Annotated in this window: 50 protein-coding genes and 1 pseudogene (2 of these 51 cut by a window edge); 27 read left to right on the top strand and 24 right to left on the bottom strand. The window is 68.1% G+C overall.

Going from position 1 to position 57671, the window contains the following annotated elements; translation table 11 throughout:
• Positions 1 to 1387 carry the 5' portion of a cytochrome c oxidase subunit I gene (gene ctaD / locus AB0F98_RS18960; RefSeq protein WP_357736895.1) on the bottom strand. The gene continues 584 nt to the left of window position 1, outside the view, so only the first 1387 of its 1971 coding nucleotides appear in the window; its start codon is at positions 1385 to 1387; its stop codon lies off the left edge, out of view.
• Positions 1384 to 1716 carry a hypothetical protein gene (locus tag AB0F98_RS18955; RefSeq protein WP_357736892.1) on the bottom strand — a complete coding sequence of 111 codons (333 nt, stop codon included), beginning with the start codon at positions 1714 to 1716 and terminating at the stop codon, positions 1384 to 1386. Before AB0F98_RS18955 ends, ctaD begins: the two co-directional genes overlap by 4 nt.
• 476 nt (positions 1717 to 2192) lie before the next feature.
• Between AB0F98_RS18955 and AB0F98_RS18950 the strand changes: the two genes are divergently transcribed.
• Together AB0F98_RS18950 and AB0F98_RS18945 are read left to right on the top strand one after the other, a co-directional pair.
• Complete coding sequence (locus AB0F98_RS18950) at positions 2193 to 2561, top strand: GNAT family N-acetyltransferase (RefSeq protein WP_357736890.1); 369 nt, start codon at positions 2193 to 2195, stop codon at positions 2559 to 2561.
• Positions 2562 to 3171: 610 nt separating this feature from the next.
• Positions 3172 to 3879 carry a DUF4396 domain-containing protein gene (locus AB0F98_RS18945; protein WP_357736887.1) on the top strand — a complete coding sequence of 236 codons (708 nt, stop codon included), beginning with the start codon at positions 3172 to 3174 and terminating at the stop codon, positions 3877 to 3879.
• A gap of 127 nt (positions 3880 to 4006) precedes the next feature.
• On the opposite strand, the gene AB0F98_RS18940 is transcribed toward AB0F98_RS18945, so the two are convergent.
• Positions 4007 to 4228 carry a hypothetical protein gene (locus tag AB0F98_RS18940; RefSeq protein WP_357736884.1) on the bottom strand — a complete coding sequence of 74 codons (222 nt, stop codon included), beginning with the start codon at positions 4226 to 4228 and terminating at the stop codon, positions 4007 to 4009.
• Positions 4229 to 4290: 62 nt separating this feature from the next.
• On the opposite strand from AB0F98_RS18940, the gene AB0F98_RS18935 reads away from it, so the two are divergent.
• The 4 genes from AB0F98_RS18935 (at position 4291) to AB0F98_RS18920 (ending at position 6528) form a co-directional block, all read left to right on the top strand.
• Positions 4291 to 4887: a sulfite oxidase-like oxidoreductase gene (locus AB0F98_RS18935; RefSeq protein WP_357736881.1), complete on the top strand. Its 597-nt coding sequence runs from the start codon at positions 4291 to 4293 to the stop codon at positions 4885 to 4887.
• Entirely contained in the window at positions 4857 to 5597 is a 741-nt protein-coding gene (locus AB0F98_RS18930; protein ID WP_357736877.1) for an FAD-binding oxidoreductase, read from the top strand. The genes AB0F98_RS18935 and AB0F98_RS18930 overlap by 31 nt, the downstream gene beginning before the upstream one ends.
• Before the next feature lie 2 nt (positions 5598 to 5599).
• The gene (locus tag AB0F98_RS18925) at positions 5600 to 5893 is read left to right on the top strand and encodes a DUF6510 family protein (RefSeq protein ID WP_357736874.1); all 294 of its coding nucleotides are present in this window, start codon (positions 5600 to 5602) and stop codon (positions 5891 to 5893) included.
• 224 nt (positions 5894 to 6117) lie between these two features.
• Positions 6118 to 6528, top strand: a complete 411-nt coding sequence (locus tag AB0F98_RS18920; RefSeq protein WP_357736871.1) for a GNAT family N-acetyltransferase — start codon at positions 6118 to 6120, stop codon at positions 6526 to 6528.
• Between the two features lie 155 nt (positions 6529 to 6683).
• Here the strand turns inward: AB0F98_RS18920 and AB0F98_RS18915 are convergent, their stop codons facing one another.
• The 5 genes from AB0F98_RS18915 to AB0F98_RS18895 all read right to left on the bottom strand — a co-directional run bounded on the left by AB0F98_RS18915 (position 6684) and on the right by AB0F98_RS18895 (position 10730).
• Positions 6684 to 7628 carry an NADP-dependent oxidoreductase gene (locus AB0F98_RS18915; RefSeq protein ID WP_357736867.1) on the bottom strand — a complete coding sequence of 315 codons (945 nt, stop codon included), beginning with the start codon at positions 7626 to 7628 and terminating at the stop codon, positions 6684 to 6686.
• Between the two features lie 73 nt (positions 7629 to 7701).
• Positions 7702 to 8169 (bottom strand): GNAT family N-acetyltransferase, encoded by a 468-nt coding sequence (locus AB0F98_RS18910; RefSeq protein ID WP_357736864.1) that lies wholly within the window; start codon positions 8167 to 8169, stop codon positions 7702 to 7704.
• Between the two features lie 34 nt (positions 8170 to 8203).
• Positions 8204 to 8662, bottom strand: coding sequence for a GNAT family N-acetyltransferase (locus tag AB0F98_RS18905; RefSeq protein ID WP_357736861.1), 459 nt, complete (start codon positions 8660 to 8662; stop codon positions 8204 to 8206).
• 157 nt (positions 8663 to 8819) lie between these two features.
• Positions 8820 to 9737 (bottom strand): NADP-dependent oxidoreductase, encoded by a 918-nt coding sequence (locus AB0F98_RS18900; RefSeq protein WP_357736858.1) that lies wholly within the window; start codon positions 9735 to 9737, stop codon positions 8820 to 8822.
• A 219-nt stretch (positions 9738 to 9956) separates the two neighbouring features.
• Positions 9957 to 10730 (bottom strand): SDR family oxidoreductase, encoded by a 774-nt coding sequence (locus AB0F98_RS18895; RefSeq protein ID WP_357736855.1) that lies wholly within the window; start codon positions 10728 to 10730, stop codon positions 9957 to 9959.
• A gap of 408 nt (positions 10731 to 11138) precedes the next feature.
• Between AB0F98_RS18895 and msrB the strand changes: the two genes are divergently transcribed.
• Positions 11139 to 11618 (top strand): peptide-methionine (R)-S-oxide reductase MsrB, encoded by a 480-nt coding sequence (gene msrB / locus AB0F98_RS18890; protein WP_357736852.1) that lies wholly within the window; start codon positions 11139 to 11141, stop codon positions 11616 to 11618.
• A gap of 9 nt (positions 11619 to 11627) precedes the next feature.
• Positions 11628 to 12134 (top strand): peptide-methionine (S)-S-oxide reductase MsrA, encoded by a 507-nt coding sequence (gene msrA, locus AB0F98_RS18885; RefSeq protein WP_076473534.1) that lies wholly within the window; start codon positions 11628 to 11630, stop codon positions 12132 to 12134.
• A gap of 122 nt (positions 12135 to 12256) precedes the next feature.
• On the opposite strand, the gene nhaA (AB0F98_RS18880) is transcribed toward msrA, so the two are convergent.
• Both nhaA (AB0F98_RS18880) and AB0F98_RS18875 read right to left on the bottom strand, forming a co-directional pair.
• Positions 12257 to 14134 carry a Na+/H+ antiporter NhaA gene (gene nhaA, locus AB0F98_RS18880; RefSeq protein ID WP_357736848.1) on the bottom strand — a complete coding sequence of 626 codons (1878 nt, stop codon included), beginning with the start codon at positions 14132 to 14134 and terminating at the stop codon, positions 12257 to 12259.
• A gap of 541 nt (positions 14135 to 14675) precedes the next feature.
• Positions 14676 to 15029, bottom strand: a complete 354-nt coding sequence (locus AB0F98_RS18875; RefSeq protein ID WP_350791231.1) for an OsmC family protein — start codon at positions 15027 to 15029, stop codon at positions 14676 to 14678.
• A gap of 498 nt (positions 15030 to 15527) precedes the next feature.
• On the opposite strand from AB0F98_RS18875, the gene AB0F98_RS18870 reads away from it, so the two are divergent.
• Positions 15528 to 15635 (top strand): Ada metal-binding domain-containing protein, encoded by a 108-nt coding sequence (locus tag AB0F98_RS18870; protein ID WP_357737203.1) that lies wholly within the window; start codon positions 15528 to 15530, stop codon positions 15633 to 15635.
• Between the two features lie 81 nt (positions 15636 to 15716).
• Here AB0F98_RS18870 and AB0F98_RS18865 read toward each other — a convergent pair whose 3' ends face one another.
• On the bottom strand, positions 15717 to 16373 hold the full coding sequence (locus AB0F98_RS18865; protein WP_357736844.1) for a TetR family transcriptional regulator: 657 nt from the start codon (positions 16371 to 16373) through the stop codon (positions 15717 to 15719).
• An 891-nt stretch (positions 16374 to 17264) separates the two neighbouring features.
• Here AB0F98_RS18865 and AB0F98_RS18860 point away from each other — a divergent pair.
• Positions 17265 to 17843, top strand: a complete 579-nt coding sequence (locus tag AB0F98_RS18860) for a DUF4396 domain-containing protein (protein WP_357736841.1) — start codon at positions 17265 to 17267, stop codon at positions 17841 to 17843.
• Positions 17844 to 18785: 942 nt separating this feature from the next.
• On the opposite strand, the gene AB0F98_RS18855 is transcribed toward AB0F98_RS18860, so the two are convergent.
• The 8 genes from AB0F98_RS18855 to AB0F98_RS18820 form a co-directional block, all read right to left on the bottom strand.
• Complete coding sequence (locus AB0F98_RS18855; RefSeq protein ID WP_357736838.1) at positions 18786 to 20423, bottom strand: hypothetical protein; 1638 nt, start codon at positions 20421 to 20423, stop codon at positions 18786 to 18788.
• Positions 20420 to 21313, bottom strand: a complete 894-nt coding sequence (locus AB0F98_RS18850; protein WP_357736835.1) for an ABC transporter ATP-binding protein — start codon at positions 21311 to 21313, stop codon at positions 20420 to 20422. The genes AB0F98_RS18855 and AB0F98_RS18850 overlap by 4 nt, the downstream gene beginning before the upstream one ends.
• Before the next feature lie 140 nt (positions 21314 to 21453).
• Entirely contained in the window at positions 21454 to 22764 is a 1311-nt protein-coding gene (nhaA, locus tag AB0F98_RS18845; protein ID WP_357736833.1) for a Na+/H+ antiporter NhaA, read from the bottom strand.
• Between the two features lie 340 nt (positions 22765 to 23104).
• Complete coding sequence (locus AB0F98_RS18840; RefSeq protein WP_357736830.1) at positions 23105 to 23674, bottom strand: DM13 domain-containing protein; 570 nt, start codon at positions 23672 to 23674, stop codon at positions 23105 to 23107.
• 177 nt (positions 23675 to 23851) lie between these two features.
• On the bottom strand, positions 23852 to 25033 hold the full coding sequence (locus tag AB0F98_RS18835) for a beta-propeller fold lactonase family protein (protein ID WP_357736827.1): 1182 nt from the start codon (positions 25031 to 25033) through the stop codon (positions 23852 to 23854).
• 239 nt (positions 25034 to 25272) lie between these two features.
• Positions 25273 to 26343, bottom strand: coding sequence for a hypothetical protein (locus AB0F98_RS18830; protein WP_357736824.1), 1071 nt, complete (start codon positions 26341 to 26343; stop codon positions 25273 to 25275).
• A gap of 26 nt (positions 26344 to 26369) precedes the next feature.
• Positions 26370 to 26852 carry a peroxiredoxin family protein gene (locus AB0F98_RS18825; protein WP_357736821.1) on the bottom strand — a complete coding sequence of 161 codons (483 nt, stop codon included), beginning with the start codon at positions 26850 to 26852 and terminating at the stop codon, positions 26370 to 26372.
• Positions 26853 to 27005: 153 nt separating this feature from the next.
• Entirely contained in the window at positions 27006 to 27773 is a 768-nt protein-coding gene (locus AB0F98_RS18820) for an SDR family oxidoreductase (RefSeq protein ID WP_357736818.1), read from the bottom strand.
• A 144-nt stretch (positions 27774 to 27917) separates the two neighbouring features.
• On the opposite strand from AB0F98_RS18820, the gene AB0F98_RS18815 reads away from it, so the two are divergent.
• The 3 genes from AB0F98_RS18815 to AB0F98_RS18805 all read left to right on the top strand — a co-directional run bounded on the left by AB0F98_RS18815 (position 27918) and on the right by AB0F98_RS18805 (position 30067).
• Positions 27918 to 28589 carry a sigma-70 family RNA polymerase sigma factor gene (locus AB0F98_RS18815; protein ID WP_357737201.1) on the top strand — a complete coding sequence of 224 codons (672 nt, stop codon included), beginning with the start codon at positions 27918 to 27920 and terminating at the stop codon, positions 28587 to 28589.
• On the top strand, positions 28586 to 28810 hold the full coding sequence (locus AB0F98_RS18810) for a hypothetical protein (protein WP_357736815.1): 225 nt from the start codon (positions 28586 to 28588) through the stop codon (positions 28808 to 28810). The genes AB0F98_RS18815 and AB0F98_RS18810 overlap by 4 nt, the downstream gene beginning before the upstream one ends.
• Positions 28811 to 28933: 123 nt before the next feature.
• Positions 28934 to 30067 (top strand): beta-propeller fold lactonase family protein, encoded by a 1134-nt coding sequence (locus AB0F98_RS18805; protein ID WP_357736812.1) that lies wholly within the window; start codon positions 28934 to 28936, stop codon positions 30065 to 30067.
• Positions 30068 to 30260: 193 nt separating this feature from the next.
• On the opposite strand, the gene AB0F98_RS18800 is transcribed toward AB0F98_RS18805, so the two are convergent.
• Positions 30261 to 30701 (bottom strand): hypothetical protein, encoded by a 441-nt coding sequence (locus AB0F98_RS18800; protein ID WP_357736809.1) that lies wholly within the window; start codon positions 30699 to 30701, stop codon positions 30261 to 30263.
• A gap of 343 nt (positions 30702 to 31044) precedes the next feature.
• On the bottom strand, positions 31045 to 31536 hold the full coding sequence (locus AB0F98_RS18795; protein WP_357736806.1) for a MarR family transcriptional regulator: 492 nt from the start codon (positions 31534 to 31536) through the stop codon (positions 31045 to 31047).
• Positions 31537 to 31668: 132 nt separating this feature from the next.
• On the opposite strand from AB0F98_RS18795, the gene AB0F98_RS18790 reads away from it, so the two are divergent.
• Positions 31669 to 32202 carry a disulfide bond formation protein DsbA gene (locus AB0F98_RS18790; protein ID WP_357737199.1) on the top strand — a complete coding sequence of 178 codons (534 nt, stop codon included), beginning with the start codon at positions 31669 to 31671 and terminating at the stop codon, positions 32200 to 32202.
• Between the two features lie 78 nt (positions 32203 to 32280).
• Here the strand turns inward: AB0F98_RS18790 and AB0F98_RS18785 are convergent.
• Positions 32281 to 32484, bottom strand: a pseudogene (locus AB0F98_RS18785) (IS5/IS1182 family transposase); the annotation flags it as partial.
• 505 nt (positions 32485 to 32989) lie between these two features.
• On the opposite strand from AB0F98_RS18785, the gene AB0F98_RS18780 reads away from it, so the two are divergent.
• Both AB0F98_RS18780 and AB0F98_RS18775 read left to right on the top strand, forming a co-directional pair.
• Entirely contained in the window at positions 32990 to 36052 is a 3063-nt protein-coding gene (locus AB0F98_RS18780) for a family 43 glycosylhydrolase (protein ID WP_357736803.1), read from the top strand.
• A gap of 195 nt (positions 36053 to 36247) precedes the next feature.
• Positions 36248 to 38650, top strand: coding sequence for a family 43 glycosylhydrolase (locus AB0F98_RS18775; protein WP_357736800.1), 2403 nt, complete (start codon positions 36248 to 36250; stop codon positions 38648 to 38650).
• Positions 38651 to 38815: 165 nt separating this feature from the next.
• Here the strand turns inward: AB0F98_RS18775 and AB0F98_RS18770 are convergent, their stop codons facing one another.
• Positions 38816 to 39748 (bottom strand): IclR family transcriptional regulator, encoded by a 933-nt coding sequence (locus tag AB0F98_RS18770; RefSeq protein WP_357736797.1) that lies wholly within the window; start codon positions 39746 to 39748, stop codon positions 38816 to 38818.
• A 77-nt stretch (positions 39749 to 39825) separates the two neighbouring features.
• Between AB0F98_RS18770 and AB0F98_RS18765 the strand changes: the two genes are divergently transcribed.
• The 6 genes from AB0F98_RS18765 (at position 39826) to AB0F98_RS18740 (ending at position 47398) form a co-directional block, all read left to right on the top strand.
• On the top strand, positions 39826 to 41073 hold the full coding sequence (locus AB0F98_RS18765) for a sugar ABC transporter substrate-binding protein (RefSeq protein WP_357736794.1): 1248 nt from the start codon (positions 39826 to 39828) through the stop codon (positions 41071 to 41073).
• A gap of 76 nt (positions 41074 to 41149) precedes the next feature.
• Entirely contained in the window at positions 41150 to 42103 is a 954-nt protein-coding gene (locus AB0F98_RS18760) for a sugar ABC transporter permease (protein ID WP_357736791.1), read from the top strand.
• Entirely contained in the window at positions 42100 to 42930 is an 831-nt protein-coding gene (locus AB0F98_RS18755; protein WP_357736788.1) for a carbohydrate ABC transporter permease, read from the top strand. The genes AB0F98_RS18760 and AB0F98_RS18755 overlap by 4 nt, the downstream gene beginning before the upstream one ends.
• Positions 42931 to 42938: 8 nt before the next feature.
• Positions 42939 to 44120: a mandelate racemase/muconate lactonizing enzyme family protein gene (locus AB0F98_RS18750; RefSeq protein ID WP_357736785.1), complete on the top strand. Its 1182-nt coding sequence runs from the start codon at positions 42939 to 42941 to the stop codon at positions 44118 to 44120.
• Positions 44117 to 45322: a fumarylacetoacetate hydrolase family protein gene (locus AB0F98_RS18745; protein ID WP_357736782.1), complete on the top strand. Its 1206-nt coding sequence runs from the start codon at positions 44117 to 44119 to the stop codon at positions 45320 to 45322. Before AB0F98_RS18750 ends, AB0F98_RS18745 begins: the two co-directional genes overlap by 4 nt.
• A 552-nt stretch (positions 45323 to 45874) precedes the next feature.
• Complete coding sequence (locus AB0F98_RS18740) at positions 45875 to 47398, top strand: alpha/beta hydrolase-fold protein (protein WP_357736778.1); 1524 nt, start codon at positions 45875 to 45877, stop codon at positions 47396 to 47398.
• A gap of 208 nt (positions 47399 to 47606) precedes the next feature.
• Here AB0F98_RS18740 and AB0F98_RS18735 read toward each other — a convergent pair whose 3' ends face one another.
• Positions 47607 to 49139 (bottom strand): alpha-N-arabinofuranosidase, encoded by a 1533-nt coding sequence (locus AB0F98_RS18735; protein ID WP_357736775.1) that lies wholly within the window; start codon positions 49137 to 49139, stop codon positions 47607 to 47609.
• A gap of 587 nt (positions 49140 to 49726) precedes the next feature.
• Here AB0F98_RS18735 and AB0F98_RS18730 point away from each other — a divergent pair.
• The 5 genes from AB0F98_RS18730 to AB0F98_RS18710 form a co-directional block, all read left to right on the top strand.
• Positions 49727 to 52204, top strand: a complete 2478-nt coding sequence (locus AB0F98_RS18730) for a glycoside hydrolase family 3 N-terminal domain-containing protein (protein ID WP_357736772.1) — start codon at positions 49727 to 49729, stop codon at positions 52202 to 52204.
• Positions 52205 to 52536: 332 nt separating this feature from the next.
• Positions 52537 to 53559 (top strand): LacI family DNA-binding transcriptional regulator, encoded by a 1023-nt coding sequence (locus AB0F98_RS18725; protein WP_357736769.1) that lies wholly within the window; start codon positions 52537 to 52539, stop codon positions 53557 to 53559.
• Between the two features lie 258 nt (positions 53560 to 53817).
• Positions 53818 to 55920, top strand: a complete 2103-nt coding sequence (locus tag AB0F98_RS18720) for an alpha/beta hydrolase-fold protein (protein ID WP_357736766.1) — start codon at positions 53818 to 53820, stop codon at positions 55918 to 55920.
• A gap of 215 nt (positions 55921 to 56135) precedes the next feature.
• Positions 56136 to 57479: an extracellular solute-binding protein gene (locus AB0F98_RS18715; RefSeq protein WP_357736763.1), complete on the top strand. Its 1344-nt coding sequence runs from the start codon at positions 56136 to 56138 to the stop codon at positions 57477 to 57479.
• A gap of 72 nt (positions 57480 to 57551) precedes the next feature.
• A protein-coding gene (locus tag AB0F98_RS18710; protein ID WP_357736760.1) for a sugar ABC transporter permease crosses the window boundary here: on the top strand, positions 57552 to 57671 show its 5' end (the start). It continues 822 nt past the right edge of the window; only the first 120 of its 942 coding nucleotides appear in the window; the start codon lies at positions 57552 to 57554; its stop codon lies off the right edge, out of view.

Genomic DNA, 57671 nt, shown 5'->3' with positions numbered 1-57671 from the left:
CCAACCAGTGGTGCACCAGGAAGGTGGTGTGGAAGCCGACGAACATCGTCCAGAAGTGGACCTTGCCGAGGCGTTCGTCGAGTAGCCGCCCGGTCATTTTCGGGAACCAGAAGTACACGCCGGCGAACGCGGCGAAGACGATGGTCCCGAACAGCACGTAGTGGAAGTGCCCGACGACGAAGTAGGTGTCGTGGGTGTGGAAGTCCACCGGCGGGCTCGCCAGCAACACACCGGTGAGTCCGCCGAAGAGGAAGGTGACCAGGAAGCCCACCGAGAAGAGCATCGGTGTCTCGAAGGTGAGCTGTCCCTTCCACATCGTGCCGATCCAGTTGAAGAACTTCACGCCGGTCGGGACGGCGATGATGAAGGTCATGGCCGAGAAGAAGGGCAGGAGCACCTGCCCGGTGGCGAACAGGTGGTGAGCCCAGACGTTCAACGAGAGGAAGAAGATCGCCCACAGCGCGAGCACCATGCCCTTGTAGCCGAAGAGCGGCTTGCGCGAGAAGACCGGGATGACCTCGCTGATGATGCCGAAGAACGGCAGAGCGACGATGTACACCTCGGGATGACCGAAATACCAGAAGAGGTGCTGGTACAGCATGGGTCCACCGGTGCTGGGGTCGTACACGTGGCTGTGGATCACGCGGTCGGACAGCAGAGCCAGTAGTGCCGAGGACAGCAGGGGGAAGACCATGATCGCCAACAGCGCGGTGATGAACATCGCCCAGGTGAACAAGGGCAACCGCCACATGGTCATCCCTGGTGCCCGCAGCGTGAGGACCGTCGTGATCAGGTTGACCGAACCCAGAATGGTGCCGACCCCGGACAGCACCAGGCCGACGACCCAGAGATTGCCACCCACGCCGGGGCTGTGAGCCTCCTGGCTGAGCGGGACGTACGCGGTCCACCCGAAGTCGGCCGCCCCGCCTGGCTGGGCGAACGAGCCGAGAACCAGCAGTCCGCCGAAGACGTACATCCAGTAGGCGAGCGCGTTCAGGCGGGGAAACGCCACGTCTGGGGCACCGATCTGCAACGGCACCAGGAAGTTCCCGAATGCGAACGCCAGCGGGGTGGCGAACAGGAACATCATGATCGTGCCGTGCGAGGTGAACAGCTGGTTGTACTGCTCGGGGGAGAGGAACTGCAGACCGGGGCGGGCCAACTCGCTGCGCATGAGCAGCGCCTCGATGCCGGCGGCGCTGTAGAAGAAGAACGCGGTGACGAGGTAGAGCAGACCGATCTGCTTGGCGTCGGTGGTGCGCAGAAGCCTGGTCAGTGTGTTGCCGGGCACCGGTCGGCGAACCGGGCCCGGATAGTCCCCGGACTGCGCGTGGATCACGATCGCCGGCTGGCGGTCCCGGCTGCGACTCGAATCTGGTCCAGTCACCGGTACCGGCCGTCGTAGCGCACACCGCTCCGGGTGTCCGTGAAGCTGACGCCTACCCGCACCCCATCCTCGGCGATCCACCGAACCGTGTACGTCGCGCGGTATGTCGGCGGCCAGAAGGAGGCGAAGGTCCCGTCACCCGTAACAGACCACTCGCCAGCCGACGGCCTGCCCCTCTCGACGTAGGTCGTTCGCCCATCCGCCGTGAACGATTGTGTTGCCCCGTCTCCGAACACGAACTCCGCAGCGGTCAGGGCGGCGACCATGTCGGCCGCACTGACCGGCTGGCCGTCGACAACGTCCCCACCGGAGGAGGAAATAGGGTCCATCGAACTCTCCTGACGTCGAAAAATCCACTGACTGTCGCTTCGGCAGGCTAGCCATTGCGGACTAGATAGTCCAATTCGACGGTTACTGGCAGGCACCCTCGACCGCTGCAACCCAACATCTTGGGCGCTCTGAGCTGCACCGGGGCGGGGCTGGCGTCACAGAAGGACCCGCCCCGTATCGCTCGCTCCGAAGTCGGATGTGGACCCTTCGGTTCGTGGTATGAGTCACACTCCGTGGCGTGGATCTTCCGGTCGACGGGGTTCGACGGGCCGGGGTGGCTCGCATCTTGCCTCGCTCGTCTCGGGCCGTTGGTCGCCGGGCGCGCCCCTACAACTTGCATGAACGGACTATTTAGTCCATTCACATGGCAATCGATTCTCGTGCCGCCAATAGCCACATGTCATACTTGGACTTCAGGGTCCCAAGCGAGGTCGTCTGACCGCGCAGCGTAACTACATGTTGGAAGGGTGGGCCGATGAGCAGCGACGAGCAGGCGCTGGTGGCCGAGGAGCTGATCGACAGCCTCGAACGGGGTCGTTTCGAGCTCTACCGCGACGGCGAACTGGTCGGCTGGCTCTACTACACCCACCTGAAGCCCAACCGGTACGCCCTCCGGCACACCGAGGTCGAGCCGAGCCATCAACACCAAGGCGTGGCGGGCGCGATGGTGCGACGGGTATTCGACGAGATCCGTGCCCGCGAGGGCACGATCACGGCGATCTGCCCGTTTGTGGTCGACTTCCTCTCGCGCACGACCACCTATGCCGATCTGATCGACGCCCGGCACCCCGGCTACTCCGATCGCGCTGCCGCCGAGAAGGCGCAGTCGAAGGCTGGCGGCTGAAACCGGCGGGCCGCGCGCAGGAGACTCCTCGGACGAACCCTGTCGCGGCCATCAGCTGGTCGCGCGGTGGCCTGATCCCACCGGATCGGGGTCACCCACTCCGCGGCCAGCCTGATCTCTTCGCAGCACCCACCGTGTCACCTGCGGGAAGCCGGCACGCCCTCGCACCCGCTGCACCCTTCATCTGGCCTGATCAACCCCATCACAATCCTGCGCCGGAGCGCCGGGACGACGAGTACGGAGATCGCCAGTGAACAGGTGCGTCTCCCACCGCCCGGTTGCGCATCTTCACGTTGGGCTGCCGGATGTCGGCGGTGCGGGTAGCGCCGTGACGCACGAGAAAGCGGCAGCCTCGGTATCCGTCCACAACGGAGTTCCGCGAGCAACCTCTTGCAGGGGATGTGCCATGGCCGGGGGCGCGGCGCGGCGCGCGTCGCGCGAATGCGCGTCGATCGTCTGCCACGAACTGAAGTCAGCGCATCCCACCGGCGACGTGAGTAAAACCCGGAAAACCTGATCCCAAGCGGCCTCGTCATTTCATGCTTGCCTCACGCGCCCGCGCCCCGCGCCGCCGCCACGCCGTCACCTCGTGCAGCTGAAGGGGGCAGCGATGCAACTTACGTTGCTGGAGCTGCTGTCATGGATCACGGTCGCTGTGGGGTTGGCTAGCTCGGCCTCGATCGTCGTCGACATCCGCGTCCTCGGGTACCGCCAGCCCATCAAGGTCTTGGAGCTTGTCTGGGCCGTGACCGGGCTCTACCTCGGCCCGGCCGGTATCGCGGCGTATCGACGTTGGGCTCGGCCACAGTCGCGTCGATGGCAGCAGCGGTACGGCAGGCCGCCGGGACGGCCGCGGCAGATAGCGATTCTGACCGGGCTTTGTCACTGCGGCGCCCACTGTATTCTCGGCGTCATTCTGGGTGAGCTGGTGGTATCTTTCAGTGGCGTCAGCGTGAGGGGTGAGACGCTGTGGGCCAACTACATCAGTGACTATTCGGGGGCGCTTGTCGTAGGTGTCACGATCCGATATCTCACCTCGGTGGACAGGGGTCGACGAAGGCTGTGGGACGCGGTGGTGAATGTCGCCAAGGCTGATCTACTCGGCGTGACGGCCTTTGAGATAGCTTTGTTCATCTGGTTGGCGATCGCGCATCATGCCAATGACTCGGAGCCGGCAATGGATCCGTCGAGCCCGGTGTTCTGGTTCTTCATTCAAATCGGGCTGGCGAGCGGTTTCGTCGTCGCATGGCCCGGAGTCGCCTGGTTGGTCCGTCGTGGAGTCAAGGTAATGCCTGATCACGGCACAGGCCACGCGTGATCGTAGAGCGCGAACTAGTATGTGCCAGACGGGCGCGCGACGACCTGTCGTACGACCGGCTCGGAACGGGTTCGAACCTCGAACATGGACTCGGTGGTCCATATCGAATCCCCGGCAGAGATGCTCGTCAGGTAGCGCGCGCCCTGCGCCCATTGGACACGCGGCTGCTGTTCAGGCCGCCGGTGGTCGGCGAGGTTTGCCCACCGATGCCATGCCAGCCTATGCTGGACGCGATGGTCCAGTTGATTCGCGCAGGGTCGTGGCGGATCACGTTCCCACCGCAGGGAATCTCATCACCGGGGCACTCGCTGACCACGACGTCATGGGCGGGTACCACATCGACTTCCACCCGCGGAGTGGAAGCACGGGTGGCAGTGGAATCGCGGCCGCCCTGCCACATGGGAGAGGTACATGGCATTGATCACACGCGGCTTCGGCGGCCGCAGACGCGACGACACCAACCTCCCGCCCGGCCAGTACCGCACGGAGGACTTCCCGGTGCTGTCGGCGGGACCCACGCCGCGCATCAACCTCGACGACTGGGAGCTTGCCGTCGTCACCGAGACCGGCGAGCGGAGCACGTGGTCATGGGCGGAGTTCACCGCCCTTCCTGCCGACGAGCCGACCGTGGACATCCATTGCGTCACGCACTGGTCGAAGTTCGGCACGAACTGGCGAGGCGTCTCGCTGGACACGCTGCTCGCCGATGTCGAGACCGCGGCGGAGTACGTCGTCGCCCACTCCTACGGCGGCTACACCACGAACATCCCGATCGAGGACCTACTCGACGGACAGGCCTGGGTGGCGTACGAGTTCGACGGTGAGCCGCTGGCTCCGGTACACGGCGGGCCGGCTCGTCTCCTCGTTCCTCACCTGTACTTCTGGAAGAGCGCGAAATGGCTGCGCGCTCTGGAACTGCGTCTCGACGACGAACCCGGGTTCTGGGAGACGGCCGGCTACCACAACTATGGTGACCCATGGCGCGAGCAGCGGTACCAGGCAGACTGACCTGGCAGCCGGCGACCGTCGCCGCCGCCCGGGCGGAGACTGCGACGGCGCGGAGCCTGATCCTCGACGTCGACGGCTGGACAGGTCACGTACCGGGCCAGCACATCGACATCCGGCTGACGGCTCCCGACGGCTACACGGCCCACCGCAGCTACTCGATCTCGTCGGCACCGGGGCCCGGCCGGCTCGAGGTGACCGTCCAGGCGGTGACCGACGGCGAAGTCTCGCCGTACCTCGTCGACGTCGCGCAGCCGGGTGACCAACTCGAGATCCGTGGACCGCTCGGCGGCTGGTTCGTACGCCGAGCTGCCGACCCGCGCCCGGCGTTGCTGATCGGCGGCGGGTCCGGCGTGGCGCCGCTGATGTCGATGGTGCGTGCTGCGACGTACCCCACCAGGCTGCTCTACTCGACCCGATCCCCGTCCGAGGCGCTGTACACCGCGGATCTCGCAGCTGCCCGAGCCGCGGACGGCGGGCGCATCGACGTCACGTACGTCTATACCAGGGTCGCGCCCCCCGGCTGGCCGGCCCCACCCGGACGACTGGACGCGGACGCCCTCGCCCGCGTCGCCTGGCCCCGCGATGCCGACGCCGTGGCGTTCGTCTGCGGGCCCACCGGGTTCGTCGAGGCCGTTGCCGACCTCCTCGTCGACATCGGCCACGATCCCGCGAACATCCGCACCGAACGTTTCGGACCCACCGGAGGATGACCATGTCGACCATCAACGTCGGAGCCGACGACACACCCTGGGTGGACGGTAACGCCCTCGCCGGACCGCTCGGCGAGGTCATGGGGACCGACCTCACCGTTGCCGAGCTCACCTGCGCCGGGTGCCGGACGACCCGTCCGCTGGCCGCGATGCGCGTGTTCGACCGAGCCCCCGGCCTCGTCGCCCGCTGTCCCGGCTGCGAGGACGTCGTCATGCGCGTGGTGCGCACGGCCGGCCGGGTCCTGGTCGACCTGCGTGGATCGCTCCTGCTCAGCATCCCGGTACCGACTGCCTGAGCAGAGAGGGTGTTCGAGAAGGCCATGCCCTACCGCGTCGCCAAGGCGACGGGCGAGCCCTCTCGAACACCCTCTATGGTTATGCCCGCATTGCAGTGGCGGCCGGTGGTCAGCCTCGCGGGCGTCGGTCGGCGACAGCTCGCGGCGGGATAGTGTTGCCGCACCATTCGGCCTGACCGGGGCACTCCCAGGTCGCCGTACCAGGGTGAGATTCAGGAGACGACATGGCGGGCAACGCCGAGGACATGGTCACGTTGACCGGCGCCGACAAGGATCTGCATGACTCGAACCCGTCGGACGCCACCGCGCCCGACGGCGAGGACTTCGTCATCACCGACAACAGCGCGCTCGGCATCTACGAGGCCGCGATAGGGGGCCGGACAGTCGCCGGGCTCGTTTACAGCAAGGTCGGCAACCGCGTCGTACTGTCGGCGACGTCGGTGTTCCCCGAGTTCCGGGGGAGGGGAGTGGCCGGCAGGCTCATCGGCGGCGTCCTCGACGAGCTGCGCGAGCAGGGAAAGACCGCCACCATCACGTGTCCGTTCGCGGCGGCATTCGTCAACGCTCATCCGGAATATGCCGACGTGCTGGACCCGGCATTCCCTGGGTCGCACGCAGCCGGGCAGCAGCATTGAGTGAGGTCGTCGCGGCTGAACACGCGCCGACCGGGGCCGGCCAGGATGTCGGCGCCGGCACTGGTCGATGACGTCATCCGGTACGAGTCGCCCGGCCTGCCCACGCGGTTGACGCTGATCCGAGGGCAGGGCCGGACGCTCGTAGTTTCCGGTTCTCAGGGACGAACGCGGATGACCGTCTTCCCCTTGGTCCGCTGAGTCGGGTTGAAGGCGGCGACGGCGTCGTCGAGGGCCGCCACGGTGCCGATGTTCGGCCGCAGGCGTCCGTCCCGGACCAGCCGGGCGATCTCCCCCAACTGGGCGCGGTCGGACACGACGACGAAGTCGATCGCCAGGCCGTCAGCGGGCCGCGCCTCCGGCGGCCCGGTGACGGTCACCAGCGTTCCTCCGGCTCGAACCAGACGTGCGGACCGCTTCTGGATGTCGCCGCCGATGACGTCGAAGACCAGATCCACTCCGCCGACGTCTTCCAGGGTGTCGTTGTCGAGGTCGACGTACTCGTGCGCGCCGAAGTCGACTGCGGTCTGCCGGCCGCTGGCACGTCCGGTGCCGATGACGTGGGCGCCGGCGTGACGGGCGAGCTGCGTCGCCATCGAACCGACTGCGCCGGCGGCGCCGTGCACCAGGACGCTCTGCCCCTCCAGGAGGCGGCCGTGATCGAACAGCCCTTGCCACGCGGTCAGGCTCGCCATCGCGACGCCGGCACCCGCCGCGAAGTCGACGTCGGCCGGCAGCGGCGCGAGGTTGCGCGCCTCGACGACGACATACTCCGCCAGCGTGCCGTCGCGAGTCCAGTCCGTGAGGCCGAACACCCGCTGCCCCACCGACAACCCCGTTGCGCCATAGCTGAGAGCGGTGACCACCCCGGCCACCTCGTGGCCGGGGATCGACGGTGTCCGGTCGAGACCGCGGCGATCCACCCAGGTCGAGGGCCACTCCAGCTCGTTGCCGGTGAATCCCGAGGCATGAACTTCAACGACGACGTCGCCGTAGTTCGCGCCCTCAAGACTGGCGAGCCTCGCCACGTCCGGCTCGGGCCGCTCCACCAGCGTCATCCCCGCCGTTCCCGCGGCCCGGTCCGTCACCACGATCGCTTTCATTCTGCTCCTCTGCATCGGTTCTCGTCCGTCCCAGACCACTGGGCGACTCGAACGACGTCCGAACGCCGGGCGGCTACCTCAGGTCGTTCTCGAACGCGGTGAGCTCCTCGTCATGGCCGGCTTCCGCGGTCTTCTGCGGGGGATAGGCGCCGGCGCCGGGATGGACCTTGTCGATGAGATCGAGGTATTTCGGGTTGCGGGCGATGAACTTACCCACGACCGGGCAGATGACGGTGATCTTCTTCCCGCTCTCGCGGATCTCGTCCAGCACGCGAGCGATGAGCTCCGTGGCCACCCGGTTGTGTCGGTAGGCGGGGTCGACCCAGGTCGTCAGCAGCACGACACGACCGCCTACGAACCGATACTGGAGCTCGGCGATCGCTTCGGCGCCGAGCGCGGCGATCCAGCGGCCGTGCTCCGCGTCGTTGATGACATCGAGCACCCAGCTGGACTCCACCTCGCTGGGACTCGTCTCGTTCAAAGCAGCGATGAGCTCAGCGTTGTTCTCTTCCCGGGTGGCTGCCTCGAGATCGATTGTCATTGTCACACTTTCTGCCGAGGAGCTGATAGGGAGTTTAGGACAAATGGGTGCGACGCTGGGTTACTCCCGGGTGCTTGGCGTCGATGAGGTCGGCGTACTCGGGGTTGTGCTCGATGAAGGTGCGCACGATCGGGCAGAGGATGGTGATCGTCTTTCCTTGCGCGCGCGCGTCGTTCAGGACGTGCCGGATCAGCTCGGTGGCGACGCCCTTTTTGCGAAACTCGGGCAACACCGAGGTGCCCAGCAGCACGAGCCGGTCGTCTCCGGTGACGCTGTAGGTCAGCCCGGCCACCTCTCGGTCCCCGACGATGGCGTCGTAGGTGCCGAGCTTCTCGTCGTTGACGATTCGGACGTCGAACGCGGCGGTGTGGGAAGCGTCGACTACTTCGTCTATGAGGACGACCTGGTCCTCGCTGAGGATGCCGTTCTCGTCGTGTCCGGCCTCGTCGGGGCGCTCGACGGCGGAGCGCACCGGCCCGCTCGGGTCGGTCATGAGGGCGCGCTCTCGTTGCTGGTCATCAGATAACTCCCGGATCGTGGCCTAGTCGTACTCGCCCAGCCGCACGTCGTCGGCCGGAGGTGAAGACCCGACCGTCGACGTACTTCTCGCTTCTGCGAGGGGCGTTCTCGTGCTTGGTGCTGCCATGTCCTCACGGACGGACGCGGATGATCGTCTTCCCCATGATCCGCTCGGTCGGGTTGAACGCGGCGACGGCGTCGTCGAGACTCGCGACATTGCCGATGACCGTCCGAAGTCGTCCGTCCCGGACCCGCCGGACGATCTCGCCGAGTTGGGCGCGATCAGGCACGACCACGAAGTCGATCGCCAGGCCGTCTACGGGTCGCGCCTCGGGCGGCCCGGCGATGGTCACCAGCGTTCCTCCGGTCCGGACAACGTCTGCGGACCGCTTGCCGATGTCGCCGCCGATGACGTCGAACACCAGATCGACCCCGCCGACGTCCTCCAGGGCGTCGTTCTCGAGGTCGACGAACTCCTGCGCGCCGAAGTCGAGCGCCGCCCGACGGTCGGCAGTGCGTCCGGTACCGATGACGTGGGCGCCGGCCTCGCGTGCGAGCTGCGCCACCATCGACCCGACTCCGCCGGCCGCGCCGTGCACGAGGACGCTCTGCCCAACCTGGAGGCGGCCGTGCTCGAACAGCCCCTGCCAGGCGGTCAGGCCCGAGATCGGCAGGCTCGCGCCCACCGTGAAGTCCACGTCGCCGGGCAACGGCGCGAGGTTGCGCGCCTCGACGGCCACGTACTCCGCCAGCGTGCCGTCGCGAGTCCAGTCCGTGAGGCCGAACACCCGCTGCCCCACCGACAGTCCGGTCGTGCCATAGCCCAGCGCGCTGACCACTCCGGCCAGCTCGTGCCCGGGGATCGACGGCGTCCGGTCACGGCCGAGTCGATCGGCCCAGGTCGAGGGCCACGTCAGCTCACCCGGGGTGAATCCCGACGCGTGGACCTGGACGACGACGTCGTTCAGCGCCGGTGCCGGCTGGGGCCGCTCCACCAGCCTCATCCCTGCCGTTCCCGCGGCCTCGTCCGTCACTACGATCGCCTTCATCGGGCGCCTCCCTGTATCCACGTTCTGGTCTGCACTGTCACGAGGTGCAGGCTTCCGGTCATCAGCTGCACGCGGCACCTGACCCTCGGTGCCTCGCCACGTCGACCGGAAGCGGTTGTGGCGCGGGCGCATCGAGGAACGAGCGCGACTGCGAGATCGTCGGGATGGCGCCGGCGGAGTCGAGACCCCGCCGGCGCCATCCCGACATGGTTTTCGAGGTCAGTTGCGGCCGGCCATGATGCCGCCGTCGACGTCGACGATGGCGCCGGTCATCCAGCTCGCCTCGTCCGACAGCAGGAACGACACCGCGTTCGCGATGTCCTCCGGGCTACCGACACGCCCCAGCGGGTGGAAGCTGTCGAAGCTGTCGACGGTCTCATCGAACTTGTCCGCCGGGACGAAGCCCAGGTACAGGGGCGTCTTCACGACCGCGGGCGCGACCGCGTTGACCCGGATCTTGTGCGGCGCCAGCTCGATCGCGAGGGCCTTGGTGAACGAGTGCAGGCCGCCCTTCTGCACGGAGTAGCCGGTGTGCGGCGTCGCCGCGATGCCCTGGTGCGCCCACATCGAGCCGACGTTGACGATGGCGCCGCCCCGGCCCCCGGCGACCATGCCGGCGACGACGGTCTGCGTGATGAAGAACAGCGCACGGTTGAGTTCGTTGTACGAGTCGTAGAAGGCCTCGTCGTACTCGCTGAACGCCTTCGGGATGAAGAAACCCGCGGCGTTGACGAGCAGTGTCGCGTCGGCGTGCTCGGCGGCGAGCTGCTTTCGGAGCTCCGGCACCTGGTCGCGGTCGGTCAGCTCGGCGGTGATGCCCCACGCCTTTCCGTGCTGCGACAAGGCCTCGACCGCGGCCCCGACCTTGTCCTGGTCTCGACCCGTGATCACGGCAGTGCCGCCCCCGGCGACGACCTGGTGGGCCGTGGCCAGGCCCATGCCGCTGCTGCCGCCGACGACCACGACCTTGCGGCCCTCGAAACTGTTGCTCATACCGATTAGTCCTTTCCCACCGGTTCGCGTTTTTTGTCGGCGGCACCCGATTTCCCGGAGTGGCGCGACGTCCGTTAGAACTCGGCGCCGGTGGGCACGCCGGACAGTGCGTCGCCAGCGGAGGCACCGAGTCGGACGCCCCGAAACCTAGCCGCGCTGGAACTGGTCGGTCAAGTCCAGTCCGGAGACGAGGCGGGTGCTACTGTGGATTCGGGGAAGCTCAGGCTGTACGCCGTAACGGCGACGCTCATCCGGCCATCGCCGGACATCTTCCCAGGACTCGATAGTCCATAAAAGATGAGACCTGCGGGAATACCAGCGGCCCGCAGGGCGTCTGTATGTATGCGTGTCCAGGTGCGTCTCGCCTGGTTCCTCAGCTTTGCGCCGAAAGGCCGGGAAGGGAGAGCTGTGTCCCAGCACACCCAGTACCACAAGAGCCCGGAGGCGGTCTCGCAGCTCGACCCGGAGCAGTACCGGGTCACCCAGCAGGACGGCACCGAGCGTCCGTTCGCCAACGCCTACTGGGACAACCACGAGCCCGGCATCTACGTCGATGTCGTGTCCGGCGAGCCGCTGTTCGCATCGGTCGACAAGTACGACAGCAGGTCCGGCTGGCCGAGCTTCACGAAGCCGATCGACAAGACGAACGTTGTCGAGCGCGAGGATTCAAGCCACGGGATGATCCGGGTTGAGGCCCGTTCGCTGCACGGCGACAGTCACCTTGGCCACATCTTCAACGACGGTCCCCGCGACAAGGGCGGACTGCGGTACTGCATCAACTCCGCGTCGTTGCGGTTCATCCACCTCGACGACCTGGAGGACGCAGGGTACGGCGAATACCGCACCCTGTTCACGAGTGACACCAACCCTGACACCGACGACAAGTAGGGAGACGACGTGAGCACCGAGAAGGCGATCCTCGCCGGAGGCTGTTTCTGGGGCATGGAGGAGTTGTTCCGCCACCAGCCTGGCGTCGTGTCCACGCGCGTCGGCTACAGCGGTGGCGACGTCCCGAACGCCACCTACCGCAACCACGGCACCCACGCGGAGTCCATCGAGGTCATCTACGACACCGAGAAGACCGACTTCCGCGCGCTGCTCGAGTTCTTCTTCCAGATCCACGACCCGTCGACGAAGAACCGCCAGGGCAACGACATCGGCACCAGCTACCGCTCGGCGATCTTCTACACCAACGACGAGCAGAAGCGGGTCGCCGAGGACACGATCGCCGACGTCGACGCCTCGGGCCTGTGGCCCGGCAAGGTCGTCACCGAGGTCACCCCGGCAGGCGACTTCTGGGAAGCCGAGCCCGAGCACCAGAACTACCTGCAGACCTACCCCAACGGCTACACCTGCCACTTCCCCCGCCCCGGGTGGAAGCTCCCGAAGCGGGCGACGGCCTGACATCTCCGGCGCGCGGACCCTGGGTCCGCGCGCCGGCCTGTTTTCCCTCGGCGACTCACCACAGATGCCGAGCACCCGCGGCAGGCCGCCCGGACGATGTTCAACCGCGCCGTCGAGCGCGCCTACTCACCGGTTGCTGTTACCTCGTGGCCGAGGCGGGCCCGGGCTCGGGCCATACGAATGGCCTCGGTCAAGGTCGCGATGTCGTAGGCGCCGTAGTGGCGGCGACCATTGATGAAGAACGTCGGGGTGCCGGACACACCGCTCTTGTCGGCCGAGTCGATGTCGCTCTCGATACGCCCCGCGTGCGCCTGGTTGATCAGATCGTCATGGAAGCGTGCCTGATCGAGACCGAGGTCGACGGCATATTTGATCAGGTCAGTGACGTTCAGCTTGTCCTGGTGGTCGAGCAGCAGGTCGTGCATCTGCCAGAACTTGCCTTGAGCGCCCGCCGCCTCGGCGGCCTCGGCGGCGAGCCGGGCTTGCGGGTGCACGTCCGGCAGAGGCAGGTGACGCCACACGAAACGCAGGTCGGCGTGGCCCAGCAACTGCCGGACTACCGGCTCGGCCTTCCCGCAGTACGGGCACTCGAAGTCGCCGTACTGCACCAGCGTCACCGACGCTCCGGCCGGGCCGCGGACATGGTCGTACCTCTCGTCGACCTCGGGGATGAGATCGATCAGCTCCGTCACATCGCCGAAGAGTGCCCGGATTCGCTTGTCGTTGGGGAGCATGTTGGTGAAGCGGAACGCGATCCAGGTCAACGCTGACGATACGATCGCGGCGCTGAGCACCCCGACTTTCGCCTCGGCCAGTTGGTCGCCGCTGAAGGCGAGGCTGGCGACCAGAAGCGACACCGTGAAGCTGACACCGGCGATCGTGCCGCTGCCGACCACGCCTGCCCAACCCACGGCCGGACGGATGCGGCCGTGTGAGATCCAGGTGAGCACGGCGGAGGTGCCGATCACGGCGAGCGGCTTGCCGACGACGTACCCGAGCAGCACGCCCCAGGTGACAGGCGACGTGAACGCCCGGTTCAGGAACGGACCATCGATGCTGATGCCGGCGTTGGCCAGGCCGAACAGCGGCACGATCACGTAACTGGACCAAGGGTGGTAGATGCGCTGAAGGCGGTCGTTGGGCGACAGCGTGTTCGCGAGGCCGAGCGAAGCCGTCCGTGCGAGCCTCGGCGTCGGCTGCTCACGAAACAACCGAAACAGATCGCTGACCTGCTCGAGCTCGGCTCGGCCGGGAGAATAGGCGAACGCGGTCAACCCGATGGCCAGTCCGGCCACCACCGGATCGACTCCGCTGACCAGCAGCGCGCCCCACATCACGATGGCGACCGGCACGTACGCCGAGTCCCGCCGGATGCCGGCTGCGCGGATGGCCAGCATGACCGCGAACGCCGCTACGGCCACCACGATGGGCATCATTTTGATGTCGTCGCTGTAGACGAGGGCGATGACGATGAGCGCGATCAGATCGTCGACCACGAACACGGTGAGAAGGAAGATCCGGACCCGGTCGGGCACGCCCCGGCCGAGCAGGGCCAGCAGGCCCAACGCGAGGGCGGTGTCGGTCGACATGGCCACGCCCCAGCCATGCGCACCCGGTCCGCCGTGGTTGATCACCAGGAAGATCAGCACCGGGATCAGCATGCCGATCACGCCGGCCAGACTGGGCAGCACGAAACGTCGCCGGTCGCGTAGGTCGCCGAGGTCGAACTCGCGTCGCGCCTCAAGGCCGACGACCAGGAAGAACAGCGTCATCAAGCCGCTGTTGATCCAGGTGTGCAGGTCGCGAGAGAGCTCGAGGGGGCCGAGTCGCAGGGACAGCTCGGTGCGCCAGACGGCTTCGTAGGAGCTGAGGTCGATGTTGGCCCAAAGCAGTGCTGCGACGATGGCGGCCACGAGCACGCGGGCGCTGCCGGACTCAGTTCGCAGGAAGGCCCGCAGCGGTGCCGCGAGACTTCCCATCCAGATGCTTCGGTCGCTCATCTTGGTTCCGGTCACACGTCACCCTTCGACGCGCTGGCCGGGCCAGCACGGGTAGTTAGAAATCGTGCCGCGACGCGGGCAGGCGACCCTGCGGCTCAGGCCTGATCGCGCTGCCGCGGCTGAAGCGGGCCGCGGAGCGAGCGTCGAGGCCGGCGACACGGGGTGCGGGTGACTACCGGTGAGCTCACGGCCGGGCCGCACACGTCGCCGCGACGGGTGGACCCGGCGATACCCAAGGGAAAGTCCGTCTGAGGTAGCGGCCGCCGAGCGGGCCAGCATGATCAGCCAGGCCGGGCCGCGAACCGGATCAGTTCCCTGTCGCCGCTCGGCGCACCAACGTCGAGCGGCCGAGATGTGTATGTACGTGGATCGCTACGTGCACGACTCGGGCATGCTCCGTTGTTGCCGTGGCCCCGGGCCTGGGCGTCGGCAAGGCGCCGTATCGCGTCGCGGTCGACGCAAACACCGTCGCCGCCGCCCGCGACGGAGCGGCAACCGCTTGCTGCTCGGTCGTGATCGCCGAGCAGCAAGCGGCCTGACGTCAGCGCGGCCCGACGAACTCCGTCTTCACGCTCCAGGCGAACTGGATCAGCAGGGTCACCGGGGACCTCTCGGCGATCTCATGCATCACCTTCAAGTCGTCGGGGTCGGGTTCCTCGCTCAGCGTGATCGTGCGCTTCAGGTAGCGCTCTGCGCCCTCCTGCTCGGGCTCGTGGTAGTCGATCTCGACAGTGATGTCACCGGCGTTGTCGTACTTGTAGTCGACGTACTGCCGCAGCGTCTGAGCGGTGCAGGAGGCGAGCGCCATCAACAGGTACTCCGTCGGCGTCGGGCCATCGCCGACCGCGCCGTTGTGCGGTTCATCGGCGACGAACGTGAAGCCGCGGCTGGTCATGTCCGTACGCCGGCGCTCAGTGAGCGGAAGGACAGCTCGTGCGGATGCGACGACACGATCCCGATCGGTTTCCATGAGCCGTGCCTTCCTGTAGATCGATCCTGGTAGTGACGGTCCGGATACGCGCATCCAGCAACAGCCGAGCCGCAGTCTGAGCGGGGTTGTGGCCGGGCGTATCACCCCCTGACCGAGTGCGTGAGCAGGCTAGCCTCCACGGACTGAATAGTCCAATCGGTCATTCGCCGCCAGACCGCTCGGCCCGCGTGGATCCTCACCTTTGGGCGGATCAGTCCGTGCTGATACGTGGCGACGGGCGACTTGCCCTCAGTCGAACTTGCTCTATGTCGAGCTGCGGATCGGACCAATTAGTCCGTGAAGGTCTGGGATGTGCCGTCGCTCACGCACCAGGACTGCGGCCTCGTCGCCCTCCGGCGGCGCGGTCGCACTCGAATCCGGACGACATGAGGAACCTCCCGACCGCAGTCGCGGCACAACCCGATCAAGAAACGCGAGGAACGGCGCGACGGCGTTCTCACCGCGGTGAAGGCGACCGGCATCTGCTGTCGGCCATCGTGTCGCGAGCAATGGGCCCCGCACCTGCTGTGACCTGGATCCGTGCGATCATCGATCTCCGGGCTGCTCGCACCCCCGCTGGTGAACAGCCTGATCACGATGACAAGGGCTCAGTTAACGGGTCGGCTCACCGGCCGGCTCTGTGAGGAACGACTTGATGTGGTCCAGCGCCATGTCCAGCGCAACTTCCATGGGTGCCACGTCGTGGGCAGCGTTCGCCAGGAGGTAGCCGCCTTGCAGAGCTGCCATCAACCCGGTGGCCAGCTTCTCCGGGTCGGCGTCCTGGCGCAGTGCACCGCTGTCCCGCATCCGGTGCAGACCATCGCTGATCAGCTTCTCCCATGCCGCGAACGTCTCCGACAGCATTGATCGAGCCTGCTCGTCTTGGTCGGACAGCTCGACAGCCATCGACCCGAGGCCGCACCCGTATTTGCCGTTGTTGAGCGAGTTGGCCTGGACCAGCGCGTTACGCCACCGGACCAGCCCGGAGAATGATCTCAGTCGTTCGAGTCCGCCACGCTCACGCTGAAGCACGAGCGCGCCCCGATATTTGACCAACGCGCGGACGAGTTCCTGTTTGTCGGCGAAGTGGTGGTAAAGCTGAGACTTGCTCGTCTGGCTCGCCTCGCGGATGTCGTCAAGGGTCGTCGCGTTCACTCCGCGTACGAACATCAGCCGATTCGCGGCCTCGAGAATCCGCTCCCGGGTCGCGATGCCCCGTTGACTGATCCTCCGCTGCTTCGTCGGCGCAGCCACCTGCTCGTCGGCCATCCCTCAAGTGTATCCAGTAGTGCCCCTAAACAGCGGAGATTGGGACCGCAAAGTCCATTCCGTGTTGCGCGGCATTTCGCCTGACGGTGGCCGGCGAGCGTGGCGCTGCCAGCTCGATTAGCCGGTGCGATGTCCGCTGGACCGTCGACAGGCGAAGCCGTGATTTGGACTATCCGGTCCTCGCTACGACAAGCTTCCGCTTGGGGGCTGCCCCGCGATGCCGCGGCAGCGGCGCGCCGGGGGTCGGCGAGTGCCAACGCTTCGGGCGTAGCGCGCGCATCACCCGCAGCGGGATCTGGTGGCCACCATTACGGTAAAAAAGGGGACCAATGTAGCGTATTCCAGTACCGGCGGGCGAATACATCCCTGCTGCCTCGCGACCCGCCCTGGACGCCGCCGAGATGTGGCTGGGTGTCGTTCCCGACAGACATGCGGCCTGTCCGCCAACCCGGGCGCCCTGAGCGGATGGAATGACCTTCAGGTCACCCCTGGTCGGCGGACCCTCAGTCAAACCGGCAACGCCCCACCTTAACGGCTGTTATCGTGATTGACCGTGCTTACCGTGCGTGTTGCTGTCGCCGCGCCTGGTGTCGCCCTGGTCGTGCCTGGTGTAGAGGTCGCGCCAGCAACGCGGGAGGCGGTGGCAGCGGACGTAACGTGCCCGGCGGCCAGGTCGCCGGCTTCTCCGCCACTAGGGCAGTGACGCTTCGGTGAAGTTGTCATCCCCCGTCACTGGCATTGCACTCAGTGCCCCGCGGTGAGAGGGAGATTGTTCTGCAACCAACATGGCTCGTGGTGCTCTCGTGGGCCACGCTCATAGTGGGCCTCGCGAGTACCGTCGTCATAGTTGTCGACCATTTTGTCCTTCGATACCGTCAGCCGGTCAAAGTCATGGAGATTGTCTGGCCGGCAACCGCTCTCTACTTTGGTCCGGCAGGCGTCCTGGCCTACCGGCGGTGGGGTAGACCCCAGTCTCCCCGCTGGCTGGAGCGGCACCGTACCCCGCCGAAGATCTCACGACACGCGGTCACGATAATCGAAACACTGCATTGCGCGACGCACTGCGTCCTGGGTGCCATCATTGCCACTGTGGTCGTCTTCGGCTTCAGCCTCGAGATGTTCGACAAGAGATTATGGCCGGAATTCATAGGCGACTACCTAGCCGCGGTCCTGGTAGGTTTCGCATTCCGCTACTCCACTGAGGCCCACCGGGGTGGTCGAAGGGTGCGGGCGGCAGTGCGGAGATTTCTCAAGGGAGATCTGCTGAGCGTGTCCGTCTTCGAGATCGCCCTGTTGGGTTGGCTGGCGCTGATGGAGTTGACGGTTTTCCACGAGACCCTGCCGCCCAGCAATCCGGTGTTCTGGCTCATCGTCCAGATCGGGCTGATCATCGGCTTCCTTGCCGCTTGGCCGCCGACCCTGTGGCTGATCCGCCGCGGTGCCAAGGGGGAACTGCTGGGCGCGCCATAGTGGGCGGTGCTGCGCCGACGCCAGTGGCGAAATGCTCGGCTTGTGTTCCGCCGAACTCACTGGTACCCCTGCTGAACCGGGCCGGAACGGAGAATGGGCAGCCGCCGATGCTCAGCGGGTCCGCCGACGGTGATGAGCCAGGCCTAAAAGGTAGTCGCGGGAACCTCTCGCCCCGGGTCCCAGACCCCCTGATGGGCTGCTGCCTCCACCTCTCTACGGCCAACCCGCGATATCTGCCCGAACCCGCCGGCCAGGTGCTCTCCCGACAGCGGCTGCCGCAGCGCGTGGGGTTGCCAGCTGCTGTCTTGCTGGCGCTCTTGGCGGTTGGTGGTGGGCTCTGGTGTCCAGCAGCGGGTGAGATGGGGTTTCGGGCTGTCGGGTGATGGCTGGATGACGATTTTGTTGCGGAAGCGGGCGGGCGGCGTGCAGACGTGGGCGTGGTCGCTGGCTTGTTTGCGGGGATGGTTCGGGTATCAGTGGTCGTCGTTATGGTGACGGTGGTGCCGGTGGTTCAGGCGTACCAGTTCGCTCTGGATTTGACGCCCGTGCAGGAGCGGGCGGTGTGGGCGCATGCGGGGACGGTGCTGGTTGCGCACGATTGGGCGCCACACACGACACCGGCGGGAGCGGCTCGGTGGCGGCACGTGGAGCCAACCGGAAGACCCCGCCAGCTGGGGCAGGTGGCAGTGAAACGTCAACCCGGCACCGCACAGACCAGGACCGTCTGACCGCAAGGCGGGACTACCCGACAGGCGCTCGCTAGAGCGCACTGAAAGGTAATGGTACGAGACCACGACGAGCGACTCGGGGACGTTGCCTGGGTACGGAAGAAGATCGCGCAGGATCGGACCAACCCGCATCAGCTGGTCATCCCCCGCAGTCTCTGCTGCGACCTGCAGCGGTAGCCCGTGGAAGAGTCCCCTCGGCCACCGCCGGAAAAATTCACCCGCGCAGGTCACGTCGTCGATAGCCGATCGCTCCGAGCACCGCGAGCGTGGCCGCCGTGGCGAGCATGGCCGCCGCCGCGCGCCAGTCCGGGGGCAGGTCTGGGACGGGTGCAAGGTGCCTGAACGGGGACAGTCGACCGACCCAGGGTGGTGCGCCGGTGCTGTCGGCGAGGACGTTGAGGACGAAGCCGGCGGCCACCGGCAGCGCGCCGACGAGCGCGACGGCGCGAGGCGCCCAGCCCAGCGCGAGCACCGCCGCACCCAGACAGAGCAGCGCGACCGGTAGTACGTTGACGGCGCCCGCAAGGGCGGCGTCGAACGCCAGTGGGGCGTCGACGACGGCGCAGCCCACCCAGGTCAGGACGCCCGCGTTGACGGCGAGCAGCACGGCTCCCATAGCGGTGACGGCGACGTCGGCCACCAGCAGCCGAACCCGGGTGACCGGCTGGGCGTAGAGCAACGTCAGGCGGCGATTAGCCTCGTCCGTGGCGGTGACGGCGATGCGGGCGGAGGCGAAGATGCCGACCGGGATCGCGAGCAGCGCGAACAAGGCGGCGACGTACCCCTCGACCGACCCGAGTCCCGCGAACCCGGCCTGGGCGGCGAGGTTGGTGAAGTGGGAATTGTCGGTGAGGAACTTGGTCATCGACACGGCGAGCAGGCCGATGAGCAGGTAGTAGGCGCCGACGCCGGCCGCCCAGCCGAGCAGCGGGCGCGCCAGACGTCGGGCGGCGAAACCCGGTACCGACCCCAGTAACCACAGGCGGGGCGCGCGCTCCACCGGAGGAGCCAGCCAGCCACTGCGTACGTCCCTACGTCCGGCCACGACCAGCGCGGCGGCGGCCAGCGCAGCGGTGGTGGCCACGAGGACGGTCAGCGGTAGGATGCGGTCGGCCGCGTACGGTTGGACCAGCGCGGCCAGTCCGAACGGTGACAACCAGCGCAGCCAGCCGAGCGCCTCCACCCCGTCGCCGATCATCCGCGCGAGCAGCGCTGCGCCGAGCAGCGCGACCGCGGCGCCGGTGGCTGCCCCACGGGTCGCGAAGAGTTGGGCGGTGAGAGTACCGACGGCGGCAAAGTAGAGCCCGATCAGGGCGAGGCATGCGCCGTGCAGTACGGCACCCGAAACGGCGGTGCCGGCGGCGAGGAGCGCGACCGCGGTCGCGAGGCCGGCCGCCATGATCGTGCCGGTCAGCACGGCCATGTGCCGGGCCACGATCGAGGCGACCGGGATCCGACCGGCGGCCAACAGGTCCCACCGTCCGGCGTCCTCCTCACCCCGGGTGACCCGGGTGGCGGTGAGTAGCCCCCAGACGCTTAGCAGCACCCCCAGCACCATGCCGGTACGCCAGACCGTGAACCCGCCGGGGTCGTCCAGAGCGACCGGGTCTCCGAACAGGGTTCGGATGGCCGGGTTCTCGGCCAGCGCTACGAGCGCGGCGGTGTCGAGTGCGTCGCCCACGGTGCTCGCGTAGGTGCCGGCGACCATCGCGGACATCCCGGCGACGATCGCGGTGACGATCAGCGCGCCCCGCCGGACCTGGCGCCACGCCAACCCGATCACCGCCTGCCCGCCGACGTGGCGCGCATACCGTACATCCCCGCGTCCGGCGACGGCGTCGACGGCGGTCACCGGGACTCCTGGGTGTAGTAGTTGAGGAAGATCTCCTCCAACGTCGGCTCGTTGATGCGTACCGCCTCTACCTCCGCCTCGGCGAGGGCCCGTAGCGCCGGCGCCGGCGGGCCGGTCAGGGTGAACCGCAGCTGCGCGGGACCGACGTGCTGAACGACGTCGACGCCGGCCACCTTGCTCAGGTCCGGTGGGGGGCCGGTGAAGGTGACCTCCACCTGGCTGCGGTGCAGCCGGCGCAGCTGCGCAACCGAGGCGACCTCGACCAGGCGGCCGGCGCGAAGGATTGCCACCTGATCACACACCGCCTCGACCTCCGCCAGCTGATGGGAGCTGAGGAAGACCGTTTGGCCGCGTTCGCGGGCCTGGGCCACCGCGGCCTGGAACTCCCGTTCCATCAGCGGATCCAGCCCGCTCGTCGGTTCATCGAGCACGAGCAGGGGAGCGCGGGTCGCGAATGCGGCGATCAGGGCCAACTTCTGCCGATTCCCGGTGGAGTACGCCCGTCCCGGCTTGGACAGGTCTACCGCGAACCGGTCCACCAACTCGCCCCGGTAGGCCCGGTCGACCCCAGGCCCGACACGTCCCAGCAGCTCGAGGATCTCGGCACCCGTCAGCGCGGGCCAGAGCGCGACATCGGCGGGCACGTGGGCGAGCGACCGGTGCGCCGCCGCCACGTCCGCCGCATCGGTGTCGAAGATCCAGGCTCGGCCGGCGGTCGGGCGGGCCAGCCCGAGCAGCAATCGGATAGTGGTGGATTTACCCGCCCCGTTCGGGCCGAGGAAGCCGAAGACCTGCCCGACCGGCACGGTCAGATCCAGCCCGTCCAGTGCCTGGACGGAACCGTAGTGTTTGGTGAGGGCGGCGGTGCGGATTGCGGCGACGACATTCACGAGAATCCCTCTGGTCAGCGTGGATACGACCGCCGACCAGACTTCCCGGCACACCAAAGTCGAGCGTACGCGCCGGACACGGGCGCTGGGAAGAGCGGCAGTAGGGGCGCCTCGACGGGCGGACGGCGTTCCGGCAGGACTTATCCGCGGGTGATCTGGTCCGCGTAGACGTCCGGCACACCGTCGGCGTCGCTGTCCCGTTCCTCCATTGTGCAGATCCGTTGGTAGTGACGATTCCGTACACGCAGGACGGCCGTAGCGAGCACTGCCGACAGTAGTGACCCGACCAGCACACCGACCTTGGTGTGATCGTCGCGCTCGCTGCCGGCGCCGAACGCCAGCTCCCCGATGAGCAGCGACACGGTGAACCCCATGCCAGCCAGCAGCGCCAACCCGAGCACGTCCCACCAGGCGAGCCCGTCCGCGAGCCGGGCCCGGGTGAACCGCTGCACCAGCCAGGTCGCGCCGAAGACCCCGACCGCCTTGCCCAGGACCAACCCGACGATTACCCCGAGCGCGACCGAATCAGTCAGCGAAGCGCCGAGACCGCCTGTGCCGACGACCGACACGCCGGCGGCGAAGAACGCGAAGACCGGCACCGCGACGCCAGCCGACAGCGGCCGGAAACGATGTTCGAAATGCTCCGCCAGGCCGGGACCCGGCCCCGGCTTGCGCCGCAGCACTGGAACGGTGAAGGCGAGGGCCACTCCGGCGACCGTGGCGTGCAACCCAGAGGCGTGCACGAGCGCCCACGTGACCGCGGCCAGTGGCAGCAGCACCCACCAAGAGCGCACCCGCCGCTGTACCAGCACGCCGAACAGCGCCAGCGGAATCAGCGCCCCGAGCAGGGGAATGAAGTGCAGCGAACTGGTGTAGAAGACGGCGATGATCACGATCGCCAGCAGGTCGTCGACTACTGCGAGAGTGAGCAGGAAGGTCCGCATCGCCGCCGGCAGGTGTGTGTTGATGACGCCGAGCACGGCGAGGGCGAACGCGATGTCGGTGGCGGTGGGGACTGCCCAGCCGGTCAGTGCCCCATCCCCGGAGCCCGCGTTGAGCGCCACGTAGATCAGGGCCGGCACCGTCATGCCCCCGACCGCGGCGGCCACCGGCAGAATCGCCCGCTGAGGCTGGCGCAGGTCACCGGCGACGAATTGGCGCTTGAGTTCGAGCCCGGCCACGAAGAAGAAAATCGCCAGCAGGCCGTCCGCCGCCCAGGCCGCCAAGGACAGGTCAAGGTGCAGGGCGGCAGGCCCCCACTCGGCGTCGCCCAGCTGGCGGTATGCCTCAGACCACGGCGAGTTCGCCCAGATCAGGGCGAGCACGGAAGCGGCCAGAAGCAGCAGGCCGCCCACGGTCTCGGTGCGCAAGATGTCCCCGATTCGCCGAACTTCCGGCCAACTGCCCCGGGTGAACAAACTCGGCGTGCGGCTGCCGTGCGACCGGGTCATCAGCGTGCCTCCAGTGGGGTCGACGAGGGGATCGCCGACCAGACTTCCCGGCACACCAGAATCAAGCCTAGTCGAACAATGATCATCGAACCCTCACCGGCGGACGATGCTCGGGCGGAACGGTCAGAAGCGGTGCCGGTGAGGTCCGGCGTCAGTGGGTCGCCGCCGTCTAGGGGGACAGCCAGGGTTCTCTGGCCAGAGATGGGGCCATCGACTGTGATGCGGTGATGACTTATCCGGGCCTGGGCTCGGGGGAGGGATGGCGGACGGTGGTCAGATGCCCCGGCGCGGGCCGGGTAAGGCGGGTGCGGCGGGCCCGTCGGCGGTGCGAGTGGCTGGGTCAGGTGGTTTTCAAGGCGGCGGCGCCGAAGGAGACGCTGAAGCGCTTGCACCAGATTGACACGCTCCGGAAGCCCGCCGGATCGACGGAGGCTGGCAGGTCGTAAACCTGGTCGCCGCGGTTGCCCTTGAGGCGTGCCACCTCGAACCAGGTGCCGTCGTCGAAGACCCGCCAGCCGGCCACCCCGCTCTTTACCGGCTGGTCGGTCAACCAGACCCGTAGGTCCGGCCCGTTGGACGTGTCCAGATCGCGGAGGACGAGCTGGTGCCGCCCGTCGGCGAGCCGGACGATCTCCGCACCGCCGGTCGTCTCATGCTCGTGAGTGATGAAATCGCCGGCGGACACGATCCGATTCGCGATCGGCGTGGTGGCGGCCGGGCTGGGCACCGCGCCGGTGGAGTCGGAGCCCGTCGGCGGCGGAGTCCGCTCGACCACCGGTAGCGCCTCGTCGACGCGAGTGTCGGTGAGCAGCTTCCACGGCTGGAACCAGAAGAGTCCAAGAGCGGTGATCATGCCGACCACGACCATGCTTCCCCAAGCCAGCGGCGACCGTAGTCTCTTCGTCCACACCCCTGCGAGGGTACGTTGCACCGGTCGCCGGATCGGCAACCATTTGTTGCGAGACCCTTACCGCTGCTCACTCGCCGCGGACGGCGAAGCAGCGCAGCGGCGGCGGGTTCCGGCAATTCCTCAGCCCATGCGTCGGCCCCGGTCGCGTCAGCGATCGGGGCCGACGAGGAACGTGGGTCAGGAGGCCGCGATGCCTTCCATCCCGATTCCGTTTTCGAACTTCGGCAGGCCGTGCACCTCGGTGACGAGGTGGAGGGATCCGTCCTTGCCGACCTCGTAACCCTGCACGTTGCCGGCCGCGGCGTTCTGCACGTAGAGGAATCCGTCGGCGGCCGTCAGGTCGATCGACCCGCCGCCGGTGTCAGCGGCGGCAGCCTTCACGAGGACCAGTTTTCCGTCCCTGTCGACCTTGTACGAGCTGATGGTGGAGCTGCCGGCGTTGGCGACGAAGAAGAAGTCGCCGACCTGCTGGATCCAGCACGGCGCCTGCTGCCCGTTGGGCACCGACGGCCCGATCTGGTCGAGCCGGCCGTCCCTCTCCAGCTCGAACCGGCTGACCTCGTTGCTGCCGGACTCGGTGACCAGCAGCGTGTCCTCGGTGTCGAAGGTGAACCCGAACGGCGTGTTACCCGCGTCGCTGATCACCGGGTTCCGGGACAACTCACCGTCGCGGCCGATCCGGTAGGTGAACATGACGTTGGCGGCCTTGGTGCTCACCAGCACGAACTTGCCTTCCGGGTCGATCTCGACCTGGGCCGGGGCGGTCATGAACGCGGGCGGGTTGCCGTTGTGCAGCCCGAGCGACCGGTGGGCTCCCTCGATCGGCGACAACCGGCCCTTGTGCAGGTGGAAGCCCTGCACCGAGCCTTCGCCGCCGGCGTTGAGCACGTAGACGAGGTCATCGCGTACGTCGAGGCTGACCGGCAGCAGGCCGTGCGACCAGATCACCTGCAGTCTGTAAAGCTTGGTGCCGTCGACCCGGAACACCGTCACCGTGTTGCTGCCCGCGTTCACCGCGAACAGCAGCCCGTCGTGGTATCTCAGCGAACCCTGCGACGCCAGCGCGTCGCCCGGCGCGCCGACCGTGAAACCGCCCAGGCCACCGGTCTCGAACTCGCCCCTGGGGGAGAGGCGGCCGTCCTCATCACGGTCGTAGACCTTGATCGTGTTGCCCTCCGCCTTGTTCGTCTGGACGAACACGGCACCGTCGTCGCCGTCCTCCTGATGGTGTCCGTGACCACCTCGGTCGTCGTTGCGGTACTGCGGGCCGCCCCCGTCGGCGAATGCCAGCCCGGGGACCGCTCCGGCACCGGTCAACCCGGCGAGCAGTACAGCAGTGGCGAACGTTTTGCGCTTCATGATCCACCTTTCGCGCACGACCAGCCTGAACGGGAAGAACATTCCTGTTTGCAGGCTATGGGCATCGATCGCAGAGTTCGGTCTGTTTACCCGAAAGGAGGATTTTGGGCAGATTGCGAGCCTTCCGGCTGGATGTGCAGAGCGGGTGCTTCCCCATTCGCCGCGACTTCGCGAGGCCGGTCGGCCCGGGTCCACGTTGCCGTCGGCACCGGCCCCGGCGATCGGGGTGCTCGGTTCGCTCAAGCCGTGAGCCGACCCAGCCTCACGTTCGTCGCAGTTACGACATCGGTCAGATCCCGGTACGGCTCATCCCACGGGTCCTTGAGCCCGAAGCCCCGATGCGGGTTCTCCAACCAGCTGCACCAGTGCCAACCCAGGCACCACGGCCGCTCGGCGAAGGCCTCGGCGGAGGCCACGTAGGCCAAGCCGCGTTCGCCCTGGTTGCGGAAGGAACCGGTACGGCGCGGGCTCATCACGGTCGGACACCAGTTGCCGGTGTCGGCGATGAGGACCGGCCGGCCGGTTCGTCGGTGCCAGCGGTCCACCACGTCCAGAGCCGCCTCCAGCCGCCCCGGCCTCGGCCCGGGAAACACCTGCACGGACAGCACGTCGATGTACGGCGCCATGGCGTCGAGCACCGGCTGGGGCGCACCGACCCGAGTCCCGTACCGGTCGCCCAGGATCAGATGGTGCGGGTCGTGCCGCCGGATCGCCTCACTGGCGATCCGGTAGTACGCCTCGGCGATGGCCGCCAGCTCTCCCGCCGGATAGCCGGCACCGGTCGGGTGCCGGTCCCAGCAGGGAACGTCGACCAGGAAGTAGCCGAGCAGGTTCGGATCGTCGGGACGGCAGAGCGTACGCGCCAGGTGGTCGCACCACTGCGCGAAGGCGGGCTCACGCGGATCGCGGTACGCCGGGACGCCGTTCCAGTGCTCGATCTCGGCGACCCGCAGCGACAGTGTGTACGGCACACCGGCGTCGGCGAGCTCGTCGGGAGGCAGTCCCGCCGAGTGACCCAGGTCGACGACCCGCCCTTCGGTGGCCAGCCCGCTGCCGCTGACGTACTCGGAGGTCCAACCCACGGTGTTGAAGCCCCACGCCGTCATCTCCGGGATCAGGCCTTCGTGCAGCCAACGCCGGCGCGAGCCCCCGTACCGGGTCCGGTAGATGTCGATGTTGTGGGGGTAACGCAGGTTGGTGTCGTCGGCGTGCACGACCCCGATGGAGCGGAACGGTTCACCGGCGGGCGTACGCAACCGCCAGCCGTCGCCGTGCTCAACCGTGAACGCGGGAAGGGTGCGGGTCGTCACCTGGGTCACTTCCTCGGTGCTCGGCGCTACGCGGCCTGGTGCTCACGCAGGTAACGGACCAGGCCGGCGACATCCTCGGGGACGAGGCGTCCGATCGCCCCGCTGGAGTAGACGCTGACCACGACCTTGCCCTCCGGGTCGAGCACGAAGCCGGTCGACTGGAGGTGCTTCGGGTCGTCGTTGACGAAGGCGCCGGTCGCCTCGGCGAAGACGGCGGCGTCGGCGCTGTGGCCCACCGGGAACTCCAGACCGTGCTCGGCGATCGTCTGCTTCGTGGTGGCCTCGTCGTCGACGGAGACCGCGACCACCTTGACGCCGAGTTCGGCGAGCTTCCCCAGCGACCGCTGGAATGCGCGCAGCTGCGCCTTGCAGTACGGACACCACGAGCCGCGGTAGAAGAGCACCACACCGAAGCTGCCGGCGAGGGCGTCGGGCACTCGCAGGGTCTCCCCGTCGGGCAGGGACAGCGTCAACTCGGGAAACCGCTCACCAGGCTGTAGCAGGCTCATTTCTGAATCCCCTTCGTTTCGATTTGCGGATCGTTTCTGGGTTCGGTCGGCGGGCTCCAAGCGCGTGCGGCCGCGTGGCAGGACGCCGTCTCGGCGGGCCGGGCGATGGCCGGGCGCGCGGCGCAAGGCCCGGACGCAGGTCCGCCGGCCGGGTCAGGCGGGGTCGAAGACGTCCCAGACCTGTGCGGTGCGGTCGTCCGCGCCCAGGCGGGCGAGCAGCGACCCTGCGGAGTGTTCCGGAGTGAGCAGCTTCCCGTCGGTGTGCGAGCGGACGAACCGCTGGTGCAGCGCGGAGCCGATCGCGGCCGGATCCTGGTCGCGGATCCAGGTCTGGATGGCGGTGTCGACCGGCCCGGGGCGGTAGACGTTGGCGGTGACGCCGCTGCCGTCGAGTTCCAATCCGAGGTTGATCGTGTGAGCCTCGAGCGCGGCCTTGCTCGCGAGGTACGCGTTGCCGCCGATCATGCTGGCCATGTTGGCGACGGCACCGGTGGAGACGTTCACGATCCGTCCCCAGCCCCGCTCGACCATGCCCGGCAGGAAGGCGAATGTGAGCGTCACGGCGGCGACCACATTGATCTTCAATGCGGCGGCCCACTCGGTGGGGTCGACCCGGACGCTCGGCGCGAGCGGCCACACCACCCCCGCGTTGTTGACGAGGATGTCGACATCGCCCAGCTCGTCGCGTACGCGCCTGATCGCACCGGAGAGCTGCTCGTCGTCGGCGAGGTCCGCCGGTACGACGAGCGCCCGGGAACCCGACTCCCGGATGAGCGCTGCGGTTTCGGCGAGTTCCTTTTCGGAACGTGCCAGCAGGGCGACGGTCGCGCCCGTCCGGCCGAGTCCTACGGCGATCGCCCGGCCGATGCCTCGACCGGCGCCGGTCACCAACGCGGTCCTGCCCGCGAACGAATCAGTCATGCAACTTTGGTGCGGTGATCGGGGCGAGTTCTTACCGTTTTGAGACCGGCGTCACAGCGTGGGCGCGCGAAGCGTTTCCCGGCCCGCCTCCCGAGTCGCACGGGATGTCCACGGGCGGTGGCCGTGGTTAGAGTTCGGTACGTGATGCCGGCAGACCCGACGACCCTGGACGACGGCCTCGACACCCCAAGCCGACTCGACCCGGAGTCGGCCGAGTGGGTGCGCTCGCTCAGTGGCAGCGGCGCGGAGCGGGAGGCGGCTGTCGTACGGCTGCACGAGCTCCTGCTGCGGGTCGCACGCGGCGAGGTGCGGCGCCGCAGCGGCCTGCTGCGCGTCGACGGACCGGAGCTCGACGACCTGGCGCATCAGGCGGCGGCCGACGCGCTGCTGGCGATCACCAGCAAGATCGGGCAGTTCCGGGGGGAGAGTCGCTTCACCACCTGGGCCTACAAGTTCGTGATCTTCGAGGTGTCGAGCAAGATCGGCCGCCACTTCTGGCGCCGGCCTCAGGTGAAGCTCGATGTGGAGGACTGGGAGCGGTTGCCGGACCGGTTCGGCCTCGACCCGGCGCGGGAATCGGAGTGGCGTGAGCTGATCACCGCGCTGCGTCGGGCGGTGGAGACTGAGCTGACCGACCGGCAGCGCCAGGTATTCGTCGAGATCGTGCTGAACGGCGTACCGTTGGATGCCGTGGTCGCGCGGCTCGACTCGAACCGGAACGCGGTCTACAAGATCATGTTCGATGCCCGGCGTAAGCTGCGGACCGCTCTCGCCGCTCATGGGTATCCGCATGTCAACACCTCGGAGCAGCGATGAACGACTTGTCCGCACTCGACCGGTTTCTGCAGACTGATCCTGAAGACGTCGGCTGCGGCCGGGCGATGGAGCTTCTGCACCTGTACGCCGAGCTGGCTGCCACGAACGCCGAGGCGGCGGCCGAGCGCTACCGCGGAGTCGCCGCCCATCTGCGCGCTTGCGGCCCGTGCAAAGAAGACCTCGAAGGTCTGCTGGCCGCGATATCCGAGCCAAGGTCCTGACCCGACGGCAACTCGTGGGGCCAGATGTTACGAAGACCTTAACCACCGCCCCCCGCCGGTAAGAGCCCGCCCATGGCTGACCACCAACCGGTAGTCAAACAAGCCGCTCCACCAAGGAGAATCATGGGCACCACCGCTCGTATCACCAGCGTCGCCGGCGTGGCTCTGACCGCCGGGGCCCTTCTCGCGGGGCCCGCTTCGGCTGCGCCCGCGCACCACGACCGCAGCGTCGGGTCAGTGTTCGTGCAGACGGACAACACCGCCGGGAACGCGATCGTGGCCTACGACCGGTCCAGCGACGGCCGGCTGCGTCAGGCCGGCACCTACCTCACCGGTGGCCTCGGCGGGATCCTGGGCGGGTCCGTCGCCGATCACCTCGCCTCGCAGGGCTCGCTCACCTACGACCGGACCCACAAGCTGCTCTACGCCGTCAACGCGGGCAGCGACACCATCACCGTCTTCCAGGTTCACGGCGACCGGCTCACCCGCCGGCAGGTCATCTCCTCCGGCGGCACCTTCCCCGTCAGCGTCGCCACAATTGGCAACACCGTCTACGTCCTCAACGCTCGCGACGGCGGATCGGTACAGGGCTTCCGGCGCGTCGGCCACACCCTGGTCCGTATCCCCGCCTGGCACCGCAAGCTCGGCCTCGATCCGACCCTGACGCCCGAGTTCACCCACTCTCCGGCCCAGGTCGCCTTCACCCCGGACGGCCGCAAGCTCCTGGTGACCACCATGGGCAACGGCAGCAACATCGACATCTTCGACGTCCATCCGGACGGCGGCATCTCCACCCAGCCGGTGGTCAACCACCAGCCCGACAAGGCCCCCTTCGCCGTCGCCTTCGACTCCCGCGGTCACCTGCTGGTCGCAGAGGCCGGCCCGAACGCCGTCGCCTCGTACACCATCAACCGCGACAACACCCTCAAGCCGCTCGACGAGCAGGCCACCGGACAGGCCGCGACCTGCTGGATCGTCATCACCGGCGACAAGGCCTACACCTCCAACGCCGGCAGCGGCAGCCTCTCCGGCTACCGGGTCGGCGCCAAGGGCTCGCTCACCGCGCTCGGCAACACCACCACCAACCCCGGCACCGTCGACGCCGCGGTCTCCCCGGACGGACACTTCCTCTACGTCCAGACCGGAGTGAACGGCACCGTCGACGCCTTCCGGATCAATCCCGACGGCTCTCTGACGGCCACCGGCTCGACCACCGTCCCCAACGCGGTCGGCGGCGAAGGCATCGTCGTCTCCTGACCGGAACCGCAGGCACCGGGCCTGGCTGGATCTCTCCGCCAGGCCCGGTGCCTGTTGTCGAGTGTCGCGGCGGACCACCGCGGGGCGGCCGCGATGCCCTCCATGCAGGTCCACTCCGGTTACGGCGGCGCAGTGCGGGGGCCGACCCCTTCGTCGTCGGGCTCCGCAGCTCGCTACGGTCGGTGCGCCCGGCTCAACAACCCTGCTGCCGGCTGTAGATCCAGTGGCGTTCGCCTGCCCAGCCGATGTAGCCGGCCGCCTCGACGCAGTAGTTCGCCACACCAGTGACAGCCACGGGCCCGGCGTAAAAGCTGAAGTCGCCCGAGTCAGTGGGCCGAGTACCCGAGGGGGTGCAGTGCGCGCCCTCGTTCTTCGGCAACGCACAGCGGTAGATCTGCACGAACGTCGGCGCGGACCGCCCGTACGCCGCGCCGCGGTGGTAGAAGCAGGCGCTGTTGGTGCCACCGTTGCTGCTGTTGTAATAGATGACCAGCTCACCAAGGCCTGACGACTGCACTCCGCTGTAGGTGATCGTCCCCGAGCAGGAACCGGCGGCCTGTGCCGCAGGCGAATTGACCGTCATCAGCGATACGCCGGTCACCAGCGCCAGCAGTGCCGCAAATGCTTTTCTCACGTTCGATCACGTCCCATTCGTAGTAGGCCCTCGTCGGCCACGCCGGCGCCGGGGGTGGATCGCAGCGATCCGTCGTTCCTCCCTGGCCACCCGCCGCCGAGGGGCGCGACCGCAACGCATCGGGTACCGGCATCGCGCCGAAACCATAGGCGCTCCGTCTAAATAGGACAAGGTGCCGCCAATGGGCCGCCACGTCGCACCGGCCGACACCCCCAGGGCTCTCCTGCCGTCCGGAGGCGCGGACGCCGGTGTTCACGTCGGCGCCCACCTGGACAAGCCGGTCCGCCGCCGCGCGATCTCGGCGAGCGGTACGCGTGCGCGGGCCCGGTCCGTCGGTGGGAACTCAGGGAGTCACGGTTCGGGCCAACGTCGCCAGTAGTTGCTCGAGCGCTCGGCGGTCGCGGTCGGCGAGGCCGCGCAGCATGGCCTCCTCGTTGGCCAGGTGCTTCTCGATGAGCTGGTCGGTCAACGTCACTCCGGCCGGGGTCAACCCCACCACTCTGCCCCGGGCGTCGGCTGCCGAGACCGAGCGGGACACGAGACCTCGGGCGATCAACCGATCCACCCGCTTGGTCACCGCGCCGGTGGTGACCAGCATCCGCTGGCTCAGCTGACCCGCCGTCAGCGTGTACGGCTCGCCCTCTCGGCGCAGGGCCGCGAGCACGTTGAACTCGCCGTTGCCGAGATCCGCCGCAGCGAACGTCGGCCGCAGGGCCGCGTCGAGCGCCTCGGCCAGCTGCTGGATCCGACCGATGATCAGCAACGGACTGGCGTCGAGGTCTGGTCGCTCACGATGCCACTGACCGACGATCTCGGCGATGCGGTCCTCATCCACGCTTGCATCTTACCTTCCATGGAAGATAAATTCTCTTCCGTGGAAGATAACTTTGACGATGCGCCGGCCTCGGTGGCAACGACTTACGTGGACCCATCCTGTCCGTTCGCCTGGATCACCTCGCGCTGGCTCATGGAGGTGGCGCGGATGCGTCCGATCGAGCTGCGGTTCGAGGTGCTGAGCCTCGCGGTGATCAACGAGCACCGCGAGCTGGAGCCCTGGTACCGCGAATTCAACGACCGGGCCTGGGGGCCGGCGCGGGTGTGCACGGCGGCAGTCGTACAACACGGCGGCGATGCCCTCGCCCGGCTGTACCCGGCACTCGGCCGCCGGATCCACGACCAGGGCGACAAGAACTTCGACGCCGTCATCCCGGCGGCCCTGGCCGAGGCGGGCCTGCCCGTCGAGCTGGCCGACGCAGCCCAGCGAAGCGACTTCGACCAGGAGATGCGGGCGAGCACCGCCCGGGCACAGCAACTCGTCGGCGAGGATCTCGGCACCCCGACGATCGCCGTCGACGACGTGGCCTTCTTCGGCCCGGTGCTGACCTCGATCCCGCGCGGGGAAGAGGCCCTGCGCGTCTTCGACGGCGTCCGCCTGCTCGCAGGCTGCCGGGCGTTCTCCGAACTGAAGCGCGCCCGAGCCGAGGACCTCAGTTTCGCCTAGGGCGTGTGTCAAAGTCTTCGGCCGAGCCGAGGCGGAGTCCAGGGGGCGGTCCGGCAAGGCGGGCTGTCCTGTCGATCGTGGAAGCCAGATGTTGGCGGCGACCAGGGCGAGGCCGGCTCGGAAGCGGGAAGCCCTTCTGGCGTAGCGGCTGGCCAGGTCACGCCGCTGCCGGGGGCGGTTGAAACAGGGTGCCACCACGTTGCGCTTGCGGTAGATCGCCCTGCCGAAGGTCGGTGGTCGCCCGCCGGTGCCGCCCTTGGCGGCGCGGCGGGCGACCCGGTCGTGATCGGCCGATGATTCGCAAGTACCAAGATCAGGTCGGCCAGCACGAAGTCGGAGCCGCACGCCGGTCCGGGCGAGATCCGGATCGCGGTCCGCGTCTCCGGGGTCCTTTGTGCTGTGAACGATCACATTGATGTGACTACGACCTCGGGCGCCCAGGAGCCAGGGGGTCGCCCAAGAAGGCTCGTGGAGCGGTGAAAAGCCCGCTTTCCGGACGGCCTGCGGGGCGAGCGCTTCGTCGTGTCGATGCTCCCGTTCGGCGGGGTGCGGTCGCAGGTCGGGCAGAGCCACCGCGGACGGGAATCCTCGCAAACAGTGCAGCGCACCGGCTCGACGTACATGGGCCGGCGCTCCCGGCCACGTGTCCAAGAGGGACATTCTCCGCCTCGTGAAGTGCGGCCCCCGACGCCGCCACGGCGGCGTCGGGTCCGGCACCGTTGACAGTGCATTTCATGAATGTTTCAATGGTACGCCGTGAAATGTTACCGTTAACAGTGGAGACATCATGAGCAACCGAAGGATGCCTCGGTTATGTGTCGGGGCATCAGTAGCCGTGGCGGTGCTGGCCCTGACGCTGGCCGCACCCGCGGTCGGGGTTGTCGCCGTCGTACTGGTTCTCGCCGCCGCCCTGGTGAAGCAGCTGGGAGTCGGTGTGACCCGGCACAGAACCGTGCGTGGACTCTCGATCGCGGCGGTCGGTGCGCTCGTGTGCGCCGGTCTGGTGGCGCCGGCCGGCGTGGCGTCCGCTGCCGAAGGGTGGTCGCCCCGGTCGTCGTACACGTCGACCGACAAGGGTGACGGCTCGTACTCGGTGCCGCTGCTCAACTCCGACGTGCCGGACATCAGCGTGGAGCGGGTCCCCGCCGCGGAGAACGACGAGGGCCGGGACGTCTACTACATGATCAGCACGACGATGCACCTGAGCCCCGGTGCGCCGATCATGAAGTCCTACGACCTGGTGAACTGGGAGATTGTCAACTACGTGTTCGACCGAGCGAGCATCGGGGACGCGTTCTCACTGCGCAACGGGCAGAACTCGTACGGCCAGGGCCAGTGGGCGTCCTCCCTGCGCTACCACGACGGCATGTTCTACGCCGTCTTCAACACCAACAACCTCGGTGGGGCGTACCTCTACCGCACCGACGACATCGACAACGGTGCGTGGCAGCGCACCCCGCTGGGTCGTGGCCTGCATGACCCGTCGCTCTTCTTCGACGTCGACGGTACGACCTACATCTTCTACGGCTCGGGCGGGACGAGCGCCGTACGTCTCAACTCCGACCTGACCGCCATCGAGCAGACCTACTCGAACATCTTCACGGCGAACGACTACGCCGGTAAGCCGTTCATCGGGGGCCTGTTCGAGGGGGCCCAGTTCTACTACATCGACGGTTACTACTACGCGGTCATCATCACCTGGCCCTCCGGTCAGGGGCGCCAGGTGGTCATGTTCCGCTCACGAGAGCTGCTCGGACGCTACACGTCGGCGGGCGGCGTGAACACGTACGAGGCGCGCGGCGTGCTCAACTCGAACGGCTTCGCGCAGGGCAGCCTGGTGCCGATCTCCCGCGAGGGCGGCGGGACCGACTGGTACGGCATGTTCTTCCGCGACACGTTCCCGATCGGGCGCATCCCGGCACTCATTCCGGCCACCTGGCAGGACGGTTGGCCGACCTTCGGCAACAACGGGGTCGTGCCGGTGGACGGCGTGTTCGAAAAGCCGATCAAGCTCAGCCCGGCCGAGGAGCTGTTCGAGCGGCAGAAGGCCGTCGTCGCCTCGGATGACTTCGCCAACGATGCGCCGCACAGGAAGTACACGGACGAGGAGTGGGCGATCCCGGAGCCGCCCGTGTACGACGAGTCCCTCCTCGGCGTCGAGCTTCTGCAGAATCCCGGTTTCGAGTCCGGATCGGTGTCGCCATGGGGCGCCCAGTACGGTGCGGCGGTCAGCCTGGACTCGACCGAACCGGCAGCCGGATCGGCGGCGCTGAAGGTGAGCAACCGGACCCTCAACGGTTCCGGTCCGAACCAGTTCCTCAACGGCAAGATGCAGCACGGCGTGACCTACACCGTGTCCGCGAAGATCAAGTACACCTCCGGCCCGAGTGCGGTGCAGTTCAACCTGGCGTCGGACTGGGGTGCGGGTGTGCAGGTCATGGCGTCCGGGAGCGTGCCGGTCGGGCAGTGGACGACGGTGTCGGGCCAGTACACGGTCCCGGCGACGGCGAACCTGGAGAACTTCAAGTTCGCGGTGGAGACGCCGTGGGCCAACCCGCAGCCGCCGTCGTCGAGCGTCGAGTACCTGATCGATGACGTTTCGATCGTCGGGCAGCCGGTGACGGCCGAATACCCGACGGCGGAGGAGATCAAGCCCAGCGGGTCGCGCCTGGACGCGGCGTGGCAGTGGAACCACGCGCCCGACAACCGGTACTGGTCGCTCACCGACCGGGACGGATGGCTGCGGCTGACGACCGGCAAGGTGGTCACCGGCGAGTACGTCTACACGAAACTCTCCAACCGCGCCGAGCTGGCCTGGTTCGAGGAGGCGCGGAACACGCTGTCGCAGCGTACGTTCGGACCGCGGCAGTCGGCGGAGACCAAGCTGGACATCAGCGGGATGAAGAACGGTGATGTCGCCGGCCTGGCCGCCTACAACCGCGGATTCTCGTACGTGGCGGTCAAGCGCACCGGCGGCGCGAACACCCTGGGGATCGTCAACCGGGTCCAGCCGTTCGCGGTCGACCTCGACCAGGCGACGCTGGAGAGCTTCCTGCCGGGCACGACCATTCCGTTGGGGGATGCGACCGAGATCTACCTGAAGGCCGACCTGGACTTCGCTTCCCCCGTCGGCCAGCTGTGGACGACCTTCTACTACAGCCTCGACGGGCTCAACTGGACCCAGCTGGGCAGCCGCGTCGGCCCACAGACGCTGGACGGCAGCCTCGCCCACTTCATGGGGCACCGGGTCGGCCTGTTCAACTACGCGACCCAGGAGACCGGTGGACACGTCGACTTCGACTACTACCTGCTCAGCGACAAGCTGACCGCGCAGGGCCTGCCGCTCGACACCACCGAGCTCGACGCGGCCATCGCGCACGCCGGCACGCTCGACAAGCACTACTACCCGAAGGACGCGTGGGCAGCGATGCAGGCCGCGCTCGCCGACGCGAAGGCGGCGCGGGCCGGGGAGTTCGGCAGCCAGAACCAGATCGACGCGCCGGAGCGGGCACTCAGTTACCAGCTCGCCCGACTCGGTGTGCTCAAGACGGATACGCCGTCGTTGGATCTGTCCGTCGTGACGGGAACCCGGTGCGTCGGCGGCAAGGCGATGGTGACGGTGCAGGTCACGAACAACGAAACGGTGCAGGTCAGAGCTTCGGCGACGTCGGCGTACGGACAGGCTCCGTTCGGGGTGCTGCCGCCGGGGAAGCAGAAGTCCCGGGTCTTCCCGACCGGCGCGGCACGTGTGCCGGCCGGCGAACTGGCCGTGACGGGGTCGGCGAGGCTGAACGGCGTGCCGGCCGAGGTGACGGTGACGGCACCGTACGAGGCGCGATCCTGTGACTGAGTGAGGACGGGGGCGGCCCGATCCGACCGGGCCACCCCCGCTCTCCAACACATCCCCTGACCCCGGTCGAGCGGGCCGTCACACCCCGAGAGGGTCGGTTCGAGCGACCGGACCCGCTCCGGGCCGTACCGCAACCGACACCGGGCACCCACGAACCGTTTCCCGGTTCACCTCTCAACTGAAGGAGGAAGTGTCGTGCAACATCGCTTGCTGAGATCGACCCGACGGCGGGTCACCGCCGTCGCGGCGGTCGTCGCACTGGTGGTGGGATCCGGTGCCGTCGCGGCGGCGCCCGTCCAGGCGGCCGGCTCGAACCTCATCGTGAACGGCGGGTTCGAGGACGGCCTCGCCGGCTGGTTCCCGAACAACGGCAACGCCGCCGATACCGCCACGCTGGCGACCACGACGGACGCCTACTCCGGTACGAGCGCGGTGCTCGTCACCAATCGGAGCACGACCGGTTCCGGCCCGATGCAGGACCTCTCCGGCAAGGTGCAGGCCGGTAAGACCTACCTGGTCACGGCGCAGGTGAAGTACGAGAACCCGAACAGCCCGTCGACCAAGCAGTTCTTCGTCACCATGCACTACGGCGGCGCCACGTACACCAACCTCGGCACGGTCACCGTGCCGCGCGGGCAGTGGGGGCTCGTCCAGGGCACCTTCACGGTTCCCGCCGGGCAGAACGTCAGCACCGCGCGGCTCTTCGTCGAGACGCCGTGGACGTCGAACCCGTCGAGCGCGCCGGACACCCACCTCATGGACTTCAAGGTCGACGACGTGACGGTCCAGGAGTACACGCCGTCGAAGACCATCGAGGTCGTCGGCAAGCTTCCCGGCGAGCACAACCCACTCATCGGGCACAAGTTCGGCGCCGACGGGTTCGGCTTCGTGCACGACGGCCGGGTCTACCTCTACATGACCAACGACACCCAGGGGTACGCCCCGAACCCGTCCACGGGCGTCTCCCCGGGCATCAACTACGGCGACATCAACCAGATCACCGTGATTTCCTCGACCGACCTGGTCAACTGGACGGACCACGGCGAGATCCAGGTGGCCGGCCCGAACGGTGTGGCGCCGTTCACCGGCAACTCGTGGGCGCCCGGCATGGCCAAGCGGGTCGTGAACGGGCAGGAGAAGTTCTTCCTCTACTACGCCAACGGTGGCGGCTCGAGCAACGTGATCACCGGCAGTTCACCGGTCGGCCCATGGACCAGCGAGCGCACCAGCACCCTGATCAACGGTGGCACTCCCGGCGCGGCGGACGTCGCCTGGAAGTTCGACCCGGCGCCGCTGGTGGACGACGACGGCGAGGCGTACCTCTACTTCGGTGGTGGCCCGGCGTCGACGAGCCTGCCGCCGGTCGAGCGTTTCAACAACCCGAAGAACCTGCGGGGGATCAAGCTGGGCGACGACATGGTCTCCACCGAGGGATCCGCTGTCGTGGTCGATGCTCCGGTCGCCTTCGAGGCGGGTCATGTGTTCAAGCGTGAGGGCAAGTACTACTTCTCGTACTCCTCGCACTTCGGCGGCAACGACTTCGGCGGGAACCAGCCGCGGGTGCCCGGTTACCCCGGCGGCGGCCAGATCGGCTACATGATCTCCGACGACCCGATGTCGTGGCCGAAGGAGACCTACGCCGGCGTGCTGTTCCCCAACCAGTCGCAGTTCTTCGGCGCCGGCACGGGCGGCAACAACCACCAGTCGGTGTTCGAGTTCGAGGGCAAGTACTACTTCACGTACCACGCCCCGACGCTGAACAAGCGGATCAACGGTGACACCACCCAGGGGTACCGCAGCCCCCACCTGCAGGAGCTGACGTTCAACCCGGACGGCACGATCCAGCAGGTCGTCGGGACCTACGCCGGCGTCGACCAGGTGCGCAACTTCGACCCCTACCGGGTGTTCGAGGCGGAGACCCTGGGCTGGAGCAAGGGCATCGCGACCGCGAAGGTCGACGGCGCCTCCGCCGAGTTCGGCACCGCGGCACCGAACCTGGTGGTGCGTGACATCGACGGCGGGGACTGGACGGCGCTGTCGTCGGTCGACTTCGGTGCCGACGGCGCGGGCAGTGTGACGGCCAAGGTGCGTGCGCTGGCTGCCGGCGGGAGCATCGAGGTGCGGTTGGATGACGTGGCCGGCCCGGTGGTCGGCACCATGCAGGTCGACACGCCGACCGGCGAGTGGGCCGAGGTGACCGCCGACCTGCAGGGCGCGTCCGGTGTGCACGACGTGTACTTCACCTACCGCGGCCCGGCCGGCGAGGATCTCTTCGAGATCGACTCCTGGGCGTTCGAGGCCGTACCGCCGCTGGACCTGTCCGTGACCGCGGACACCCGGTGTGTCGGCGAGAAGGTGATGGTCACGGTACGGGCGACGAACAACGAGGCGGTCCACGTGTCGGCCTCGGCGGAGTCGGCGTACGGGACGCGACCGTTCGGGGCGGTGCCGCCCGGCAAGGAGAAGCTGCGGTCGTTCCCCACGGCGGCGGCCGCCGTGCCGGCGGGTGAGGTGACGGTGCGGGCCACGGCGACTGTCGACGGCGAGCCGGTGTCGGCATCGTTCACGGCGGGCTATGCCGCCCGCTCCTGCGGCTGATCATCGTGATGACGGCGGCGGCTCGGCATCACCGGGCCGCCGCCACCCGGCGCTCAGCGCCCGGATGAAACGCCCCCGCCGCTGGTCGGCGCGCCGTTGCCGCCCGGCGCACGGCCTGTGCTCCGGGGGCGGGCGCACGGGCGCCGCCTGCCGCAGAGGCCGGGATCAGGCCGTCAGATCCATCGACTCGCTTCGCACGTCTGCTGGCGTACGTTGACCGACTGGTCGTCGGGCCTCGGCAGGATCACGGTCCGCCGAGGACGGAGGTGTGTAGCCGAGTTCGAGTGAGATCCGGTTCGCAGTGTCCAGGAGCAGCGGAAGACTGCTCTTCAACTGGTCGAGGTTCGAGATGACCTCGATCGCGGTGATCGAGGCGGCGGCCATGACCCGCCCGCGCGAATCCCTGACTGGTGCGGCGACGCACATCACGTACGCGTCGTGCTCGCCGTTGTCCGTGGCCCAGCCGTGCTCGCGGATGCGCGCGAGTTCGGCCTCGAGGGAGTCGCGGTCGGCGAAGGTGGTGTCGGTGAACCGCTCGAAGTCGACGTGGGAGAGAAGGCGGTCCCGTTCCTCCGCCGGCAGGTAGGCCAGGATCGTCTTGCCGACGGCGCTCGCGTAGATCGACACCGCGCGCCCTATCCGGGACGGCAGCTTCACGGCGTCGAACGCCGGACTGTCCACCTTGTCGATGTAGATGATCTCGTCGCCGGTCAACTGCGCCAGGTGGACGGTGTGGCCGGTCTCGCGTTGTAGCACGCGTAGGTGCGTGGCGGCGAACTGACGCAGGTCCATCGAGCCGAGCGCGAGCTCCGACAGCTCGATGAGGCCGCTGCCGAGTACGTACGTCCCTGCACCGGTGCGACGAACGAAGCGCGCGGACTCCAATGTCTGCAGGATCCGCAGGGCCGTGGACTTGTGGACGCCCAGCACGTCCGCCGCCTCGGTGAGTGACAGCGGGTGCTCTGCGGAGCGACGGATCAGGTCGATCGCGCGGCGAATCGATTGCGACAAGGCGAAGTCTCCCCTCGCGCGGCGGCTCTCTGCCGCCGCGACATTGCAGTATGCGCAATGATAGGGCGCTCCACGCGCAATCGCCACTTGACACCGTTGCATATGTCGCTACGATCGTTGCAAATTTAATCTCGACGACTCTGACCTGTTGCAGAGGAGTAACGATGAGTAAGAAGCCCGCCCGCTTCCGCGTCGTCGGGGCGGCATGTGCCCTCGGCTTGGTCGCCGCTCTTCTGACTGGCTGTGGCTCCGATGGCGGTTCCGGTGACGGCGTCGCGAAGCTGACCTTCGCTGCTTCGACCTTCGGCGACCCGGGTCGCGGCCCGCAACTGACCGCATGGCTCGAGGAGTTCAACAAGAGTCAGGACAAGGTGCAGGTCTCCGCCGCCGCGGTGCCGTACCCGACCTTCGGCCAGACGGTGCTCACGCAGATGGGCAGCGGCAAGGGGCCCGACCTGGTCCGCTTCGACATGCCCGAGTTCGAGGCCGCCGCGGACGCCGGCCTCATCGCCCCGCTGGACGAACTGGTCGACGCCGGCAAGTACGACCTGCTCAAGCAGCCGGACCAGTTCATGGTCCACGATGGTGTCCGGCACGGCATCATCTTCGAGGCGTCGAACTACGCGATGTTCTACAACGCGGACCTGATCCCGACGCCACCCACCACCTACGAGGAGTTCACCGCCACGGCGAAGTCGCTGACCAAGGGCGACGTCTTCGGCCTGGCGTTCCGCCAGACCGAGGCCGAGGAGGCCGGCGTCTGGCAGGACATCTTCAACTACGTCTACGGCTTCGGCGGCGCATGGTCCGACGGCAAGAACCTGACGATCAACTCGCCCGAGAACCTCAAGGGCCTGCAGGCGTACAAGGACCTCTACGACGCGAACGTCATCCCGCGCGGCGCGGACGCGGCGACGTTCCGGCGGATGTTCGCCGAGGGCAAGGTCGGGATGGAACTCAACAACGGGGGGTACGTGACCGCGACTCGAGGTCAGAACCCGCAGCTCAACTTCAACGTCGCGCCCATCCCGTTCCCGGTGCGCAAGCAGGGCGCGATTCTCGCACCGATCGTGATCAACGAAGCGAGCCCGGCGAAGGACGAGGCGGCCACGTTCATCAAGTGGGCGCTGGAGCCACAGAACCAGGTCAAGTTGCAGGAGATCCTCGGCGCGAGCAGCGTCGCCACCACCACGCAGCGCAGCGCGGCGTCGCTCGAGAAGACCCCGTTCCTCACCGTCTTCGACGAACTCACCGACAGCAGCCTGCCGCAGATCGTGCTCGGGTTCGAGGCCAAGACACCGGACATCCGCAAGGTGGTCGTGCAGAACGTGATCGCGGCACTGCAGGGCAAGGCCGACCTGAAGTCCGCGCTCGATCGAGCCCAGCAGCAGGCGACCGAGTTGGTCGGCTGACAGCTCGACAGGACGACGCCGCCGGCGTGACGGTCGGCCCCCGCCGGCGGCGTCCTACCCCGAAGGATCACACCCGATGACTGTGCTCGACCAAACGAGAGCACCGGGAACGACGCGTGGCCCCGGGGCGCCGCGCCGGCGCAGCCCGCTCGGCAGCAGGTGGACGCCGTATCTGTTCCTGGGACCCGCCGCCCTGTTCATCCTGGTCTTCCAGGCGGTACCACTCGTCCAGGAGGTCTACCTCAGCTTCACGCGAACGTCGCTGCTCAATCCCACCCGCAGCGAGTGGGTGGGGCTCGACAACTTCAACCGCATCTTCGGTGACCCGGACTTCCGCCACACCCTGCTGATCACCTTGGTCTACGTGGTCGCCTGCGTCGTCGGCGCGGTCGGCGCCGGGCTCGTCGTCGCGCTCCTGCTCAACAGGGGATTTCGTGGCCGGGGCGTGGCTCGCGCGCTCGTGACCATTCCCTGGGCCGCCCCCGGCATCGCGGTCGCGCTCATCGCGACCTGGATGCTCAACGCGCAGTACGGCATCGTCAACCGGCTCCTCGACGCGGTGGGCCTCGGCGTACCTGGCGGCGCGATCCTGGACAGCCCCCGGTACGCGCTCCCGGCGGTGCTCGCGACGACCATCTGGCAGCTCTTTCCGTTCACCTCCGTGGTGCTGCTCTCCGCTCTGCAGGCCGTTCCGCAGGACCTCAACGAGGCCGCGACCATGGACGGCGCCGGGCGGTGGGCGAGCTTCCGTGCCGTCACCTGGCAGGTCATCAAGCCGACCGTCGGACTGCTGGCCCTGCTCATGACGATCTGGTCGCTGCGGCGGTTCGAGCTCATCTGGCTCATGACCAAGGGCGGACCGGTCGGTGCGACCGAGACCCTCGTCATCGACCTCTACTCGCAGGCCTTCGACTCGAAGGAACTCGGCTCGGCGGCGGCCATCGGCATGGTCGGCGTCATCATCTCGCTCATCGTCATCACCGGTAGCCGACTGGTCGCTCGCGCCGTGGAGAAGGAGAACGTCCGATGAGGCGCTTGCGCTTCGGCCTCACGGCGCGGATCGTCGCCGTGCTGGTCGTACTGGGCATCGCGGTGTTCCCGCTGTACTGGATGCTCGTCACGGCGCTGTCCAGCAACAGCGATCTGTTCGCCGAGCGGCCCCGACTAACGCCGGACCTCGGCCGGTTCGGGATCTTCGTCGATGCGCTGGCCGAGGGCAAGGCGGCCGGGTGGCTTCTCAACAGCCTGGTGATCGCCGTCGGCACGATGGTCCTCTCCGTCGGCCTGGGTATCCCGCTCGGTTACGCGCTGTCCCGGTTCTCGTTCCGGGGAAAGGCCGTGCTGACCGTCGTGCTGCTGTTCACCCAGATGCTTCCCGAGGCGCTGATGGTGGTGCCGCTGTTCGCGCTGTTCCGCCGCTTCGACCTGCTCGACTCGCTGACCGGCCTGGTCCTGGTGAACTCCGCGTTCGTCCTGCCGATCGTCGCGCTGATCCTCAAGGGCGCGATCGACGGCATCCCGAAGGAGTTGGAGGAGGCGGGGCGCGCCGACGGCGCCCGGCCCTTCACCATCCTTACCCGTATCAACGTGCCGCTGATCGCCCCGTCGATCGCGGCGACCGCGGTCATCGCCTTCTTCCACGCGTGGAACGAGTACGTGTTCGCGGTGACGTTCGTCTTCACTCCGGAGCTGCAGCCGGCCTCCGTCGGGATCGCGAACTTCATCGGCGAGCTGGGCACACCGATCCAGACGGTGATGGCCGTCGCCTTCCTGTTCACGCTGCCCGCCGTCGCCTTCTACCTGTTGGCGCAGAAGTACGTCGTGTCCGGCATGACCGCCGGTGCGGTGAAGGGTTGACCCGACAAATGAAGATCATCTCCGTCGACACGCTGGTCGTCGACTTCTACCGCACCAACCTCGTCATCGTTCGCGTTCACACCGACGAGGGGATCGTCGGGCTCGGTGAGGCCACCCTGGAAGGCAAGGAACGGGCCGTCCTGGGCGCGATCGCCGAAGTCGCGGAAGCAGTAGTGGGCCTGGACCCCACGAAGATCTCGAAGATCCTCTACGAACTCGCGCGGGACTGGTACTGGCGCGGCGGGCCGGTCATCATGACCGCGCTGAGCTCGCTGGAGATGGCCCTGTGGGACATCTCGGCCCGAGACCTCGGCGTCCCCGTCTCGCGGCTGCTCGGCGGTGCGACGAGAGACCGCGTGCGCGCGTACGCGAACGGCTGGTTCTCCGGGGCCGTCACACCGGAGGACTACGCGAGCGCCGCACGCAAGACGGTGGAGACCGGCTTCCGTGGCCTCAAATGGGATCCGTTCGAGAACTACGACCTGACCATCACGACCCAGCAGCTGGACCGGGTGCTCGCCCAGGTCGACGCCGTCCGCGCCGCGGTGGGTCGCGAGGTCGAGCTGTTCATCGAGGGGCACGGCCGGTTCGACGTGCGCCACGCGATCAAGATCGCGAAGGAGATCGCGCAGTTCGACCCGGTGTGGTTCGAGGAGCCGTGCCCGCCGGACAACCTCGACGCGCTGGTCGACATCCGCCGCGCGTCGCCCGTGCCCATCGCGGCGGGGGAGCGGTGGTACGGCCGGCAGGGCTTCGCGCCGGCGCTCGCGCGCCAGGCGGTCGACTTCGTCCAACCCGACGTGACGCATGCCGGCGGGATCGCCGAGCTCGGCTTCATCTCGACACTCGCCTCGACCAGCTATGTGGGATTCGCGCCGCACAACCCGAGCGGTCCGCTCAGTACGGCCGCGACGCTCCAGCTCGGGGCGGCGTTGCCCAACTTCCGGTACCTGGAGATCATGGCGACGGACGTACCCTGGCGTCCCGAGATCACCAACGAACGGCTGGTGCTGACCGACGACGGTGACCTGCTGATCCCGACCGGGATCGGCCTCGGCATCGAGGTCGACCTCGATGCGATCGAGCGCCGCCCGTTCACCCCACACCCGATGCGCATGTTCCGTGACGCCGTCTACGACATCCGTCCTCGTGACGAGCGGTCGTTCTTCAACCTGGAGAGCGGCTCATGACCGTGCCACGTCCCCGGGCCGGCGAGCCGCAATGGTGCGGGACCGCCACCGACGCGCTGCCGTACGACGGCGAACACAGCGTGCTCATCGGCCGGATCTGGGACCCGTCCGTCGACGGCCCGTCACCGGTGGTCGTACGAGACGGCGAGGTCTTCGACGTCAGTCACCGGTTCCCGACGGTTCGCGACATCTGCGAACTTCCCGATCCCGCCGCGATGGTCGCCCGTCTCGACGGGCGGCGGGTGGGCGGATTCGGGGAGATCCTGGCCAACACGGGCGCCGTGACCCGCGACCCCGACCAACCCTGGCTGCTCGCCCCGGTCGATCTTCAGGCGCTCAAGGCGGCCGGGGTGACCTTCCCGGTCTCGATGATCGAACGCGTCATCGAGGAACGGGCCAGGGGTGACCTCGCACTCGCGGCGGACATCCGCCACCGGATGCTCGCCGACATCGGGGTCGACCTGCACGGCTTGGTCTCCGGCTCGGCGGAGGCGGAGCGGCTGAAGAATCTGCTGGTCGCCGAGGGCATCTGGAGCCAGTACCTGGAGGTGGGAATCGGACCGGACGCCGAGATCTTCACCAAGGGGCAGGTCCTCTCGGCCGTCGGCACCGCCGTCCCGGTCGGCGTGCTCGCCGCGTCGACCTGGAACAACCCGGAGCCCGAGGTCGCTCTCATCGTCGCGTCCAGCGGCCGGATCGTCGGCGCCACCCTCGGCAACGACGTGAACCTGCGGGATGTCGAGGGGCGCTCGGCGCTCCTGCTTCCCAAAGCGAAGGACAACAACGCCTCCTGTGCGCTCGGTCCCCTGATCCGGCTGTTCGACGAGCGGTTCGGCCTGGAACGGGTGCGCGAACTCGAGGTGCGCCTGCAGGTGCGGGGCACGGACGGCTTCCAGCTGGAGGCGGTCTCGGAGATGTCCCGGATGTCGCGGGATCCGGAAGCGCTGGTGCGGCAGTTGATCGGCCCGCACCACCAGTATCCCGACGGAGCCGTCCTGATGCTCGGGACCATGTTCGCGCCCGTGCAGGACCGGGACCGCCCCGGTGACGGGTTCACCCACAAGCTCGACGACGTGGTCCGGATCAGCTGCCCGGCGCTCGGCACCCTGGTCAACCGGGTGCGGCACGCGGAGCAGTGCGCGCCCTGGCAGTTCGGCGTCCGGGATCTCATGGGAAACCTCGTCAGGAGGGGCCTGCTGTGAACGTGGTGACCACAGTCGACAAGGGCGACGGCCGGAGCCGCTCGACCGACCTCACCGAGACGGCGAGCCTGGCCGGCCGCGCCAGCATTGATTCTGCCCGAGGAACCACGAGATGAATACCGGGTGATTTCCCGGCGAGTCGATGGGAGGTTGGAACCAGGAGTGGCATGACGCGTCGACACGTAGCTTCCCGCCCGGTGCTTCGTGGCGGTAACCGACGACTCCTGTCTGCTCGACCGACTAAAACCTGGGAAAGAATCTGCGCGCCAAACTTCTGGCGCCGATCCTGCTTGCCCTAATTGCATTCCCTGCGATTCGTCAAATCGATTTCCTCGCCGAACATTGACCATCGACAAAATTCATGGTTATATCTTTGGTAGGGAGCGATGTTAGCGCTCACATTGCGACATCGCCCGTCACTGGTATCCGTTCACCTCACCATCGAATGGTCGGTCGGCCGCTCGATGCGGTCCGACCACGAGCCGAAGAGGGAGCAGGAACATGCCCGTTGCACCTCCCCGTCCACTGAGGCCAGCGCCGAGGCGGCGGCTGATGCTCGCACTGCTCGCCACCGTCACCGTCGCGGCCGGAGCGGCCGCCGCCCCTCCGGCGTCGGCCGCCCCACCCGCACCCGTTGGGCCGACCGTCACCCGGACCGACCAGCCGCCGACCGGCTACTCGGTCACCTTCAGGTACCGGGCGCCCGCGGACGTCCAGCAGGTCCACATCTACGGCGACTGGTTCTACTCCCGGCCGGAGAACATCCCATGCCAGGACTGCGGCGATGCCCGGCCACCCGCCGAGTGGCAGCCTGGCGACGTCGCGGCCACCCCGTGGCACATCCAGGCCATGCAGAAGGGCTCCGACGGGGTGTGGACCTTCACCACGCCGTTGCCCGCGGGCACCTTCCGCTACGCGTTCACCCATGACTGCACCAACGAACTCGCCACCGGCTGCACCCTGCACGACGACCCCGCCAACCCGTGGCAGATCCAACCGCAGTACCCGGGCGCGCCCGGCGCCGTACGCAGCACCATCTACGTACCGGCCAGCAAGAAGTTCCCGACGTACGACACCGGCTACCAGGCGCCGGTCGCCAAGGTTGGCACGCTGGAGACCCGGCGGTACACCTCGCCACTGTCGACCAACCCGGCAGGCGTACACGACATCGTCGTCTACGTGCCACACGGCTACGACCCCGACCGGGCCAAGCCGTACCCGACCCTGTACTTGAGCCACGGCGGTGGTGACCACTCGACCGCCTGGACGATGCAGGGCGTGGCCCACCTCATCCTCGAGAACGCGATCAAGGATCGAGCCGTGGAACCGATGGTGATCGTGTCCACCGACTTCAACGGCCTTCCGGGCGGCAACGAGGGTTACGTCAACGAGCTGCGCAACAACATCTTCCCGTTCGTCGAGCAGAACTACCACGTCTCCACCCGCCCGCAGGACCGGGCGTTCGGCGGCTTCTCCGCAGGTGGCAGCCGGGCGTACACCCTCATGTACAACCACACCGACCTGTTCGGCTACCACGCCGCCTGGAGCGCGGGCGGACCGGCCGCCAACCAGGCGCAGCTCGACCGCATGAAGGCGGTGACCGGCGGCATCATGATCGGCACCGGGCTCCAGGACCGCCTGGGTAACATCGCCGAGAACTCGCAGCGCAACGCCGCCGCCCTGCGGGCCGCCGGCGTCGAACTCGACGAGTACAACGTGCCCGGCGTGCACACCTGGCACGTCTGGCGCCCGCTTCTGAACCACTACCTGCGCGAGCTGGCGTTCCGCACCACCACGACCGGCCTCGACGTCGAGACCGCGCCCGCGGGCCCCTCGCACAACACCAAGCTCACCGCGACCGCGACGGTCGACGCCGTCAGCACCAGCACCGCCACGCCCTCCGGCAAGGTCGACTTCTACGCCGGCGACACGTACCTCGGTTCGGCACCCGTGCACAACGGCGTCGCCCGGCTGAAGAAGACCGTCCACGGCGAGCTGGACGGCCCGGTCGTCGCCCACTACCAGGGCGACAAGCTCTTCAACGGGTCGCAGAGCGCCCCCGTCGGCGCCCGGTGACACCAGGCGCCGTGCCTTAGCCCCGGCGGGGAAACCCCGGCCGCTCACCCCCGGTCACACCGGGCGTGGGCGGCCGGGGCGTGCCACCTCGGCGCGGTGGCGAGGTGACGGGGAGCCCTTGGCCGGGCTGGCCACGCCCGGCACTGCTCCGCGCGGGGACCGGCTCGTCCGGTCGGGCCCGACCCGCGCGGCCCAGGCGGATGGCTCGTCAGGCGTTCGTGGGATCGCTGGGGCTGACCGTCAACCGCACCATGCTCCAGGACGCGGCCGGGAGCGTCAGCCGGATGTCGGAGCCGACCCGTCGTGCCGTGTCGTTGGGGCGAGGGGCGGCGTGGTCCGGACCGTCGGCGGTGTTCCGGGCGTCGAGGTCGGTGCCGCCGATGGTCACGCACTCGATGATCCCCTGCACCTGGGCGCCGCTAAGGTCGACGGTCACCTCGGCGGGTGCGGCCAGGGCGCGGTTGACGAGGAACACGGCCATCTCGCCGGCGGTGTCGTCCCAGGTGGCGACCGCGTCCACCGCGTCGATCTCGCCGTGTCGGTCGGTGGTCGTCGTGCTGCCGTCACGGAGCACGTCGAGGACGGCTCCCCGGGCGTGCCGGGCGGTGCGGGCGAAGGGGTGGAAGATGGTCTGTCGCCAGGCCGATCCGCCCGGTTCGGTCATGATCGGTGCGATGACGTTGACCAGCTGAGCCTGGCAGGCCGCGGTGACCCGGTCGCTGTGCCGCAGCAGGCTGATGAGCAGGCCGCCGACGACGACGGCGTCGGCCACGCTGTAGTGATCCTCCAGCAACGGCGGTGCGACCGGCCAGTCCTCGCCGCTGGGCGGCGTGGACGGCGCGGCGGACTGGTACCAGACGTTCCACTCGTCGAACGCGATCATGATCTTCTTGCTGGACCTGCGGATCGCCCCGACGGAGTCCGCGATGGCGGTGACGGAGTCGATGTACCTGTCCATCTCCTCGGCAGAGGCGAGGAAGCTGGGCAGGTCGTCGCCGACCGGCTGGTAGTAGGCGTGCAGGGAGATCAGGTCGACGTCGTCGTACGCCTCGGTGAGGACGTCGCGTTCCCAGCTGCCGAAGGTGGGCATGCCCAGGTGTGACGACCCGCAGGCGATGAGTTCGAGAGCGGGATCGAAACGGCGCATGGCCTTGGCGGTCTGCGCGGCGAGGCGTCCGTACTCCGGTGCGGTCCGGGCGCCCACCTGCCACGGGCCGTCCATCTCGTTGCCGAGGCACCACAGCCTGATCCCGTACGGGTCGCTCGCGCCGTTGTCGCGCCGCTGGTCGGCGAGGTGACTGCCACCGCGGTGATTGGCGTATTCGAGCAGGTCGACGGCTTCGGCGGTGCCGCGGGTGCCGAGGTTGACTGCCATGATCGGTTCGGCGCCGGCCTTGCGGATCCAGCGCATGAACTCGTCGAGCCCGAACGCGTTGGTCTCCAGGCTGTGCCAGGCGAGGTCGAGCCGGGCCGGCCGCCGGTCGACCGGGCCGACGCCGTCCTCCCAACGGTAGGAGGAGACGAAGTTGCCGCCCGGGTAGCGGACGGTGGTGACGCCCAACTCCCGGACGAGCGCGAGGACGTCGCGCCGGAACCCGTCCGGGTCGGCAGTCGGGTGCTCCGGCTCGTAGATGCCGGTGTAGACGCAGCGGCCCAGATGCTCCACGAACGACCCGAAGAGCCGGCGCGGTACCGGCGCGACCTGCCGGCGTGGGTCCAGCAGCAAGCGCGCCGTGTTCACGACACCTCCCGGCGGACCATCGACCCGGGTTCGGCTCGCAGGTCCCGCCACGACCGGGCCGGCCCGTGACGGTGGGGGAGTGGGCTCTCGGCGCCGGCCAGGTGCTCCGGCGCTTCGTCGAGGTGGGTGTTCAGGGGTGGCTCCCTTCGTGCGTGATCCCGACGCCACGATCTGCGCCGCTGCTCGGAACCGAGGAGTGGTGGGGCCTGTGCGAGCTCTGGACAACACGACCGTCATCTATTACGGTCACGATCAATGTAAACGTTACCGATTACGTTTACGATAAGGGACGCGATGCCGTCGATCAATGTCTGGACCGGGCGTACCTGAGCGATCGGCTTCGCGGTCGTCGGGCTCACGGCAACCCCGGAACGGTGCCGGCAGACGTCAGGGCGACCGTCCCCGTCCCTCCTTGCTCCGACGCCGGCCGCCGGCCGCACCGAGCCCGCCCCGAAGTGGACCGAACGCTTCGAGAGCCGGGCGCGAGCGCGGCGGCGGCCGTGCCCGGGGGGACGGCGACCAGGGACAAGCAGCGTCCCGACCGATGAGGCCGGAAGACAGGTTGTGGCGGCGATTGGGGTGACCGGATGACCACTGTGAAGCCGGAGGCTGGGGCGACCTACGCCGATGCGACAGCGCCTGTCGCGGAACGGGTGTCGGATCTGCTGGCACGAATGACCCGCGAGGAGAAGCTCGCACAACTGGGCAGCACGTGGGCGTTCAGGGTGCTGGAGGGCGGACGGTTCTCGGCAGAGCGGGCCCGGCCGATCCTCGGAAACGGTCTGGGCCACGTGACCCGCGTCGCGGGAGCGACCAGCCTGAAGGCGGCGCAGGTGGCGCGCGCCGCCAACGCGATCCAGCGGTTCCTGGTGACCGAGACCCGCCTGGGAATCCCGGCGATCGTGCACGAGGAGGTCTGCTCGGGAGTGATGGCGCGCGAGGCAACCATCTTCCCGCAGGCGATCGGCGTCGCGAGCACCTGGGCGCCGGAGCTCAACCGACAACTGGCGGACGCCGTTCGCGCCCAGATGCGCGCCATGGGAAGCCACCAGGGGCTATCGCCGGTGCTGGACGTGGTGCGTGACCCGCGGTGGGGCCGGACGGAGGAGACCTACGGCGAGGATCCGTATCTGGTGGCCCGGATGGGTGTGGCGTTCGTCCGGGGCCTTCAGGGCGCCGACCTGACCGACGGCGTCCTCGCGACCGCCAAGCACTTCGTCGGCTACGGCGCGTCCGAAGGCGGGTTGAACTGGGCACCGGCCCACCTGCCACCGCGTCTGCTGCGTGAGGTGTACCTGTATCCGTTCGAGGCGGCGGTCCGCGAGGGCGGGCTCCAGTCGCTGATGGCCGGCTACCACGAGCTTGACGGCATCCCCTGCCATGCCAACCGCGAACTCCTCGCCGACATCCTCCGCGGGCGGTGGGGCTTCGCGGGAAGCGTGGTGTCCGACTACTTCGCCGTCAACGACCTCCACTCGTACCACCACTTCGCCCAGGACAAGCAGCAAGCCGCCATGCTGGCCCTCGGCGCGGGTGTCGACGTCGAGCTTCCGGCGACGGACGCGTACGCCGACGCCCTCAGGCACGCCTTGGACGCCGGCGAGGTCAGCGAGGCCCGGCTCGACGAGGCGGTCTCGCGCGTACTGCGGCACAAGTTCGAACTCGGGCTCTTCGAGGACCCGTACGTCGACGAGGGCGCGGTTCTGACGACGTTGAACGCCGAGCGGCACCGGGACGTGGCGCTCGAGATCGCGCGCCGCAGCCTCGTCCTGCTCAAGAACGACGGTGTCCTGCCGCTGCCCGCCGGCCTCGGAGAGGTCGCGCTCATCGGGCCGAATGCGGACGATGCCCGACACCTGCTCGGTGACTACTCGTTCGCGGCCCACATCGAGGCCCTGACCGAGGCACGCGAGCGGCGGGGCCTGCTCGGCGAGATGATGACGATCCCGGACGATCTGGAGATCGACGAGAGCACCGACGGTGTGCCCACGGTGTGCGACGAACTCACGGCCCGACTGGGTGACCGATTGCGTTACGTGCCGGGTTGCGATGTGGTCGATCCGTCGACGGATGGGTTCGCCGCGGCCGTCGCGGCGGCCGCGGACGCCGACGTCGCCGTGCTGGTGCTGGGGGACCGTTCGGGGCTGACGCCCAGGGCGACCACGGGCGAGTCGCGGGACAGGTCCAGCCTGGACCTTCCCGGCGTACAGGAGGATCTGGTCCGCGCCGTCGTGGCCACCGGTACCCCCGTCGTGGCGGTGCTCGTCGCCGGTCGACCGGTCGGCAGCGACTTCCTGCACGAGAAGTGCGCCGCGGTGCTGATGGCCTGGTTGCCCGGTGAGACCGGAGCCCAGGCGATCGCCGAGGTGCTCCTCGGTGAGGTGAACCCGAGCGGGAGGCTGCCGATCTCGTATCCGCGTACGGTGGGGCAGATCCCCGTCTTCTACGGCCACAAGGTGTCCGGCGGCCGGTCGCACTGGCACGGTGACTACGTGGATTCGCCGGTCAGCCCGCGCTACGCCTTCGGCCACGGGCTGGGATACGCGCCCTTCACGATCGACCGGGCCACGGTGGAAGGTGCGGAGGTCCGGGCCGGAGACAGCGTCCGCGTCGAGGTCACGGTCACCAACACCGGAGACCGGTCCGGCGAGGAGGTCGTCCAGCTCTACATCCGTGACCCGCAGGCAACGATCACCCGACCGGTGCTCGAGCTGAAGGGCTTCGCCCGCGTGTCGGCCGCCGCCGGTCAGCGGGTGGCGGTGCGGTTCGAGCTGCCCACGGGACAGCTCGGTTTCTACGACCGCGACATGAACTACACCGTGGAACCTGGAGAGATCGAGGTGTACGTCGGCTTCTCGGCCCACGACCGCACCCCTGCCGGCAGCTTCGTCATCCGTACGGACGCGAACCGGCCGGTGACGCCGAAGGCGTATACCGGCACGACCGAGATCCGGGACCTGTCCGGCGAGGGTGTCGTGCCGGCGCTCGGTGCAGACGGCGAGCCCGCCGCGCCGGCGCTCGGCGGAGACGGCGGTGGGACGGGTGTGAGTCGGGCGCTGAAGTGAACGAGACGCGTGCTCGTGGTGCCGGATTACGCTTTTCCGCCGCCGGCCGTGCCGCACTGCGAAATCAATCCCCACGAACGATCACGCCTACCGGTTCCCGGGCCGAACGACCCGCCGGAAACGGGTTCCGCATTGGGGCGTCGAGGGTGACACACGCTCCCGCGTCCACAGCAGCGGCCGGTCACCGATTGCGCGATTGTGCGCCGCCGGGTGAACGGTCACAACCGGGTTGCGGGAGATCGAAGAGGTCTTGTGTTCGTAATCGTTACCGGTTACGTTGACAACATCCTGGAAACGTAACCGATAACGATTGCAGTCCAGAGAGAGCGGGCATGACCGAAGTCAATGCGCCGGTGACGATGAGTGACGTCGCTCGGGCGGCCGGCGTTTCCACCGCCACCGTCTCGCGGGTGGTCAACGGGCATTACGGCGTCAGCGCCCGCACGAGCGCGCAGGTCCGTTCAGCCATCGAGCGACTCGGCTACGAGTCCAGCCTGGTGGCGACGAGCCTCCGGCGCAGCCGCACCAACGTCCTGGGCCTTGTGACGCACAGCTTCCAGTCGTACACGGCAGAGGTCCTCAAGGGGGTGATGAAGGCCCTCAGTCGCTCCGGATTCGACCTCATCATCTACGCCAACAGTGATCTCTACGGGTCGTATTCGGAGGGTTGGGAGCAGCGGCATCTGACCCGCCTGTCGGGCACTCTCACCGACGGGTGCATCGTGGTCACGCCGTGGGGTGAGGTGCAGAGTCGGACGCCGGTCGTGGCCATCGACCCGGCGAGGCACTCGACAGCGCCCTCGGTGACCGCCGACAATCTCGCCGGCGCCACCGCCGCCGTCGAGCACCTGCTCGACCTGGGTCACCGGCGCATCGGGTTCATCGCCGGCCGATCCAACCTGGCGGCGGCCTGGTCGCGAGAAGAGGGGTACCGGGCCGCGCTGACCGGCGCAGGTGTCCCGGTCGACCTGACGTTGATCGGCAGGGGTGATTTCAACCCCGAGTCCGCTTCTCCGTTGGCGCGTGCCTTGTTGCAACGGTCGGACCGGCCGACGGCGATCTTCGCGGCGAGCGACGGGATGGCGCTCAAGGTTCTGGAAGTGGCGGAGGAACTGGGGCTCTCCGTGCCCGGGGACCTGTCGGTCGTCGGGTTCGACAACATCCCGGAGTCGGCGTTGACCGAGCCTGGGCTGACCACTGTGGATCAGTCGATGTACCAGCTCGGATACGAGGCCGCGCGGATGCTGAAGTCACTGGTGACCGGCGAGTGGGAGGGGCCGCACCGGATGGTGCTGCCGACAAGTCTCGTGGTCCGCGGCTCGACCGCGCCGCCGAGAAGCATCACAAGATCCTGAAACGCTCCCGGCGCGGCCGCTGGTCACGCCGGACACCGAAGCCGCACCGGGCGATCACGTCAGGTGCATCCGTGGCGAACCTGTGAGGAGGCATGGACGCAGACCAGCAGCGAAATCCACCGATGAGTTGAGCCGGCCAGTCGGGTCGCATCCGCGGTCGGCGCAGAAAAGGAGTGGAACGTGACAACTGGATGCTACCATGGGCGCTTACGCCGTACGGGCGGGCGTCGGCTCTCGGCGGCGTTCACCGCCGGAGCCATGGCAGTCGCGGCGGTTCTGTTCACGCCGCAACCGGCCGCGGCGGACACGCCGTGGCTGGGCGTCTCGGAAGACCGCTACGCGTCGTTCAGCGTCCCGGCCGCCTACGTACAAGACCACGTGGGCGCGGTGTCGCAGGTCGTCGTCGAGGGGAACTTCGGTCCCTCTTCCAGCTGGGCGGAGTTCGGTCTGACCCGCCGTGGTGACGTGTGGTCGGGCGTGCTCGGTCCACTGGAGCCCGGCCAGTACCACTACCAGGTCACCGGCGACGACACCAAGAGTCTGAAGGACCCGACGAACAGCGCCGGGGTGACGTCCGAGCCGCTCTGGAGCACCTTCTTCGTCCCCGGTGAGTCGGCACGTTGGCTCGCGGACGCCCCCGAGGGGACCGGCGGCAGGGTCGAGCCGCTGACGTACCGGACCAGGACGGGGCAACGGTCGGCCCTGGTCTGGACACCGCCCGGCTACGTGGCCAAGGGCGGCAAGGGCTATCCGGTGCTGTACCTGCAGTCGGGCGATGGTGCGGCCACCACCGACTGGCTCGACCTCGGCCGAACGAAGCAGATCCTCGACAACCTCTCGGCCGCCGGCGCCATCAAGCCGATGGTGGTCGTGATCAACGACGACGACAGCTCGAACGACAAGGAGCTGACGGACCTCCGCAGGGCGGTCGCGGACGGCTACCACGTCCGGCGTGACCCGGCGAACCAGGCGATCGCGGGCGCGTCGGACGGCGGATCAGCGGCGTTGTCGGCGGCGCTAACCAAGCCGCGGCAGTTCGCCTACGTCGGCTCGTTCTCGGGCCTGCAGGCCCCGGACGTGGACCGCAGGAACGCCAAGGAGATCAACCGCGAGCTCAAGCTGCTGCGCCTGTACACGGGCAACGTGACCGACCCCGCGTACAACGTCACCTACCGTCTGACGGAGGCACTGGGCCGAGCCGGTGTCGAGTTCGAGTTCGACGGGGTCAACCCGGACGGTGGTGGCAACTGGGACACCTGGCAGGAGAACCTCGTCGACTTCCTGCCGCGGCTGTTCCGTGACGTGTCGGACCACGGCCCGAGCCCGGGTCACGGGCAGCTGAACGGCGAGTTCGTCCCGCCGCCGGCGGGCACCACCCCGACGCCGTTCGTCACCGAGGACGGCTTCGTCACCTTCGAGACGACCACGGACTTCGCCGACGCCCAGCACGTCACGGTCTGGGCGAACGTGGCGCCGGGCGGCAGTTGGCTACGGGTGCCGCTGTCCCGCGACGGCGACCGGTGGCGCGCGACAGTGGGACCGCTGGGCCCGTGGTTCTACTACTACCGGATCATCGTGGACCGGGTCGCGGTCAAGGACACGTCCAACCCGACGAGGGTGACCACCGAGCCGACGTGGAGCACCTTCCTCGTTCCGGGGGCGGAGGCGCGCCTGCTGTCGGACGTGCCGGCCGGTCAGGGCGGGCAGGTCGAGAGCATGACCTATCGGAGCACCGTGGCAGGCCAGGACCGCACCGCCCTGGTGTGGACGCCGCCCGGGTACGACCCGAGCCGGGCGCAGCCGTATCCCGTCCTCTACCTGCAGCATGGTGGCGGCCAGAACTACACGGACTGGGTCGAGATGGGACGCGCCAAGCAGATCCTCGACCACCAGTTCCTCGACGGCGACCTGGTCCCGATGGTGGTCGTGATGGGCAACGGCAACTCGTCCAACTTCAACCGGGAGCTGCTGGAGAACATCGTGCCGACGGCGCGCGCTCGGTACCACATCTCGAGCGAGCCGTCCCAGCAGGCCATCGCCGGTCTGTCGATGGGCGGCGGGCAGGCGCTCGGGGTGCTCAGGACGTACCCAGGCCAGTTCGCCTACGTCGCGGCCTTCTCGGCGGGGTTCGGTAGCGGCACCGGCGTCGACGTGGAGGCGATCAACAGCGGGACCAGGATGCTGCGCCTGTACGTCGGCGACCAGACCGACTTCGTGTACCCGAGCTTCATGGCGTCCCTGACCACGCTGAACGACCTCGGTATCCGCTACGAGTTCGACGGGGTGACCCCCGGGCCGCACGGTTGGGACGTGTGGCAGAAGAACCTCATCGACCTGGCGCCGCGTCTGTTCAAGCGCTAGGAGCCGGTACGGGCGACGCCACCGGGGGCGGGACGTGTGCCTGCCCCCGGTGGCACCCGCCAGGCACGGGCGTGTTCCGCGTAGAGGATCGGCGTGCAGGACAGGCCGGGAGCGTTCGCCCCCTGCCTGTCCCCGGTCGATCGCCAGCCCCTTACGACGGCGTGTGGACGTCGCGCATCCCCCGACCCCCCGACCCCCCGAAGGGAATCACGTCAATGAAGAGGAAACAGATTCTCGCCACGGTAGCCATGCTCGCGGCCGGCGCCGGCCTCGCCGCCTGCTCCGACGGGGGCGGGGGCGGAAGCGACGCGAGCAACTGCACGAACACGATCACCAAAAAGGACCTGCCGGCCGTGACGATGTGGGGCTGGTATCCCAACATGCAACTCGTCGTCGACAACTTCAACAAGCAGAACGACGAGGTGCAGGTCTGCTGGACCAACGTCGGGCAGGGCGGCGACGAGTACGACAAGTTCCAGACCGCCATCTCGGCGGGCACCGGCGCGCCTGACGTGATCATGGTCGAGGCGGACCGGATCCCGACCTTCCAGATCCAGGGTGCTCTTGTCGACATCAAGCAGTACGGCTTCGACGCGGTCAAGGCCAACTACAGCGAGGGTGCCTGGAAGGACGTGTCGGTCGGTGACGCGGTCTACGGCGTCCCGGTCGACGGCGGCCCGATGGGCATGATCTACCGCAAGGACATCTTCGACAAGTACAAGATCACGCCGCCGAAGACCTGGGCCGAGTACGAGCAGGCTGCGCAGAAGGTCAAGGACGCGGGCGGTCCGCTCTTCGGGGACCTCGGCGCGAACGTCCCGGCGGTCCTGATGGCGCTCCAGATCCAGAAGGGCGCCACGCCCTTCACCTTTGATCCGGCGCAGCCGAACGCTATCGGTGTGAAGCTCAACGACCAGGCGTCCAAGGACGTGCTGGACTATTGGGGCGGCCTCGCCAAGAAGGGCCTGGTCGGCACGCAAAACCAGTTCACCCCGGAGTACATCTCGGGCGTGATCAACGGCGACTACGCGACGTACATCTCGGCGGCGTGGGCACCCGGCTACCTCACCGGCGCGGGCGTCGGCAAGGGCCAGGACACCGGCAAGTTCGCGGTGGCGCCGCTGCCGCAGTGGGACCCGGCCAACCCGGTGCAGGTGAACTGGGGCGGGTCGGCGTTCTCGGTGACCAAGCAGGCGAAGAAGCCGGAGCTGGCGGCGAAGGTCGCCTACGGGCTCTACGCCGACAAGGAGTCGCTCACCGACGGCTGGACCAACCAGATCATCTTCCCGCTGAACCTCACGGCGCTCAAGGATCCCGCCTTCGTCGACCTGAAGGTGGCGTTCTTCGGCGGCCAGCAGGCGAACAAGGAGGTCTACGTCCCCGCCGCCGACGCCTACCAGGGCGTCCAGTACGCCCCCTTCGGCCAGTACTACCTAGACGCCATGGAAAAGCAGGTCAGCGAGATCATCAAGGGCTCCGTCACCGGTTCCCAGGCTGCCGACCGGCTCCAGGAGGACGTGACGAAGTACGCCAAGGAGCAGGGGTTCACCGTTCAGTGACCGGACGGGTGGGCCGTGCCGTCCCCGGCCGGCCCACCCTCGGCCGTCAGCGTCCACGTCCCGGAGACCAAGATGACACTCCTGACCCAGAAGCGCGCACCGCGTGCGCAGAAAGAGACGCACAGGATCCGCGGCAAGGTGCACCTGCGTGAGTACCTGATGGGGTGGCTCTTCGTCGGGCCATTCGGGATC

The organism is Micromonospora sp. NPDC023737 (assembly GCF_040639715.1).
GTDB lineage: Bacteria > Actinomycetota > Actinomycetes > Mycobacteriales > Micromonosporaceae > Micromonospora.
Note: the sequence above shows the minus strand (reverse complement) of the source record. Positions and strands in the feature narration are given on the sequence as shown.

Bases quoted from the DNA above. Each gene is read 5' to 3' on its own strand.
- AB0F98_RS18900 (WP_357736858.1), bottom strand. From the start codon at position 9,737: ATGAAGGCGATCGTAGTGACGGACGAGGCCGCGGGAACGGCAGGGATG.
- AB0F98_RS18905 (WP_357736861.1), bottom strand. From the start codon at position 8,662: ATGACCGACCCGAGCGGGCCGGTGCGCTCCGCCGTCGAGCGCCCCGAC.
- AB0F98_RS18825 (WP_357736821.1), bottom strand. From the start codon at position 26,852: ATGAGCCTGCTACAGCCTGGTGAGCGGTTTCCCGAGTTGACGCTGTCC.
- AB0F98_RS18910 (WP_357736864.1), bottom strand. From the start codon at position 8,169: ATGACAATCGATCTCGAGGCAGCCACCCGGGAAGAGAACAACGCTGAG.
- AB0F98_RS18935 (WP_357736881.1), top strand. From the start codon at position 4,291: ATGGCATTGATCACACGCGGCTTCGGCGGCCGCAGACGCGACGACACC.
- AB0F98_RS18730 (WP_357736772.1), top strand. From the start codon at position 49,727: ATGACCACTGTGAAGCCGGAGGCTGGGGCGACCTACGCCGATGCGACA.
- AB0F98_RS18945 (WP_357736887.1), top strand. From the start codon at position 3,172: ATGCAACTTACGTTGCTGGAGCTGCTGTCATGGATCACGGTCGCTGTG.
- AB0F98_RS18925 (WP_357736874.1), top strand. From the start codon at position 5,600: ATGTCGACCATCAACGTCGGAGCCGACGACACACCCTGGGTGGACGGT.
- AB0F98_RS18915 (WP_357736867.1), bottom strand. From the start codon at position 7,628: ATGAAAGCGATCGTGGTGACGGACCGGGCCGCGGGAACGGCGGGGATG.
- AB0F98_RS18750 (WP_357736785.1), top strand. From the start codon at position 42,939: ATGAAGATCATCTCCGTCGACACGCTGGTCGTCGACTTCTACCGCACC.
- AB0F98_RS18815 (WP_357737201.1), top strand. From the start codon at position 27,918: ATGCCGGCAGACCCGACGACCCTGGACGACGGCCTCGACACCCCAAGC.
- AB0F98_RS18920 (WP_357736871.1), top strand. From the start codon at position 6,118: ATGGCGGGCAACGCCGAGGACATGGTCACGTTGACCGGCGCCGACAAG.
- AB0F98_RS18950 (WP_357736890.1), top strand. From the start codon at position 2,193: ATGAGCAGCGACGAGCAGGCGCTGGTGGCCGAGGAGCTGATCGACAGC.
- AB0F98_RS18820 (WP_357736818.1), bottom strand. From the start codon at position 27,773: ATGACTGATTCGTTCGCGGGCAGGACCGCGTTGGTGACCGGCGCCGGT.
- AB0F98_RS18725 (WP_357736769.1), top strand. From the start codon at position 52,537: ATGACCGAAGTCAATGCGCCGGTGACGATGAGTGACGTCGCTCGGGCG.
- AB0F98_RS18805 (WP_357736812.1), top strand. From the start codon at position 28,934: ATGGGCACCACCGCTCGTATCACCAGCGTCGCCGGCGTGGCTCTGACC.
- AB0F98_RS18715 (WP_357736763.1), top strand. From the start codon at position 56,136: ATGAAGAGGAAACAGATTCTCGCCACGGTAGCCATGCTCGCGGCCGGC.
- AB0F98_RS18740 (WP_357736778.1), top strand. From the start codon at position 45,875: ATGCTCGCACTGCTCGCCACCGTCACCGTCGCGGCCGGAGCGGCCGCC.
- nhaA (WP_357736848.1), bottom strand. From the start codon at position 14,134: ATGAGCGACCGAAGCATCTGGATGGGAAGTCTCGCGGCACCGCTGCGG.
- AB0F98_RS18955 (WP_357736892.1), bottom strand. From the start codon at position 1,716: ATGGACCCTATTTCCTCCTCCGGTGGGGACGTTGTCGACGGCCAGCCG.
- AB0F98_RS18720 (WP_357736766.1), top strand. From the start codon at position 53,818: ATGGCAGTCGCGGCGGTTCTGTTCACGCCGCAACCGGCCGCGGCGGAC.
- AB0F98_RS18760 (WP_357736791.1), top strand. From the start codon at position 41,150: ATGACTGTGCTCGACCAAACGAGAGCACCGGGAACGACGCGTGGCCCC.
- AB0F98_RS18745 (WP_357736782.1), top strand. From the start codon at position 44,117: ATGACCGTGCCACGTCCCCGGGCCGGCGAGCCGCAATGGTGCGGGACC.
- AB0F98_RS18780 (WP_357736803.1), top strand. From the start codon at position 32,990: ATGAGCAACCGAAGGATGCCTCGGTTATGTGTCGGGGCATCAGTAGCC.
- AB0F98_RS18895 (WP_357736855.1), bottom strand. From the start codon at position 10,730: ATGAGCAACAGTTTCGAGGGCCGCAAGGTCGTGGTCGTCGGCGGCAGC.
- AB0F98_RS18875 (WP_350791231.1), bottom strand. From the start codon at position 15,029: ATGACCAGCCGCGGCTTCACGTTCGTCGCCGATGAACCGCACAACGGC.
- AB0F98_RS18810 (WP_357736815.1), top strand. From the start codon at position 28,586: ATGAACGACTTGTCCGCACTCGACCGGTTTCTGCAGACTGATCCTGAA.
- AB0F98_RS18790 (WP_357737199.1), top strand. From the start codon at position 31,669: ATGGAGGTGGCGCGGATGCGTCCGATCGAGCTGCGGTTCGAGGTGCTG.
- AB0F98_RS18865 (WP_357736844.1), bottom strand. From the start codon at position 16,373: ATGGCCGACGAGCAGGTGGCTGCGCCGACGAAGCAGCGGAGGATCAGT.
- AB0F98_RS18930 (WP_357736877.1), top strand. From the start codon at position 4,857: ATGGCGCGAGCAGCGGTACCAGGCAGACTGACCTGGCAGCCGGCGACC.
- AB0F98_RS18765 (WP_357736794.1), top strand. From the start codon at position 39,826: ATGAGTAAGAAGCCCGCCCGCTTCCGCGTCGTCGGGGCGGCATGTGCC.
- AB0F98_RS18860 (WP_357736841.1), top strand. From the start codon at position 17,265: ATGGAGATTGTCTGGCCGGCAACCGCTCTCTACTTTGGTCCGGCAGGC.
- AB0F98_RS18835 (WP_357736827.1), bottom strand. From the start codon at position 25,033: ATGAAGCGCAAAACGTTCGCCACTGCTGTACTGCTCGCCGGGTTGACC.
- AB0F98_RS18755 (WP_357736788.1), top strand. From the start codon at position 42,100: ATGAGGCGCTTGCGCTTCGGCCTCACGGCGCGGATCGTCGCCGTGCTG.
- nhaA (WP_357736833.1), bottom strand. From the start codon at position 22,764: ATGACCCGGTCGCACGGCAGCCGCACGCCGAGTTTGTTCACCCGGGGC.